General features: G+C 70.3%; 57 protein-coding genes (2 of these 57 only partly in view). 29 read left to right on the forward strand and 28 right to left on the reverse strand.

Annotation, left to right across the window (positions count from 1 at the left end; translation table 11 throughout):
- The 16 genes in view from ACYSUO_RS07715 to ACYSUO_RS07790 are tightly spaced (at most 60 nt apart) and all read right to left on the reverse strand, a layout consistent with a single transcriptional unit that may run on beyond the window.
- Positions 1-437: the 5' portion of an enoyl-CoA hydratase/isomerase family protein gene (locus tag ACYSUO_RS07715; protein ID WP_461775276.1), read on the reverse strand. It extends 355 nt beyond the left edge of the window; the window shows 437 of its 792 coding nt (coding positions 1-437); its start codon is at positions 435-437; the stop codon falls past the left edge of the window.
- Complete coding sequence (locus ACYSUO_RS07720) at positions 434-1,651, reverse strand: CaiB/BaiF CoA transferase family protein (RefSeq protein ID WP_461775277.1); 1,218 nt, start codon at positions 1,649-1,651, stop codon at positions 434-436. The genes ACYSUO_RS07715 and ACYSUO_RS07720 overlap by 4 nt, the downstream gene beginning before the upstream one ends.
- Complete coding sequence (locus tag ACYSUO_RS07725; RefSeq protein ID WP_461775278.1) at positions 1,648-3,114, reverse strand: aldehyde dehydrogenase family protein; 1,467 nt, start codon at positions 3,112-3,114, stop codon at positions 1,648-1,650. Before ACYSUO_RS07725 ends, ACYSUO_RS07720 begins: the two co-directional genes overlap by 4 nt.
- A 60-nt stretch (positions 3,115-3,174) precedes the next feature.
- On the reverse strand, positions 3,175-3,942 hold the full coding sequence (locus tag ACYSUO_RS07730) for an SDR family NAD(P)-dependent oxidoreductase (RefSeq protein ID WP_461775279.1): 768 nt from the start codon (positions 3,940-3,942) through the stop codon (positions 3,175-3,177).
- Entirely contained in the window at positions 3,939-4,931 is a 993-nt protein-coding gene (locus ACYSUO_RS07735; RefSeq protein ID WP_461775280.1) for an NADPH:quinone oxidoreductase family protein, read from the reverse strand. The genes ACYSUO_RS07730 and ACYSUO_RS07735 overlap by 4 nt, the downstream gene beginning before the upstream one ends.
- Before the next feature lie 2 nt (positions 4,932-4,933).
- On the reverse strand, positions 4,934-5,713 hold the full coding sequence (locus ACYSUO_RS07740; protein WP_461775281.1) for an enoyl-CoA hydratase-related protein: 780 nt from the start codon (positions 5,711-5,713) through the stop codon (positions 4,934-4,936).
- The gene (locus ACYSUO_RS07745; RefSeq protein WP_461775282.1) at positions 5,710-6,735 is read right to left on the reverse strand and encodes a phosphotransferase family protein; all 1,026 of its coding nucleotides are present in this window, start codon (positions 6,733-6,735) and stop codon (positions 5,710-5,712) included. Before ACYSUO_RS07745 ends, ACYSUO_RS07740 begins: the two co-directional genes overlap by 4 nt.
- The gene (locus tag ACYSUO_RS07750; RefSeq protein WP_461775283.1) at positions 6,732-8,033 is read right to left on the reverse strand and encodes an acyl-CoA dehydrogenase family protein; all 1,302 of its coding nucleotides are present in this window, start codon (positions 8,031-8,033) and stop codon (positions 6,732-6,734) included. The genes ACYSUO_RS07745 and ACYSUO_RS07750 overlap by 4 nt, the downstream gene beginning before the upstream one ends.
- A 6-nt stretch (positions 8,034-8,039) precedes the next feature.
- Complete coding sequence (locus ACYSUO_RS07755; protein ID WP_461775284.1) at positions 8,040-8,870, reverse strand: NAD(P)-dependent oxidoreductase; 831 nt, start codon at positions 8,868-8,870, stop codon at positions 8,040-8,042.
- 23 nt (positions 8,871-8,893) lie between these two features.
- The gene (locus ACYSUO_RS07760) at positions 8,894-9,400 is read right to left on the reverse strand and encodes a DoxX family protein (RefSeq protein ID WP_461775285.1); all 507 of its coding nucleotides are present in this window, start codon (positions 9,398-9,400) and stop codon (positions 8,894-8,896) included.
- Positions 9,397-10,359, reverse strand: coding sequence for an alpha/beta hydrolase (locus ACYSUO_RS07765; protein WP_461775286.1), 963 nt, complete (start codon positions 10,357-10,359; stop codon positions 9,397-9,399). The genes ACYSUO_RS07760 and ACYSUO_RS07765 overlap by 4 nt, the downstream gene beginning before the upstream one ends.
- Positions 10,356-12,020: a thiolase C-terminal domain-containing protein gene (locus tag ACYSUO_RS07770; protein WP_461775287.1), complete on the reverse strand. Its 1,665-nt coding sequence runs from the start codon at positions 12,018-12,020 to the stop codon at positions 10,356-10,358. The genes ACYSUO_RS07765 and ACYSUO_RS07770 overlap by 4 nt, the downstream gene beginning before the upstream one ends.
- Before the next feature lie 59 nt (positions 12,021-12,079).
- Entirely contained in the window at positions 12,080-13,456 is a 1,377-nt protein-coding gene (locus tag ACYSUO_RS07775; RefSeq protein WP_461775288.1) for a cytochrome P450, read from the reverse strand.
- A gap of 32 nt (positions 13,457-13,488) precedes the next feature.
- A complete protein-coding gene (locus tag ACYSUO_RS07780) occupies positions 13,489-13,722 on the reverse strand; it encodes a ferredoxin (protein WP_461775289.1) in 234 nt (77 codons plus the stop codon).
- 14 nt (positions 13,723-13,736) lie between these two features.
- The gene (locus ACYSUO_RS07785) at positions 13,737-14,597 is read right to left on the reverse strand and encodes a mycofactocin-coupled SDR family oxidoreductase (RefSeq protein ID WP_461775290.1); all 861 of its coding nucleotides are present in this window, start codon (positions 14,595-14,597) and stop codon (positions 13,737-13,739) included.
- Between the two features lie 19 nt (positions 14,598-14,616).
- Entirely contained in the window at positions 14,617-15,462 is an 846-nt protein-coding gene (locus tag ACYSUO_RS07790) for an NAD(P)-dependent oxidoreductase (RefSeq protein ID WP_461775291.1), read from the reverse strand.
- Between the two features lie 181 nt (positions 15,463-15,643).
- Between ACYSUO_RS07790 and ACYSUO_RS07795 the strand changes: the two genes are divergently transcribed.
- From ACYSUO_RS07795 to ACYSUO_RS07825, 7 genes are all read left to right on the forward strand, one after another.
- Positions 15,644-16,030 carry a carboxymuconolactone decarboxylase family protein gene (locus ACYSUO_RS07795; RefSeq protein WP_461775292.1) on the forward strand — a complete coding sequence of 129 codons (387 nt, stop codon included), beginning with the start codon at positions 15,644-15,646 and terminating at the stop codon, positions 16,028-16,030.
- A 2-nt stretch (positions 16,031-16,032) separates the two neighbouring features.
- Complete coding sequence (locus tag ACYSUO_RS07800; RefSeq protein WP_461775293.1) at positions 16,033-16,905, forward strand: NAD(P)-dependent oxidoreductase; 873 nt, start codon at positions 16,033-16,035, stop codon at positions 16,903-16,905.
- A complete protein-coding gene (locus ACYSUO_RS07805; protein ID WP_461775294.1) occupies positions 16,902-17,507 on the forward strand; it encodes a carboxymuconolactone decarboxylase family protein in 606 nt (201 codons plus the stop codon). Before ACYSUO_RS07800 ends, ACYSUO_RS07805 begins: the two co-directional genes overlap by 4 nt.
- 6 nt (positions 17,508-17,513) lie before the next feature.
- Positions 17,514-18,176: a TetR family transcriptional regulator gene (locus tag ACYSUO_RS07810; RefSeq protein WP_461775295.1), complete on the forward strand. Its 663-nt coding sequence runs from the start codon at positions 17,514-17,516 to the stop codon at positions 18,174-18,176.
- 85 nt (positions 18,177-18,261) lie between these two features.
- Positions 18,262-19,566 (forward strand): cytochrome P450, encoded by a 1,305-nt coding sequence (locus ACYSUO_RS07815; protein ID WP_461775296.1) that lies wholly within the window; start codon positions 18,262-18,264, stop codon positions 19,564-19,566.
- The gene (locus tag ACYSUO_RS07820; RefSeq protein WP_461775297.1) at positions 19,563-19,751 is read left to right on the forward strand and encodes a ferredoxin; all 189 of its coding nucleotides are present in this window, start codon (positions 19,563-19,565) and stop codon (positions 19,749-19,751) included. Before ACYSUO_RS07815 ends, ACYSUO_RS07820 begins: the two co-directional genes overlap by 4 nt.
- An 11-nt stretch (positions 19,752-19,762) precedes the next feature.
- Entirely contained in the window at positions 19,763-20,044 is a 282-nt protein-coding gene (locus ACYSUO_RS07825; RefSeq protein WP_461775298.1) for a hypothetical protein, read from the forward strand.
- Between the two features lie 77 nt (positions 20,045-20,121).
- Here ACYSUO_RS07825 and ACYSUO_RS07830 read toward each other — a convergent pair whose 3' ends face one another.
- Positions 20,122-21,129, reverse strand: coding sequence for a 2Fe-2S iron-sulfur cluster-binding protein (locus ACYSUO_RS07830; protein WP_461775299.1), 1,008 nt, complete (start codon positions 21,127-21,129; stop codon positions 20,122-20,124).
- A 62-nt stretch (positions 21,130-21,191) separates the two neighbouring features.
- Positions 21,192-21,956 (reverse strand): SDR family oxidoreductase, encoded by a 765-nt coding sequence (locus ACYSUO_RS07835; protein WP_461775300.1) that lies wholly within the window; start codon positions 21,954-21,956, stop codon positions 21,192-21,194.
- A 58-nt stretch (positions 21,957-22,014) separates the two neighbouring features.
- On the opposite strand from ACYSUO_RS07835, the gene ACYSUO_RS07840 reads away from it, so the two are divergent.
- The 7 genes from ACYSUO_RS07840 to ACYSUO_RS07870 all read left to right on the forward strand — a co-directional run bounded on the left by ACYSUO_RS07840 (position 22,015) and on the right by ACYSUO_RS07870 (position 29,627).
- Positions 22,015-23,526 (forward strand): class I adenylate-forming enzyme family protein, encoded by a 1,512-nt coding sequence (locus tag ACYSUO_RS07840; protein ID WP_461775301.1) that lies wholly within the window; start codon positions 22,015-22,017, stop codon positions 23,524-23,526.
- The gene (locus ACYSUO_RS07845; protein WP_461775302.1) at positions 23,519-24,664 is read left to right on the forward strand and encodes a thiolase family protein; all 1,146 of its coding nucleotides are present in this window, start codon (positions 23,519-23,521) and stop codon (positions 24,662-24,664) included. Before ACYSUO_RS07840 ends, ACYSUO_RS07845 begins: the two co-directional genes overlap by 8 nt.
- 61 nt (positions 24,665-24,725) lie before the next feature.
- Entirely contained in the window at positions 24,726-25,046 is a 321-nt protein-coding gene (locus ACYSUO_RS07850; protein WP_461775303.1) for a hypothetical protein, read from the forward strand.
- 13 nt (positions 25,047-25,059) lie between these two features.
- Positions 25,060-26,355 (forward strand): amidohydrolase family protein, encoded by a 1,296-nt coding sequence (locus tag ACYSUO_RS07855; RefSeq protein WP_461775304.1) that lies wholly within the window; start codon positions 25,060-25,062, stop codon positions 26,353-26,355.
- An 82-nt stretch (positions 26,356-26,437) separates the two neighbouring features.
- Positions 26,438-27,211 (forward strand): SDR family NAD(P)-dependent oxidoreductase, encoded by a 774-nt coding sequence (locus tag ACYSUO_RS07860; protein WP_461775305.1) that lies wholly within the window; start codon positions 26,438-26,440, stop codon positions 27,209-27,211.
- Positions 27,212-27,237: 26 nt separating this feature from the next.
- Positions 27,238-28,806, forward strand: a complete 1,569-nt coding sequence (locus tag ACYSUO_RS07865; protein WP_461775306.1) for an acyl-CoA synthetase — start codon at positions 27,238-27,240, stop codon at positions 28,804-28,806.
- Positions 28,806-29,627 carry an SDR family NAD(P)-dependent oxidoreductase gene (locus ACYSUO_RS07870; protein ID WP_461775307.1) on the forward strand — a complete coding sequence of 274 codons (822 nt, stop codon included), beginning with the start codon at positions 28,806-28,808 and terminating at the stop codon, positions 29,625-29,627. Before ACYSUO_RS07865 ends, ACYSUO_RS07870 begins: the two co-directional genes overlap by 1 nt.
- A 2-nt stretch (positions 29,628-29,629) precedes the next feature.
- Here ACYSUO_RS07870 and ACYSUO_RS07875 read toward each other — a convergent pair whose 3' ends face one another.
- The 5 genes from ACYSUO_RS07875 to ACYSUO_RS07895 form a co-directional block, all read right to left on the reverse strand.
- Positions 29,630-30,394, reverse strand: coding sequence for an SDR family NAD(P)-dependent oxidoreductase (locus tag ACYSUO_RS07875; RefSeq protein WP_461775308.1), 765 nt, complete (start codon positions 30,392-30,394; stop codon positions 29,630-29,632).
- A complete protein-coding gene (locus tag ACYSUO_RS07880) occupies positions 30,391-31,227 on the reverse strand; it encodes a TauD/TfdA dioxygenase family protein (protein WP_461775309.1) in 837 nt (278 codons plus the stop codon). The genes ACYSUO_RS07875 and ACYSUO_RS07880 overlap by 4 nt, the downstream gene beginning before the upstream one ends.
- A 63-nt stretch (positions 31,228-31,290) precedes the next feature.
- Positions 31,291-33,054 carry an aldehyde dehydrogenase family protein gene (locus ACYSUO_RS07885; protein WP_461775310.1) on the reverse strand — a complete coding sequence of 588 codons (1,764 nt, stop codon included), beginning with the start codon at positions 33,052-33,054 and terminating at the stop codon, positions 31,291-31,293.
- A gap of 96 nt (positions 33,055-33,150) precedes the next feature.
- A complete protein-coding gene (locus ACYSUO_RS07890; protein ID WP_461775311.1) occupies positions 33,151-34,560 on the reverse strand; it encodes an acyl-CoA reductase in 1,410 nt (469 codons plus the stop codon).
- The gene (locus tag ACYSUO_RS07895) at positions 34,557-35,921 is read right to left on the reverse strand and encodes a long-chain-fatty-acid--protein ligase (RefSeq protein WP_461775312.1); all 1,365 of its coding nucleotides are present in this window, start codon (positions 35,919-35,921) and stop codon (positions 34,557-34,559) included. Before ACYSUO_RS07895 ends, ACYSUO_RS07890 begins: the two co-directional genes overlap by 4 nt.
- A 111-nt stretch (positions 35,922-36,032) precedes the next feature.
- Between ACYSUO_RS07895 and ACYSUO_RS07900 the strand changes: the two genes are divergently transcribed.
- The 5 genes from ACYSUO_RS07900 (at position 36,033) to ACYSUO_RS07920 (ending at position 40,983) form a co-directional block, all read left to right on the forward strand.
- Complete coding sequence (locus ACYSUO_RS07900) at positions 36,033-36,680, forward strand: TetR/AcrR family transcriptional regulator (protein ID WP_461775313.1); 648 nt, start codon at positions 36,033-36,035, stop codon at positions 36,678-36,680.
- 99 nt (positions 36,681-36,779) lie between these two features.
- On the forward strand, positions 36,780-37,571 hold the full coding sequence (locus tag ACYSUO_RS07905; RefSeq protein WP_461775314.1) for an enoyl-CoA hydratase: 792 nt from the start codon (positions 36,780-36,782) through the stop codon (positions 37,569-37,571).
- Between the two features lie 40 nt (positions 37,572-37,611).
- On the forward strand, positions 37,612-38,790 hold the full coding sequence (locus ACYSUO_RS07910) for an amidohydrolase family protein (protein ID WP_461775315.1): 1,179 nt from the start codon (positions 37,612-37,614) through the stop codon (positions 38,788-38,790).
- A gap of 20 nt (positions 38,791-38,810) precedes the next feature.
- Entirely contained in the window at positions 38,811-39,818 is a 1,008-nt protein-coding gene (locus tag ACYSUO_RS07915; RefSeq protein ID WP_461775316.1) for an acyl-CoA dehydrogenase family protein, read from the forward strand.
- Entirely contained in the window at positions 39,802-40,983 is a 1,182-nt protein-coding gene (locus tag ACYSUO_RS07920; protein WP_461775317.1) for an acyl-CoA dehydrogenase family protein, read from the forward strand. Before ACYSUO_RS07915 ends, ACYSUO_RS07920 begins: the two co-directional genes overlap by 17 nt.
- 71 nt (positions 40,984-41,054) lie before the next feature.
- Here ACYSUO_RS07920 and ACYSUO_RS07925 read toward each other — a convergent pair whose 3' ends face one another.
- Positions 41,055-41,957 carry an LLM class F420-dependent oxidoreductase gene (locus ACYSUO_RS07925; RefSeq protein ID WP_461775318.1) on the reverse strand — a complete coding sequence of 301 codons (903 nt, stop codon included), beginning with the start codon at positions 41,955-41,957 and terminating at the stop codon, positions 41,055-41,057.
- A 163-nt stretch (positions 41,958-42,120) separates the two neighbouring features.
- On the opposite strand from ACYSUO_RS07925, the gene ACYSUO_RS07930 reads away from it, so the two are divergent.
- Genes ACYSUO_RS07930 through ACYSUO_RS07940 form a run of 3 tightly spaced genes read left to right on the forward strand, consistent with a single transcriptional unit; the run spans position 42,121 to position 45,040 of the window.
- The gene (locus ACYSUO_RS07930; protein ID WP_461775319.1) at positions 42,121-43,380 is read left to right on the forward strand and encodes an aromatic ring-hydroxylating oxygenase subunit alpha; all 1,260 of its coding nucleotides are present in this window, start codon (positions 42,121-42,123) and stop codon (positions 43,378-43,380) included.
- 20 nt (positions 43,381-43,400) lie between these two features.
- On the forward strand, positions 43,401-43,736 hold the full coding sequence (locus ACYSUO_RS07935; protein WP_461775320.1) for a hypothetical protein: 336 nt from the start codon (positions 43,401-43,403) through the stop codon (positions 43,734-43,736).
- A gap of 44 nt (positions 43,737-43,780) precedes the next feature.
- A complete protein-coding gene (locus tag ACYSUO_RS07940; protein WP_461775321.1) occupies positions 43,781-45,040 on the forward strand; it encodes a metal-dependent hydrolase family protein in 1,260 nt (419 codons plus the stop codon).
- 37 nt (positions 45,041-45,077) lie between these two features.
- On the opposite strand, the gene ACYSUO_RS07945 is transcribed toward ACYSUO_RS07940, so the two are convergent.
- The 4 genes from ACYSUO_RS07945 to ACYSUO_RS07960 form a co-directional block, all read right to left on the reverse strand.
- On the reverse strand, positions 45,078-46,133 hold the full coding sequence (locus ACYSUO_RS07945) for an NAD(P)H-dependent amine dehydrogenase family protein (RefSeq protein ID WP_461775322.1): 1,056 nt from the start codon (positions 46,131-46,133) through the stop codon (positions 45,078-45,080).
- A gap of 67 nt (positions 46,134-46,200) precedes the next feature.
- Positions 46,201-46,863 (reverse strand): TetR/AcrR family transcriptional regulator, encoded by a 663-nt coding sequence (locus ACYSUO_RS07950; protein WP_461775323.1) that lies wholly within the window; start codon positions 46,861-46,863, stop codon positions 46,201-46,203.
- Between the two features lie 132 nt (positions 46,864-46,995).
- Entirely contained in the window at positions 46,996-47,433 is a 438-nt protein-coding gene (locus tag ACYSUO_RS07955) for a TIGR03618 family F420-dependent PPOX class oxidoreductase (protein ID WP_461775324.1), read from the reverse strand.
- Positions 47,423-48,163: an enoyl-CoA hydratase/isomerase family protein gene (locus ACYSUO_RS07960; RefSeq protein WP_461775325.1), complete on the reverse strand. Its 741-nt coding sequence runs from the start codon at positions 48,161-48,163 to the stop codon at positions 47,423-47,425. The genes ACYSUO_RS07955 and ACYSUO_RS07960 overlap by 11 nt, the downstream gene beginning before the upstream one ends.
- A 149-nt stretch (positions 48,164-48,312) precedes the next feature.
- Between ACYSUO_RS07960 and ACYSUO_RS07965 the strand changes: the two genes are divergently transcribed.
- The 7 genes in view from ACYSUO_RS07965 to ACYSUO_RS07995 are tightly spaced (at most 35 nt apart) and all read left to right on the forward strand, a layout consistent with a single transcriptional unit that may run on beyond the window.
- A complete protein-coding gene (locus ACYSUO_RS07965) occupies positions 48,313-49,887 on the forward strand; it encodes an AMP-binding protein (RefSeq protein ID WP_461775326.1) in 1,575 nt (524 codons plus the stop codon).
- A 35-nt stretch (positions 49,888-49,922) separates the two neighbouring features.
- A complete protein-coding gene (locus ACYSUO_RS07970) occupies positions 49,923-51,104 on the forward strand; it encodes an amidohydrolase family protein (protein ID WP_461775327.1) in 1,182 nt (393 codons plus the stop codon).
- Entirely contained in the window at positions 51,101-52,573 is a 1,473-nt protein-coding gene (locus ACYSUO_RS07975) for a FadD3 family acyl-CoA ligase (protein WP_461775328.1), read from the forward strand. The genes ACYSUO_RS07970 and ACYSUO_RS07975 overlap by 4 nt, the downstream gene beginning before the upstream one ends.
- Complete coding sequence (locus tag ACYSUO_RS07980; RefSeq protein ID WP_461775329.1) at positions 52,570-54,153, forward strand: methylmalonyl-CoA mutase family protein; 1,584 nt, start codon at positions 52,570-52,572, stop codon at positions 54,151-54,153. Before ACYSUO_RS07975 ends, ACYSUO_RS07980 begins: the two co-directional genes overlap by 4 nt.
- Positions 54,153-54,557, forward strand: a complete 405-nt coding sequence (locus tag ACYSUO_RS07985) for a cobalamin B12-binding domain-containing protein (protein ID WP_461775330.1) — start codon at positions 54,153-54,155, stop codon at positions 54,555-54,557. The genes ACYSUO_RS07980 and ACYSUO_RS07985 overlap by 1 nt, the downstream gene beginning before the upstream one ends.
- Positions 54,558-54,570: 13 nt before the next feature.
- The gene (locus ACYSUO_RS07990; protein WP_461775331.1) at positions 54,571-55,527 is read left to right on the forward strand and encodes an LLM class F420-dependent oxidoreductase; all 957 of its coding nucleotides are present in this window, start codon (positions 54,571-54,573) and stop codon (positions 55,525-55,527) included.
- Positions 55,524-55,617, forward strand: the start of a protein-coding gene (locus ACYSUO_RS07995; protein WP_461775332.1) for a CaiB/BaiF CoA transferase family protein. It continues 947 nt past the right edge of the window; the window shows 94 of its 1,041 coding nt (coding positions 1-94); it begins with the start codon at positions 55,524-55,526; the stop codon falls past the right edge of the window. The genes ACYSUO_RS07990 and ACYSUO_RS07995 overlap by 4 nt, the downstream gene beginning before the upstream one ends.

The following is a 55,617-nucleotide window of genomic DNA, read 5'->3' on the forward strand; positions in this document are numbered from 1 at the left end:
GGGATGCCGCGCAGCAGCTCCGGCACCCGGAACGTCGCCCGGTCACTGACCACCGTGATGTCCGCCATCATCGCGATCAGCAGACCGCCGGCCTGACAGATCCCGTTCACCGCGGCGATCACCGGGGCCCGCGACTCCCTGATGGCGGTGAACGGCAGGATGTCATGGCCGATGGCGGACACGTCGGCGTCCCCCGGCTGCGCCCGGCCGCCCAGATCGCCGCCGGGCGCGAACACGTCGTCCGTGCCCGTGATGATCAGCGCGGTCAGGTCCGGGTCGGTGTTGACGCGGCGTACCGCCCGCTTGATGCCGAAGTACATCGCGGGTGTCAGCGCGTTCCGCGCCTCGGGCCTGTCGATGTGACACCAAGCGATGGCGCCGTCCCGTTCGAGGCGCAGCCCCGTCGTTCCAAGATCCTTCTCCGCACCGCCGTTCACGTGACCGCGCCCGCCTCCTTCAGGGCGAGGATGCGTTCCCAGTCCATGCCGAGTTCGAGCAGGATCTGCTCGGTGTGCGCGGCGAACTCGGGGGCGGGGTCGAGGTGGTCGAGCGGCTCGGACTCGAACTGCACTGGACTGGCTGCGAGTTCGAGACGTCCGGCGCGAGTGACGTACTTGTTGGCGCGCACCTGTACGTCCTCGCCGACCTGGACGGAGTCCTGGACGGGCGCCCAGGGCCCGGACAGAGTGACGAACCGTTCGGCCCACTCGGCGAGCGGCCGGGTGGCGATGATCTCGCGGAGCAGCTCGACTCCCTCCTCCGCGTGCTCGGCGATGAGCTCCGCGGTCGCGAAGCGTGGATCGTCGGCGAGATCCGGCCGGTCGATGTGCCGGCACACGTCCGCCCAGTACCTCTGCGGCTGCAGCATCACCAGGGAGAGGTGCCGGTCGTCGGAGGTGCGGTAGATGCCGCTGAGCGGATTGGCCATGCCGTTCGGGCCGCCCGGCATCGCCATCACCCACGGCTGCTTCTTCGCCCGCGCGAGCGCGATGCCGTGCCCCATCGCCCACACCCCACTGCCCAGCAGCGAGACATCGACCACGGACCCCTCGCCCGTACGCTCCCGGCGGACGAGCGCGGCGGCGATCCCGCCCGCGAGGTTCGTCCCCGAGATCGTGTCCCCGTACGCGGGCACGGGCAGCGGCAGGATCCCGTCGAGGCCTTCCGGCGTGATGCTCGCGGCGGCCGAGGAACGCGCCCAGAACGCCGTCATGTCGTAGCCGCCCTTGTCGGACTCCGGGCCCAGCGGGCCGAAGGCGCTGCCGCGGGCGTAGACGACGTCCGGCTTGATCGCGCGGATGTCCTCGGGCTCGATGCCGAACTTCTGGCGCGCCCGAGGCAGGAAACTGGTGAGGAAGACATCGGCTCCCGCGACCAGTTCGCGCAGTACCGCCATCCCCTCCGGCTTCGAGATGTCGAGGCCCAGGCTGCGCTTGCCACGGTTGGCGTGCTCGATGTTGGGGTTCGGCTCGTCCTCCTCGATGACGAACGCGCCGGTGCGGCGCAGGCCGCGCTGGGGATCCCCGTTCACCGCGTGCTCGATCTTGATGACATCCGCGCCCCAGTCGGCGAGCACGGCTCCGGCCGAGGGCACGAAGCCGTACATGGCGACCTCGACGACGCGGATTCCCTCCAGAGGCTTCACACTCACTTGGCCACCGCCCCGAACGTCTTCGTCTCCAGGAACTCCGCGAGTCCTTCGAGCCCGTACTCGCGGCCGACCCCCGACTGCTTGTAGCCGCCGAAGGGACTGTCGGGGGCGAAGTAGTTGCCGCCGTTGATGCTGAACGTGCCGCTGCGGATGCGCCGGGCCACGCCCACCGCGCGCTCGTCGGACGCGGAGAACACCGCGCCCGAGAGGCCGTACGCCGAGTCGTTGGCGATGCGTACGGCATCGGCCGCGTCATCGGAGTTCTCGTAGGGGATGACGGACAGCACGGGGCCGAAGACCTCCTCCTGTGCGATCTCGCTGTCCTGGGCCACCCCGGCGAGCAGCGTCGGCCGGTAGAAGAACCCGGGTCCCGGTATCCGTTCGCCGCCGCACACCAGCTTCGCCCCGTCCGCGACGGCACGCTGGACCATCGCGTCCACCTTGTCGCGCTGCCGCTCACTGATCAGCGGACCCATGTACGTCGCGGGGTCGGCAGGGTCGCCCACGGGGATGCGGGCGAGGCCCTGGGCGACCATGTCGACGATCTCGTCGTGCCGCTCGCGCGGAACGAGGAGCCGGGTACAGATGGCGCAGCCCTGCCCGGCGTGGCTGCATGACATGAACGCCGCCATCATCGACGCCGTCTGCAGATCGGCGTCGTCGAGCAGCACCATGGCGGACTTGCCGCCGAGTTCGAGGAAGACCCGCTTGACCGTCCCGGAGGCCGCCGCCATGATCCGGCGGCCGGTGGCCGTCGAGCCGGTGAAGGTGACGACGTCGACGTCCGGGTGCGTGGTCATCAGCTCGCCGGCGGCCGAGCCGGAGGAGGAGAGCACGTTGACGACGCCCGGCGGGATGTCTGTGTGTTCGGCGATGAGTTCGCCGAGGGCGAGGGTGACGAGCGGGGTGTCGGGGGCGCCCTTGAGGACGACGGTGCAGCCCGCGGCGAGCGCAGGTGTGATCTTCGCCAGAGCGATCTGGTTCGGATAGTTGTACGGAATGATCGCCGAGACCACGCCGGCCGCCTCTTTCTCCACCCAGCGACGGTGCCGCGCGCCACGGGCCTCGGTGACGCCGAGGTCCCGGCTGAACTCGTACGTCGGCAACAGGTCCGCGTACCAGCGCACGACCCCGATCGGCTCCTCCAACTGGGCGCCGGCGGTGAGCTGGTGCGGGGCGCCGACCTCGGCGATGGTCAGCGCCCGCAGCTCTTCCTTGTGGTCGACGAGTGTGCGGTGCAGCTGGTCCAGGCAGCGCGCGCGAAAGTCGCGGTCCGTGGCCCACGACGTGGTGTCGAAGGCGTGCCGTGCGGCGGTGATCGCGGCCTCGGCCTCGGCGGGGCCCGCGTCGGGGGCGTGGCCCACGACGGCGCCCGTGGCCGGGTTGACGGAGGCGAAGGTGGTGGCGGCGCCGGTGAGCCGGCCGTCTATGAGCAGCCGCCGGTCGGGGGCTTTGTCGGTCATGTGCGGTACGCCTCCTGCGTTGATGCCGGACTCGTGAGGTGCCGTGAACGGACGAGGGGTTCAGACCTTGCGGGTGATGCCGCCGTCGACGCGGATGATCGCGCCGGTGGTGAAGCTGGACGCCGCGGACGCCAGGTGCACGGCCAGCGGTGCCACCTCCTCGGGGCGGCCCATGCGGCCGAGCGGTACGAACGGCGCCTCGTCGGGGTCCTCGGGCGCCCAGCCGCGCGACAGATCGGTGAGGAAGGGGCCCGGCAGGATCGCGTTGACCCGCACCTTCGGCGCGTAGGCCTCCGCGAGTCCTACGGTGAGTGCGTTGAGGCCCGCCTTGGCACAGGCATAAGGGAGTTCGCGGGTGCTGGCGGTCAGCGAACCGGCCGTGCCGACGTTGATGACCGAGCCGCCGTCGTGCTCGGCCATGTGGGTCGCCGCCAGGACGGCGAGCCGAAACGGGCCCTTCAGGTTCACCGCGAGGGTCTTGTCGTACAGCTCCTCGCTGATGCCGGTCAGGTCCGTGTAGAGCGGTGACATGCCCGCGTTGTTGACGAGTACGTCCAGCCGGCCGAGCCGGTCGAGGGTCGTGCCGACGAGCCGGTCGCAGTCGTCCCAGCGACCGGCGTGGAAGGCGACGGCCTCGGCGCGCCGCCCGGTCGCTTTGGCGATCTCGGCGGCCGCCGTCTCGCAGGTGTCGAGCTTGCGGGAGGCGATGACCACATCGGCGCCCGCCTCGGCGAGGGCCCCGGCGATGGCGCGGCCGATGCCACGGGAGCCGCCGGTGACGACGGCGACCCTGCCGGTGAGGTCGTGGAGTGCGGCCAGACTGTTCACAGCGGTGTGTCCCCTTCATCTGCCATGCGTACGACGACCTTCCCGACCGCCTCGCCGTCCGCCACGCGGCGCAGGGCCGCCGCGGTGTCCGCGAGCGCGAACTCGGCGCCGATGTGCGGACGGACGGTGCCCGCGGCGAACAGGGCGCCCAGCCGCGCCTCGTTCGCCTCGAACTGAGCGGGCAAGTGGGCGGCCAGATCCCGCAGTTGGAAGCCCGTCACCTGGACGCCCTTCAACAGGACGAGGTTCAGCGGGAGGCGGGGGATGCCTCCGGCGAAGCCGATGCTGACGAACCGGCCGCCCCAGCGTACCGACCGCAGCGCCGGCTCGGCGAGCGTGCCGCCCACCGGGTCGAGCACCAGGTCCGCTCCGGCGGGCAACGCCTCCTTGAGCGCGGCCCGCAGCCCGCCCCCGCGATGGTCCATCAGCACCGTCGCGCCCTGCGCCTTCGCCGCCTCCAGCTTCTGCGCCGACGACGCCACCGCCGTGACCCGGGCCCCGGCGAGCGCGCCCAACTGGACGGCTGCCAGGCCCACTCCACCGCCCGCGCCGAGCACCACGAGATCCTGACCCGCCGCGATCCCGGCCACTGTGTGCAGCGCGTGGTACGCGGTGCGATGCGCCACGCCGAAGGCCGCAGCCTCCACGAGGCCCACGCCGTTCGGCACCACGGTCACCGACCGTTCCGCCACCACGGCCCGCTCGGCGAACGCCCCGACCATTGTCGTCCCACACACCCGGTCCCCGACCTGTACGCCGGTCACCTCGTCGGCGACCGCCTCCACGACCCCGGCGAACTCGCTGCCCGGCACGAACGGCGGCGCCACAGGCAATTGGTACTCCCCGGCGACGAGCAGCACGTCCGGGTAGTTGACGGCCGCCGCGCCGACCCGCACCCGCACCTGCCCCGCCTCGAGAGCGGGCATGGGCACGTCGGCGACCCGGACGACTTCCGGCGGTCCGTAGGCCGTGCACTGTGCCGCCCTCACGCTCAGCACCCCCGCCATACGGGCGCGCGCTTCTCCATGAACGCCGTCGCGCCCTCCTTCGCGTCCTCGCTCGCGAAGACGGAGCGCTGCAGTTCCTTCTGGCGGGCGCCGGCGCGGTCCGGGTCGGTGAGCGTCGTACGGACCAGTTCCTTGGCCGCGGCCAGACCCAACGGTGCGTTCGCCGCGATGCGCCCGGCCAACTCCAGTGCGGCGGACGGGACGTCGTCGGCGGCGACCACGGTGTTCACCAGGCCGATCTCGCGCGCTCGATGTGCGTCCACCGGGTCCCCGGTCAACACCAGCTCCAGGGCGTGAGCCAACGGGATCCGGGTGCCGAGCACCGCCCCGCCCCCGGCCGGGAACAGCCCGCGCTTGACTTCGGGGAAGCCGAATCTCGCCGTGTCCGAGGCCACCACCACGTCGCAGGCGAGCAGCAGTTCCATGCCGCCCCCGAGAGCGCTGCCGTTGGCGGCGCCCACCACGGGGATCGTGATGCCGCCCTCGATGAGGCGTTGGTATGCGGCCCGCCCCGGGTCGTCGCCCAGCCCCATGTGCGCACCCGCCGCGAACGCGCGCAGGTCCATGCCGGGGCAGAACACGCGGTCGCCGCTGCCGGTGAGAACCACGGCCCGTACCTCGGGGTCGGACTCCGCCTCCAGCAGCGCACGGCCCAGGGCCGCCATCAGCTCAGGTGTGAGCGCGTTCCGGGCCTCGGGCCGGTTGAGCCGGGCCACCAGCACGTTCCCGGAGCGCACCCGCACCAGCACGTCGTCGTCGCTCATCCCTGGTACCCCGATGTCTCGGCGAGATCGGCGGCCTCGCGCATCAGCTTCAGGATCAGCGGCCCGTACGCCTGGAGCTTGGGGTCGTCGCCGGCGCGCTGGAAACCCTGTTCCAGGACGATGGCGAGCTTCCATTTCGCCAGGACGGCGTAGTAGTCGAAATCGTCGACCTGACGGCCCGACAACTCGGCGTACCGGCTCAGCAGTTCGTCGCGCGAGGGCATGCCGGTGAGATCGACGTAGCCGGCCGTAGCCGCCTCGGGGGCGGCCGTGTCCTCGGGCCAGCTGTGCAGCATCCAGGCCAGGTCCAGCTTGGGGTCGCCGACCGTGCCCATTTCCCAGTCGACGATCGCCGCCAGCCGGGCGGGGGCGCCGTGGTGGAACATCACGTTGGCGAACTGGTAGTCGCCGTGCATCAGACCGGGCGTGTAGTCGAGTGGTTTGTGGGCGCGCAGCCAGGCAGACGCCTCGTCGAGCCCCGGTATCTCGCGGCCTTTCACACGCTCCAGGAATGAGGTCCAGCGGTCCACCTGCCGCTCGTGGAAACCGTCGGGCCGGCCGAGGTCGGTGAGGCCCTTCTCCTGCCAGTCGACCATCGACAACAGGGCCAGTCCGTCCGTGAGTTGCTCGGCGAGGCCGCGGCGGGCGGCGGCGTCGGAGGCGAACGGCTCGGGCCACTTCTTGTCCGTGAGGTTCATCGGGGACCAGCCGTCCACGAACCCCATGAGGTAGAAGGTGCGGCCGAGCACCGACGGGTCCGTGCACACCGCGACCGCCGGGGTGTGCGGCACCTCCGTGCCCGACAGCGCCTCGATGATCCGCCACTCGCGGTGGATGCCCTGGTCGCGGGAGGCGGGCGCGGTGGGCGGGGGGATGCGCAGCGCGCAGTGCAGCGGGCCGCGCCGGATTTCGTAGATCTCGTTCTGGGTGCCGCCGGAGACGTAGGAGTGGGTCAGCGGGTCGCCCTTGCCGGGCAGGTCGAGGCCGTCCAGCCAGGTGGCCAGGCGTTCGATGTCGATCACAGCTCTCCCTCCGCGTCGAAGTACGCGGTGTACTTGGCGATGGCCGCCTCCCGGCGGGTGGGCAGATGACCGGTGGGCCACAGGCCCTGCGTGGGCTCGTGCTCGCGCAGCACCTGGCGGGCCACGGTGACCTTGTGGACTTCGGTCGGGCCGTCGGCCATCCCCAGCACCCCGGCGCCGAGCAGCATCTTCTGGAACGGCATTTCGTTGCTCATCCCCAGCGCCCCGTGCACCTGGGCCGCGCGCTGCGCGATGTCGTGCAGTACCTGCGGCATGACGACCTTCACGGCCGCGATGTCCTTGCGCACCTTCTTGTAGTCGTTGTGCTTGTCGATCGACCAGGCGACGTACAGCACGAACAGGCGGAACTGGGTGAGCTGGGCGTAGGAGTCGGCGACGTAGCCCTGCACGAACTGCTTGTCGGCGAGCACCCCGTCCCGTGTGCGGCGGCTCAGCGCCCGCTCGCACATCATGTCCAGGGCCTTCTTCGCGTGGCCGATGGTGCGCATCGCATGGTGCACGCGACCGCCGCCGAGGCGGGTCTGGGCGATGACGAAGGCCTGACCCGGCCCGCCCAACAACGCCGAAGCCGGGACCCGTACGCCGTCGTAGTGGATGAGCGCGTGGGCGCCGCCGCCCAGGGGCTCGTCGCCCAGGCCGACGTTGCGCTCGATTCGGATGCCGGGCGTGTCCGCCGGAACCAGGAACATCGACATGCCCTTGTACGGTCCGGCCTCGGGGTCGGTCACCGCCATGACGATGAAGAACGCGGCCGTGCGGGCGTTGGAGGAGAAGAACTTCCAGCCATCGATGATCCAGCCGTTGTCCCCGTCACGGACCGCCCGTGTCTCGAAGAGTGCGGGGTCGGAGCCCGCCTGCGGCTCGGTCATGGAGTAGCAGGAGAACACCTCGCCGTCGAGCAGCGGCCGAAGGTACTTCGCCTTCTGTTCTTCCGTCCCGTAGTGGGCGATGATCTCTGCGTTGCCGGTGTCCGGAGCCTGGCAGCCGAAGATGACCGGCGCCCACTCGGAGCGGCCAAGGATCTCGTTGAGCAGGGCGAGTTTCAACTGCCCGTAGCCCTCGCCGCCGAGCTCGGGGCCGAGGTGGGCGGCCCACAGACGGTGGCGGCGCACCTCTTCCTTGAGCGGGTCGGTGATCTTGCGCAGCTCCGGTCCCGGTGGGGTGAACTGCTGTCCGGGGAAGGCCAGATCGAGGGGCTCGACCTCTTCGCGTACGAAGGTGTCGGCCCAGTCCAGCAGCTGCTGGAAGTCGGGGTCCGTCTCGAAGTCCCATGACATGGGTGACTACTCCTTGTCCGTGGTGAGCGGCGTTCCCATGCGCTCCAGGGCCGCTCGGGCCTGGGTGAGGACGTCCTCGGCGGGCGCCCCCTCCACCAGCGAAGCCATCAGCCGTACGTCCTTGCCGAGGAGCCCGCCCGCGACGGCGCCCATGCGCGTCGGATCGCAGCCCGACGCCGCGAGTCTGCCGAGCGCGAAGCTGGCGGCGCTGCCGTGCCCGGCGACCTCGGCGAACCGCTCCGGCTCGACACCCAGCCGTTGCCCGAGGGCCAGCGCGCTCGCGGCGATCCCGAAGGTGGCGGTGAACAGTGTGTTGTTGAGGAGCTTGGTGACCTGTCCGGCGCCCAGCGGGCCGAGGTGCACGACCGGGTCGCCGTACGTCGCGAAGACCGGGCGGCAGCGCTCCACGGCTTCGTTGTCCCCGCCCGCCATCACGAGCAGCTTCCCCGCGGCCGCGGCCGGGCCGCCGCCGCTGACCGGCGCGTCCACCACCTGCGCCCCGCGCTCCGCCGCGAGCGCGCCCAGGCGGCGGCAGGTGTCGGGGTGGACGGTGCTGTGCACCGCGAGTACCGCACCGGGACGCAGGCCCGCCAGGACGCCCGAGTCGCCCAGGACGACCTCCTCCACGTCCGCGTCGCCCACCACGCACACGCCGACCACGTCACAGAGCGAAGCCAACTCGGCCGGAGTGTCCGCCACTTCGGCCTTCGTCCCCGCGAACGGCTCCAGCGATGCGGGGCGGCGCGCCCACAGGGTCAGCGGGAGCCCGGCGTCCACGATGCGCCGCGCCATGGGTGCGCCCTGGCTGCCCAGGCCGATGAAACCGGCGTGTGTCACAAGTCCTCCAACGTGAGAGATGGTCAGGCCTTTCCGGACCGTGCCGGCCGCCAGAACGTCGCGAGCAGCCCGGCCGTCGCCACCACCCCGACCCCGAGCGCCACACCCCCGCCCGTCCAGCCGGTCACCTCGATGTCGAACGCCGCGTCGAGGGACCAGGGGCCGGCGCCGAGCACCGCGAGTGCCACACAGCCGACCCCCAGCACGAGCACGTACTCGTAGCCGTCCTTCATGACGAAGAATCCATTCGCGCGATGCGCGAGCAGGCCCGCGACGAGCATCACGGAGATGACGGCGGCGCAGGCCAGCGGTGTCAGGAAACCGGCGGCGAGCAGCACGCCCGCACCGATCTCCGTCACCACGCTCATCCAGGCCTGCAGTCGCCCCTTGCGCAGCCCCAGGCTTTCGAACCAGCCCGCGGTGCCCGCGATGCGCCCGCCACCGCGCCAGTGGTTGAGCCCGTGCAGGGCCATCGTCGCGCCGATCACCAGCCGCAGCAGCAGTACTGCGAACGCTTCGGCCCCGGTCATGCCGCCTCCCCTTCCGTTCCGCCGTCCGTCCGGACGGCGCCGTTCCGTTCGCTCTGCACCACGCACTCCTCCACGAACGCCAGGAGCCGCAGGTGATAGCTGCGGGCGGCCAGGCCCAGGCTCAGGTTGTGGCCGCAGCCCGCCTGTTCGTTGGCCCGGACGCGGGGAGCGGCGGTGAACAGGCCGGTGATCTCGGCGAGCGCGGCGGGCCCCGACTCCCACACCCGCTCGTGGTCGCCGAGGCTGAACTGCACCGGGATCCGTACCTCGGCCGCGAGCCGGGCGAAGTCACGCTCCACCCACACCCGCGCCGGCCCTTCGTAGGCGGGGGAGTCCGAGGCGATGTACCGGGTGTTCCATACGTCGTCGGCGTACAGCTCGGCCGGGCCCCACAGGGTTTCGCGGGTGCCTATCGGGCGTCGGCCGACGCGCTGACGTGTCACCCCGGCGGCCTCCAAGGCGCGGATGGTGTCGGGCTGGTGCCGAAGGCCCGTGCCCGCGATCTCCAGGCCGAGCAGCCGGCGCCCCCGCTCGTCCGCCGCCATGCGCATCGCGAGCTCGCAGCCCGCCGAGTGCGCCGCGATGAACACGGCCGGGCGGCCGGGGAGTTGGTCGATGAAGCGTTCGAGCGCCGCGTATGTCGTGTCGAGACGGCTGTGCGGATCGCGGTAACGGTCGGCGAAGGGCGCGGAGATGCCGTAGCCGGGGCGGTCCATGGCGACGACCGCGTAGCCGAGCTGTGCACCCGTGCGCAGCAGGGAGAGCTCCGGCCGCCCCGGGCAGTCGAAGTACAGCGAGGTGGTGCCGCCGCCGTGCAGCGCGAGGATCACCGCGCGGGGCTCGGGGGCCGAGCACACCCGCGCGGAGAGCGGGAAGCCGTCCACCCGGACCGACTTGGTATGCACGCTGGGCGGGATGGCCGCGTCGAGGGCCGCCTGCAGACGGCCGGGCACCGTCATGTGTCCGCCCGCAGCAGCATGACCCCGCTCGGCGTGAGGCCGCCGGTGCTGACCACTGCGGTGCGGGCACCGGCGATCTGCCGGGCGCCGCCCTCGCCGCGCAGCTGGGTGATCGCCTCGCGGACCAGGCCCATGCCGTGGGTGCGGCCGTGCGAGAGCTGACCGCCGTGCGGGTTGACGGGCAGCACGCCGTCGCGGGCGATGTTCTTCCCACCGTCCAGGAAGTCCTTGGCCTCACCGATGCCGCAGAAGCCCAACGCCTCCAGCCAGGAAAGGCAGTTGACGGTGAAGCCGTCGTACAGCAGCGCCACGTCGACGTCGTCCGGACGCAGCTGGGTACGGGTCCACAGATGCGCCGCCTGCCCGAGCACCTGGGGTTCGTGTGTCGACGTGGTCTGGTCCCACTCCAGGCGCTCGACCAGCTGCGTGCCGACCGCCTCGACGAGCACGGGTGGCTTCGGCAGCTCGCGGGCGGCGTCGACCGACGACACGACCACCGCGATCGACCCGTCGCACGGCACGTCGCAGTCGTAGAGACCGAAGGGGCTGGTGATGGGTCGGGCCGACAGGTAGTCGTCCATGGTGAGCGGGTCGCGGTAGATCGCCTCGGGGTTGAGGGCGGCGTTCGCGCGCTGGTTGAGGGCGATCCAGCCGAGCGTCTCGCGGGTGGTGCCGTACTCGTGGAAGTGGCGCTGCGCGTTTTGCGCGAGGTGGATCGCGGCGGACATCGCGCCGAACGGAGCCACCCACTGCGCGCCGTCCGCCACCCGGTCCTGGCGCGGCACGGGGCGCAGGCCCTCGCGCACCTGCTGGGAGTGCGTGGTCTCCCACACCGTACGGAAGCACAGCACGTGCCGCGCCAGGCCGCCCGCGACCGCAAGCATCGCGGCGATCACCGAGCCGGCCGGGCCGAACGTCTCCATGCCGCCGTTGTGCCAGGTCGGACGGATGCCGAGCGCGCTCTCCACGGCGGTGACGCCGCCCTCCCCGAAGCCGGCGGAGATGCCCGAGCCCGGATACGTGGCCAGGCCGTCGATGGCGTCGAGGGTGAGCCCAGCGTCGGCGACGGCCTTCTCGCACGCCTCGACGGTCAGCGCGAGCGGCGGCACACCGAGACGCCGCCCGATGCGAGAGGCCCCCGCGCCGGTCAGTGCCGCCCGGTGTTCGAAGCGATCGGTGCTCACCGGCGGCCGGACGAGCGTCCTGATCCGCTCGGGATCCGGGTCGTCGGGTGGCAGGGGCGGGAGCGGATCCGGCTGCTCGGCGCACGGCCGGAACAGGGGCAGCCACACGTCCTCCACCTGCTCGAAGACGGCCTCCAGGCGCATGCCGAGCCGCAGCTCGGAGGGCTCGCAGCCGACGATGTTCGTGGTGAGGCGGACCCGCGGGTCCGCCGCGACCGCCACCCGCGCCACCACGTAGGGCGGCTCCAGACCGGGTGAGGGGAAGCGTTCGTTGACCGTGAAGGAGACGAGAACAGCGGTGCCCGCGACCTCCGTGACGCCCAGCTCGTGCCCACGGCAGCGGCGGCACACCGGCAGCGGTGGATGGTTCAGCGCGGAGCAGTCCGCGCACTGCTGGAAGCGGAGCCGGCCGTCCGCCCCGGACGTCCAGAAGAACGCGGTGTCATCGGTGAGCAGGGGCAGGGAACGCCGTGCCACAGGGTCTCCTCCATAGGTCGGCGAACGAGGGTCAACGTCCGAGGGTCAACGTCCGAGGGTCAGCGCATGTCGGCGCGTTCGCCGCGCGCCGTCACCGGAGCGGCCAGGCTCTGCTCGTCGCAGGCCTTCTGCAGCTTGTCCAAGGTCTCGTCGAGCCCGGGTCCGAGGCGCTTGCCAGGCGTGAACGTGGCCGGCAGGTGCCGCATGCCGTTGATGATCCCGACGGAGTCGTAGTGCACGGTCCCCTCCGCCGCGCACACGTAGTCCGGCATCCGGTCCAGGACGTGGCTGAGCATCCGCTTGAACACGATGCGCGCCACGTTCGAGCCGATGCAGCGGTGGATGCCGAGGCCGAATGCCTGGTGCCGGTTGCCCTTGCGCTCCAGGTCGACCTTGTTCGGTTCCGGGAAGACCGACGGGTCACGGTTGGCCATCGCCCACGACAGCCAGACCCGGTCGCCCTCCTTGAACTCCTGGCCCGCGAGCGCGCAGTCCTCGGAGACCGTACGGCCGTCGCCCACGGCGGGCGTGAAGAAGCGCAGGAACTCCTCCGTGGCCGGGTCGAGCAGCTTCGCCCGCTCGCGGCTGAGCCGTTCCCGCACTTCGGGGTGGAGCGAGAGCCACTCCAGGGAACGCCCGGTGAGCGCCGTCGTCGTGTCGAAGCCGCCGCCGATCAACAGGGCGAGGACCCCGAGGAGATCCATGTCGGAGGGCTTGGTGTCACCGATGTTCGCGTTGACCACCGCGTCCACCAGGCCGGGCCTGGGCGTGGCACGGATCGCGTTCATGTGCTCGGCGATGTCCCTCATCATGGCGATGTGCAGGTCGCGTACGCGCGCCCGGTCGGGGGAGTCCGGCGGGGTGTAGACCCCGGCGTGGGCGGGCTCGTTGTACAGCTGCCACTTCTTCAGCGGGATCCCCATCATGGCCAGGGTGAACACCGCGGGTACCGGGTTGGCGAGGTCCTCAACGAAGTCGATCTCGCCCGACTCGATGCGTTCGTCGAGGCACGCCCTGATCAGCTCGTCGAGGAACGGGACCCACCGCTGCACCGCCGCAGGCGACAGATACGGGTTGAGCGCCTGCCGGTAGTAGCGCTGTTCCGGCGGGTCCATCTCCAGGAACCCGCCGCGAAAGCCCTGGCCCTGCGCCGGAGCGGGAATGGTGATGCCCTTGTAGCCACGGCGTTCGTTGTTGACGTCGTGGTCGTTCGAGAGCTTCTCGGCGGAGCGGGCGATGTCGAACACCGCCTGGTGGCTCGCGGCGACGAAGTGTCCGCCGTGGGTGTCCGTCCACGCCACCGGGCAGCGGCCCTGCATCTCCTCGGTGATCTCCACGAACCGCTCCCGGTAGTCGGGCGCGTGGCGGTCGAAGTGGAACCGGACGCTCTTGCGCGCCTCTTCGTCCGGTGCGCCGTTCTGTTCCTGCGTGGTCACGTGATGCCTCCTTTCCGGTACGAGCCTGCGTGTCAGCCCGTGAAATCGCCGGATTCGGTGATCGTGATGGCCCGTTCCGGACAGGAGCGCATCGCCTCGGCCGCCGCCTCCGTCTCCCCGGCGGGCACGTCCTCGCTGACCGGCGACGAGTGCCCGTCGATCTCGTCGAGTTCGAACACCTTCGGCGCGATCATGGCGCAGAGAGTGTGACCCTGACAGCGGTCCTGATCGACACTGACCTTCATGAACAGCCCCTCAAATCCCATGTCTTGATGGCTCGTCAGCGCTGCCAGTCGTACCACTTGAGGTAGCCGCCGGCGTCCACGCGCAGCTGCACACCGGTGATGTAGCGGGCCTCGTCCGAAGCGAGGAAGAGGACCGCGTTGCTGATGTCGACCGGTTCCACGAAGGGGACGGGCATCGCCTGCTGCACGGCGAAGGCCGGCTCGGCGTCCTGCCGTGTGGGGTGCTCCAGATCGGGGCGGAACGACCGGTACATCGGCTCGCTCTGCAGCATCTGTGTGTTGCAGTTCGTGGGGTGCACGACGTTGGCGCGCTGCTTCAGCGGGGCGAGGTTGCGGGCCAGTTCGTGCATGTACTCGGAGAGCGCCCGCTTGGCGTAGGCGTACCCGGCTCCGCCCGGGTTGGCGCCCGGGTTGTCCACGATGCCGTGCTGCATGAGGGCGGCCGTCGAGGCGGTGGCGATCACGGAGGCGCCCTCGCGCAGATGCGGCAGGGCGGCCTGGATGATGTTGATGCTGCCGATCAGGTCGACGTCGACGGCGTCGGACCACGCCTGCAGCGGCGGAGTGCCTTGCAGCGGAGCGATCCCGGCCTGCGCCACGACGATGTCGACCCCGCCGAACTCGGCCACGGTGCGGTCCACGGCGTCCCGCATCGCCTCGCTGCTGCGCACGTCGGACTGGAGGGGCAGGACCTTGCGGCCCAGCTTCTCGACCAGGCGCACCGTCTCCTTGAGATCCTCCGGCGTCGCCATCGGGTAGTTGACCGTCTCGTAGTCGCGACAGAGGTCGATCGCGACGATGTCGGCACCCTCCTCCGCAAGCCGCACCGCGTGACTGCGCCCCTGACCGCGTGCCGCGCCGGTGATGATCGCGACCTTGCCCTCGACTCGCCCCATGCCGCTTCCCCTCTTCTCGTTACGAGTTGGTGTGGAGCCCTGTCCGGTCCAGCGCCGCGAGCGCCGGCTCCAGCGCGCCGAGCCGTGTTCCGAGTCCGTCCGCGGTCTGCCGGACCACGGCCACGTCCTTGTCCACGAACTCCCGTACGTCACTGATGAATCGCTCCGCCGAGTCCCGCGACGCCGCCCCCGCGAGGGCCCGGCTGGCCGCGCTGGCGTGACCGAGCGCGTCCAGCAGCACCGCCTCCTCGACCCCGAGCTCGCGGCCGAGCCGAGCCGCCTCCGCGACCAGACCCAATTGCGCGGTGAACAGCGCGTTGTTGACGAGCTTCACGCTCTGCCCCGCGCCCACCGGGCCGACCGGGAGCACCGGGTTGGCGTACGCCGCGAGCACGGGGCGCAGCCGCCGCACGGTGGCCTCGTCGCCGCCCGTGAAGACGGTGAGCCGGCCCGCGGCGATATCGTGTGGGCCGCCGCTGACCGGTGCGTCGAGGACAGAGATGCCGTGTGCGCCGCCACGCTCGGCGATCTCGCGGACCGTGTGTGGGCTCGCCGTGGTGTGGACGACGAGCGTGGCGCCCGGAGGTAGCGCGTCGAGCAGCCCGCCGGTGAGGCACACCTCTCGTACCTGCCGGTCGGAGAACACGCAGACGATGAACGTGTCGACGCCGTCGGCAGCGTCCGTGACCCGCTCGACGGCCGTGGCGCCCTCCGCGTCCAGCGCCGCCCGTCGCTCGGGAGTGCGGCCCACGGCGCATACTGCGTGCCCGGCCGCCACCAGGCGGCGCACCATGGGCAGGCCCATGCGTCCCGCACCGGTGAACCCGATCCGCCGCGCAGGTGGGCCGGGTGATCCGCACGCCACAAGAACACCCCTTCCGTTTGGCGAGAACTGTAATCTCGCCCATGAGTCGGCGGAAGGTGTCGGCTGCGACTTTCTCCCCGCGCCGCCGAGGGCGTGCGCCCTGTTGCCTGGCGATCGGGAGAACCATATTCTCTTCTAAGGGTAATCAGACTTGCGTCAACTCTCCGTATCAGGAGGCGCCGTGGCCCATCCCGAGCCGTCGAAGGACGCCCGTGCCGTGCGCAGAGCCGTGCTCGGTGACGCCTACGTCGACGCCGCGGTCCGTGACGCCCGGCCCGCCGTGACCGAGTTCCAGGACTACGTCACCGAGGCGGCGTGGGGCGTGTGGGCCCGCGACGGAGCGCTGAGCACGCGCGACCGTAGTCTGCTCGTCCTCGCCATGACCGCCGCGCTCGGGCGCATGGAGGAGTTCCGCGTCCATGCCGCCGCGGCCCCGCGCGCGGGTGTCACACAGCAGGAGATCGACGAACTGCCCTTCCAGATCGCCGCCTACTGCGGTGTTCCGGCCGGGAGCGCCGCCCGCCGCTGCCTCACCGAGGTCGCGGCCCCGCGCGAGGAGGAGGGCTGACGATGGCGACGATCGGGTTCGTCGGACTCGGCAACATGGGTGGCGTACTCGCCGCCAACCTCGTGCAGCGCGGTCACCGCGTCCTCGCGTACGACAGCGCGGGCCCGGGGCGTACCCCGGCCGGCGCGGTGGCCTGCAAGGACGTCGCCGAAGTCGCCCGCGGTGCCGGGGTCGTGGTGCTCTCGCTGCCCGATGGGCACGTCAGCGAGAAGGTCGCGCGCGAACTCACGGAGACGACCGGGCGCCGGACCGCGTACGTGGTGGACACGTCGACCGTCGGTGTGAGCGCCGCACAGCGCGTCGCGGACCTGCTCGCCGAGCACGGCATCGGACACGCCGACGCCCCCGTCTCCGGTGGCGTCGCAGGCGCCCGCGCCCGCACGCTCACCATCATGTACGCCGCCCCGGACGAGGTCTGCGCCGCGATCGAGTCCGTGCTGGCCGACCTCAGTGACCGGCGCCGCAGGGTGGGGGTGCGGCCCGGCCTGGCGCAGGCGGTGAAGCTCGCCAACAACTTCCTGTCCGCCACCGCGCTCGCCGCCACCAGTGAGGCCCTCGCGTTCGGTCGCGCCGCGGGTCTCGACCCGGCGGTGTTGATGGACGTACTCAACGCCTCCAGCGGCCGCAGCGGAGCCACCGAGGACAAGTTCCCGCGCCACGTCCTCACCGGCAGCTACGACTCGGGGTTCGCCAACTCCCTGATGGCCAAGGACGTGGAGCTGTACCTGGGCGCGGTGGGTGAGCAGGGTGGCCCCGGCGAGGTGGGCGCGCTCGTCGGGGCGCTGTGGCGCCGGTTTGCCGAGGCCGAGCCGGGCGTCGACTTCACCCGTGTGTATCCGTATCTCGTCGAGGCCACCAGAAGGAGCGACGCATGACCACCACACCCGAGGCCGGGCCGACGGTGCCCCGCATCGCGCCGCTGCCGGTCCGGCAGTGGCCCCCGCAGATGCACGAGGCGCTGGCGGCACTCACCCCACCCACGCCCCGGCATCCGGTGCCCGAGAAGGGGGCCGACCGGCCCAAGGGGCTCAACGCCCTTGGTGTCCTTGCCCGATACCCGGAGCTGACCCGCTCCTTCAACGTCTTCAACGGCCATCTGCTCTTCGCCACGACCCTTACGATCCGCCAGCGTGAACTGCTGGTGCTGAGGATCAGCGCGCTGCGTGATGCCACGTACGAATGGAAGCAGCACGAGTGGATCGCCCGGCACGAGGCCGGCATGACGGACGCCGAGATCGAGCGGGTGGGCGAGGGGCCCGGCGCCACCGGTTGGAACGACGAGGAACGGTCCTTGCTGCGGGCCGTGGACGAACTCATCGCCGACGCGCGGATCACCGACACCACCTGGCGGGAGCTCGCCGAGGGCCTCGACGAGAGGCAGCTGATGGACGTGGTGTTCAGCGTCGGCGCGTACGACACCATCGCCATGGCGTTCCGGACCTTCGGAGTGGTGCTCGACGACGACCTCAAGGCGTGACGTCGCATGGCGAGTTGGCGTGAACAGGCCGTCGCCCGCACGGTGGACCCGGTCCGCGCCCGCGCCGAGAAACGGGTGCAGGGTTTTCTCGACGCCGCGCTCGAACTGCTCGCGGGCGAGGCGGGCAAGGACTTCACGGTCCAGGAGGTCGTCCGGCAGTCGGGACAGTCGCTGCGCAGCTTCTACCAGAACTTCAGCGGCAAGCACGAGCTGCTGCTCGCGCTCCTTGAGGAGTCGGTGTTCAGGACCGCGGCCCGGCTGCGCGAGGCGATCGCCACGGAGCCCGACGCGCTGAGCAGACTGCGTCGCTTCACCCTCGAATACCACCGGCTGTGCCGTCCCCCGGCGCGGCCGAGCTCCCCGCGCTCCGTCGAGATCCTCGGCATGGCCGAGTTCGCGCAGCAGTTGCTGACCGACGACCCCAAGGAGGCGGCCCGTGCCTTCGCGCCGATCTTCGCGCTGCTGGAGGAGATCCTCGATGAGGCGGCCGCCGAGGGCTCGGTGCGCCCGGGCCTCGACCGTCGCGCAGGAGCGGGCGCGATGCTGCAGGCCATCATGTTCAACTCGTTCGCCCTGACGCTCAGCGCGCCGCGGGTGCGCGGCCGCGGCGGGGACGCGGAGGCGCTGTGGGGCCTGCTCGCCCATGGGCTGGCCGCCGACCGCCGATGACGGAAACGTCCTTCTCGTTAACGGAGATGGCTGATATCGTTCGGGCGGCGCGGCAGAGCTCGCCGCACCTGAAAGGGGCGCTCACGTGAAGGACTTGAAGGCGGTCGACTTCTTCCGGGACGAGGAGGCGGTGGCCGATCCGTATCCCTACTTCGAGGCCTTGCGCGGGCAGTGCCCCGTGCAGCGCGAGAAGCACCACGACGTCGTCATGATCACAGGCTATGACGAGGCCGTGCAGGTCTACAACGACACGGAGCGGTTCTCCGCGTGCGTCTCCGTCACCGGCCCGTTCCCCGGTTTCCCGGTGCCGCTGGAGGGCGACGACGTCTCGGAGCTCATCGAGCGGCACCGCGACGAGCTGCCCATGAGCGACCAACTGCCCACGCTGGACCCGCCGGTGCACACCGACCACCGTGCGCTGCTCATGCGACTGATCACGCCCAAGCGCCTCAAAGAGAACGAGGAGGCGATGTGGCGGCTGGCCGACGGGATGATTGAGGACTTCCTCGCCCCTGGTGAGGGCGAGTTCATCAGCGGGTTCGCGGGACCCTTCACCCTTCTGGTCATCGCCGATCTGCTCGGTGTGCCGGAAGAGGACCGGGCGGAGTTCGCCGACGAGTTGCAGGGGCGCCCGCGCGGCCGCGGTGCGATCGGCAGTACGGAGAGCGAGGGACTCGGCCATTCGCCACTGGAGTTCCTCTATGGCCGTTTCACTCGCTACATCGAGGAACGTCGCCGCGAGCCCCGCGCCGACGTGCTCACCGGTCTGGCCACGGCCACCTTCCCCGATGGAACGCTCCCCGAGGTCGACGCTGCGGTCCGCGTCGCGGCCAACCTGTTCGCCGCGGGGCAGGAGACCACCGTACGACTGCTCAGTACCGCTCTGAAGGTTCTCGGAGAGGACCGGAAGCTCCAGCAAAGGTTGCGCACGGAACGGCAGTTGATCGCCCCGTTCGTCGAGGAGTGTCTGCGGATCGAGTCCCCGGTCAAGGGGGACTTCCGGCTCTCCAAGTGCCCGGTCGAGCTCGGCGGCGTCGAACTGTCCGCCGGTACCACCGTGATGGTGCTTAACGGAGCGGCCAACCGCGACCCCGAGTGGTTCGAGAACCCTGACACCTTCGATGTCGAACGTCCCGGTGTCCGCCGCCACCTGGCCTTCGGACGCGGCCCGCACACCTGCCCCGGCGCCCCCCTGGCCCGCGCGGAGGCGCGCGTGGCGATCGAGCGGCTCCTGGACCGCACCAAGGACATCCGGATCTCCGAGGAACACCACGGCCCCGCTGACGCCCGGCGCTACCACTACGTGCCGACATACATCCTGCGCGGGCTCACCCGACTCCACCTGGAGTTCACCCCGGCAGGAGAGAAGCCGAAGGAGGCGGGCAAGTGAAGGCCACCGTCGACGACGACCGCTGCCGCGGGCACGGCATCTGCTGTTCCACCTGCCCCGAGGTCTTCGACCTGAGCGACGACGGCTACGCGGTGGTTCTCGCCGAGGAGATCCCGGCCGAGTACGAGAACGATGTACGGGTCGCGGCCCGGGCCTGCCCCGAGCGCGCCATCACCGTCCACTGAGGGGATGAGCTGTGACGATCAATGTGGCCTCCGCGTTCGCGGGCGACGCCCGGACCCCGTCCTGCGGCCAACTGCGCGAGCTGGACGAGGAGATCATCGAACTGCTGCGCCGCCGAATAGCGATGGTGCGGGAGCTGCCTCCGCCGGCCGGCCCGCGCGGCATCGACCCGTCCTTCACCGGCGCCGTGCGCGACACCATCGCGCGTTACAGCGAGCAGCTGGGCGGCGGCAGCGAACTCGTCGCCCGCGCGATCCTCGTGCTGTGCGACCCCGGTGACCGGGACCGCGCCTGAGCCGCCCGGCCCATTCTCGGACACGCCGAAGGCGCCGCCCCTCCTCCTACGGACGGGGCGGCGCCTTGACGCTGGTTTCACTCATACTCGACAACCACGGACGCCGCGTCCTCGTCCGGTACCGCCTGACAGGTCAGTACGTACCCCTCGGCGACCTCGTCGCCCATGAGCGCCTCGTTGGCCCGCATCGTCGCCGTGCCCTCCCGGAGGACCGCCATACAGGTCGCGCAGTTGCCCGCCTCGCAGGAGAACGGCGGGGCGAAGCCGGCGCGGCGGGCGCTCTGCAGCAGCGTCTCGCCGGGCCGCTTGGCGATGGTCTGTCGTCGACCCTGCATGATGACGGTGACGCTGCCCGCCACCGTCGTGGGCGCGGCAGGGGGCGTGGGTGCGGGCGCCTCGCCGCCTCCGAACCGCTCGCTGAACACCCGCCCCGTGCCTGCCAGAGTCGACTCCACCAGCTCCATGAACGGCTCGGGCCCGCACACGTACGCGTCGGCCCCCGCGTCGGCGCCGACGAACTCCTTGATGTCCGCCGCCGTCAAGTAGCCGCGCACGTCGTCGAGATGACGCACCACATCGAGCCGCCCGGGATGGCGGGCCGCCAGTTCACCCAGCGCGTCGTGGAAGATGGCCTGGCCCCGGTCCCGGTCCGCGCACAGCAGCCGGACGCGGCGGTCGGTTCCGGCGAGCGCGCTCTTGGCGAGGGAGAGGACCGGCGTGATGCCGCTGCCGCCGCAGAACCCGAGGAGCGGAGTGTCGGCGGAGCGCAGGGTGAACCTGCCCCGAGCCGCCGTCAGTTCGAGCTCGTCTCCCTCGCGGACGTGGTCGTGCAGCCAGTTCGACGCGGCGCCGCCCGGCACCCGCTTCACGGTCGTGGTGATCTCCTCGTCGAAGCCGGGCGCGCTCGAGAACGAGTACGCACGCGGCGCCGGACGCCCGTCGACCACGATGCGGAAGATGCAGTACTGGCCTGCCTTGTACGTGAGCGGCCCGTCGAGCGGCTCGAGCGTGAACGTACGGGCGTCGGCGGTCTCCTGGACGATCCGTGACACGGTCGCGCGCCGGAACAGCGGGGGGCTCGGCATGGGCCTCCTCTTCTCATGCAAAGGGAACTGACGCTCATGCAAGGGGAACCGGGAGGGGACGCCTACTTCGGCGGGAAGCGCAGCGCGCCGTCCAGGCGGACGACCTCGCCGTTCAGGTAGTCGTTCTCGCACAGCCCCTGGACCAGTGCCGCGTACTCCTCGCTGCGCCCCATGCGCTTCGGGAAGGGCACCTGCGGCCCCCAGTACGCCTCCAGCTGCTCGCCGGCCTTTCCGTACGCCGGCGTGTTGATGGTGCCGGGCGCGATGGTGGTGACCCGGATGCCCAGCGGGGACAGGTCGCGGGCCGCGACCAGCGTCATGCTCGCGACGCCGCCCTTGGCCGCCGCGTAGGGGAGCTGGCCGATCTGGCCCTCGTACGCGGCGATGGACGCGGTCGTGACGATGACGCCACGGCCGCCCTCCTCGAGCGGCTCTTGCCGGGCGAGCGCCGCCGCGCCCAGACGCAGCACGTTGAAGACAGAGGTCAGGTAGTAGTCGATGGTGGTCCGGAACCCGTCCAGGGGGAGCGGGCTGCCGTCCTTGCCGACGAGGCGACCGCCGGAGGCGGGACCGCCGTGCACGTCGACGACGATGCGCAGCGGTCCGGCGGCCTCGGCCTCCGCGAGCGCCGCGGTCACGCTGTCCTCATCGGTGGCGTCGGTGCGGACGTAGCGAACGCCGAGCTCCGCCTCCAGGGCCTTGCCCTTCTCGTCGTTGACATCCGCGGCTACGACCCGCGCGCCCGCGGCGTGCAGCCGCCGCACGGTGGCCTCGCCCAGCCCGCCCGTCCCGCCCACCACGATCGCGGAGCAACCGGTGATCTGCATGTGCGCAACCTCCCACCTATTGAAAGTCCCGCTCTTCTGAAGCGAGAATAGCACTCTCATGAACATTGTGATGACTCTCGAAATGGCCGCGACGGCGGGGGAGCGGCCCGCCGTCAGTCTCGATGAACGCTCCCTGTCCGCGGCGCAGTTGCTGCACTTGGCACGCCGCGCGGCCGCGCGATTCCGTGGGGAGGACGCCGTGCTGTACCGCGCGCCCAACCACCTCGCCTATCCCGTGGCCCTGTTCGGCTGCGCCCTCGCGGGTGTGCCGTTCGTTCCCCTCAACTACCGCCTCGGCGAGGATCAGTTGGCCGAGATCGAAGGGCGGCACCCCGATGCCGTCCGGGTCGGTCCGGATGACCTGGAGAGCCTGCTCGACGGCGCCGGCGATCCCCCGGCCGATGAGGTACAGGCTCCCTGGGACCAGGATGCGGTCGCCGTGATCCTCTACACCAGCGGCACCACCGCCGCCCCCAAGGCCGCCCTGCTGCGCCACCGGCACCTGCTCGCCTACGTGTTGAACACGCTGGAGTTCAACTCCGCCGCTGAGGGCGACGCAGCGCTCGTCGCCGTCCCGCCGTACCACATCGCGGGGCTGACGAATCTGCTGTCCAACCTCTATACCGGGCGCCGCGTGGTGTACCTGCCGGCGTTCTCCGCCGACGGGTGGCTCGATACGGTGCGCCGGGAGCGGGTCACGCACGCGATGCTGGTGCCGACCATGCTCGCCCGGATCGTCGAGGAGGTCCCGGAGGGCACTGACGCCGGCGTGCCCACACTGCGCAGCCTCGCCTACGGCGGCGCACGCGCCCCGCGCACCGTCGTCGAAAAGGCGCTGCGGGCCTTCCCCGGCACGGACTTCGTCAACGCGTACGGCCTGACCGAGACCTCTTCGTCGATCGCCGTGCTCGGCCCCGACGACCACCGTGCCGCGTTCGCTGCGAGCGACCCGGACGCGCGCGACCGGCTGACTTCGGTCGGCCGCCCGCTGCCCGGGGTCGAGATCGAACTGCGCACCCCGGACGGCGAGGTGTGTGAACGGGGGAGGACCGGCCTCGTGCATGTGCGAGGTGAACAGATCTCCGGGGAGTACCGCGGGCGCAGCGTGCTCGACGCGGACGGCTGGTTCCCCACCGGCGATCTCGGCCGGATGGACGCCGAGGGTTATCTCTACGTCGAGGGCCGCGCCGACGACACCATCATCCGCGGCGGCGAGAACATCGCCCCGGCCGAGATCGAGGACGTTCTGCTCGCACACCCCGAAGTCCGTGAGGCGGTCGTCATCGGGGTGCCGGACGAGGAGTGGGGGCAGCGGATCGTCGCGGTCCTCGTCGGTAAGGGTGAGGACGTCGAGCCGGAGGAGATCCGGCGGTGGGCGAAGAGTCGGCTGCGCACCTCCAAGACCCCCGACGCCGTCGTCTTCCGCGCCGACCTGCCGCGCACGGGAACCGGAAAGCTGCTGCGCCGCACGCTGATCGCCGAAATCACCGAAGCCGCCGACCGCGCCCATGCCGCTGAAGCCGCCGAGCCGGACCACCCGCTGGACAACCCGGAGAAGTCCCATGCCTGAAGCCGTGATCGTCTCCGCCCTGCGCACCCCCGTGGGCACCGCCCGCAAGGGCACACTGCGCGACACCGACGCCTACACCCTCGCCGACCGGATCGTCCGCGCGAGCGCCGACCGCCTCGCGGAATTCGGCGTCGAACCCGACCGCATCGACGACATCATGCTCGCCGAGGGCCTCTACGGCGGCGGTGTCATCGCCCGGCACGCCGCGCTGACCGCGGGCCTGACCACCGTGCCGGGCCTCGCCCACAACCGGCACTGCGCCGCGTCCCTGGCTGCCGTGCAGTCGGCGGCGGCCTCCATCCGCTCCGGCATGGACGAGGTGGTCATCGCGGGCGGGGTGAACTCGGCGTCCACGTCGCCGCGGCTGCGCTTCGGTGACGAACCATGGGTGCCGCCCACCCACCCCGACCGCTCCGACGCGCCCAACCTGGACATGTCGATCACCGTCGGCTGGAACGCGGCCGTCGCATCGAACATCTCCCGCCAGGACATGGACGCCTGGGCGCTGCGCTCACACCAAGGCGCGATCCGCGCCATCGACGAGGGCCGCTTCAAGGGCGAGATCGTGCCCGTCGAGACACCGCACGGCCTCTTCGACACCGACGAACACCCGCGCCGCGACACGACGCTGGAGAAACTTGCCTCGCTCAAGCCGCTGCACCCCGAGATCGACGGTTTCAGTATCACCGCGGGCAACGCAGCTGGCGGCAACGACGCCGCGGCGGCCCTCGCCCTCGTCAGCGACCGGCTCGGCCTGCCCGCGCTCGCCACGGTCAGGGCGTGGGCCTCGGTCGGCGTCGACCCGGCCGACACCGGGCTCGCCCCCGTTCAGGCCATCCCGAAGGCGCTGGGCCGCGCCGGGCTGAGCACCGACGACGTCGACCTGTACGAGATCAACGAGGCGTTCGCCTCGATGTGCGTGGCCGTCGTACGCCGCCTCGACCTCGACCCCGACACGGTCAACGTCAACGGCAGCGGCTGCTCCCTCGGCCACCCCGTCGCGGCGACCGGCGGCCGGATGCTGGTCACCCTCGTCCACGAACTGCGCCGCAGGGGCGGCGGCATCGGCGTCGCCGCCATGTGCGCGGGCGGGGGGATGGGCTCGGCCGTCGTCGTGGAGGTCGGTCCGGAATCTTGATTACCGATACCAGAGAAGCTAGTTTCCGCATGGATGGGGAACCAGCAGTGAGGAGCCGTCAATGACGCCAGCCGTCCGGGAACTGCGCCCCGGCCTGCAACTGGCCAGCGCCGCAAGCGGAGTACGAGTGATCGTCATTCGCGCTCCGGCCGGCCACGCCCCCGTACTCACCTGCGGCGGGGAGCCGCTGGTCCCGGCCGACACCGCGCCACGCGGGTCCGGCTCGCCCGGGGGCGAGCCGGACACCCTCATCGGCAAGCGCTATGTGGACCCGCAGGACACCCTCGAACTCCTCTGCACCGCCTCCGGGGCGGGCGCGCTGGCCTGCGACGGCGCGCCCATGACAGTCAAGGCGGCCAAGGCTCTGCCCGCGTCCGACTGAAAGGCATTCGGTCATGCACCAGGACGACTTCATACTGATCAGCGTCGACGACCACATCATCGAGCCGCCGGACATGTTCGTGAACCACCTCCCGGCCAAGTACCGGGACGACGCCCCGCGCCTGGAGCACCGCGAGGACGGCACCGACGTATGGCGCTTCCGCGACTCCGTCCTGCCCAACGTCGCGCTCAACGCCGTGGCGGGCCGCCCCAAGGAGGAGTACGGCCTCGAACCCCAGGGCCTCGACGAGATCCGGCCCGGCTGCTACGACGTGCACGAACGCGTCAAGGACATGGACGCGGGGGGCGTTCTCGCCCAGATGAACTTCCCCTCCTTCCCCGGCTTCGCCGCCCGCCTCTTCGAGACCGAGAACAGCGAGCTGTCGTACGCGCTGGTGCGCGCCTACAACGACTGGCACATCGACGAGTGGTGCGGCGCCCACCCGGGCCGCTTCATCCCGATGGCGCTGCCGGCGATCTGGGACGTCGACGCCTGCGTGAAGGAGGTGCGGCGCGTCGCCGAGAAGGGCTGCCACTCCCTCACGTTCACCGAGAACCCCGGCGCCATGGGCTTCCCCAGCTTCCACGATCCGTACTGGAACCCGCTGTGGCAGGCGCTGTGCGACACCGACACCGTGATGAACCTGCACATCGGCTCCTCCGGCCGGCTCGCGGTGCCGTCCGCGGACGGGCCACCAGACACGATGATCACGCTACAGCCCATGAACCTCGTACAGGCCGCCGCCGATCTCATCTGGTCGCGCCCGATCAAGGAGTACCCGGACCTGAAGATCGCGCTGTCCGAGGGCGGCACTGGCTGGGTCCCGTACTTCCTGGAGCGGATCGACCGTACCTTCGAGATGCACGCCACGTGGACGCTCCAGGACTTCGGCGGGAAGCTGCCCAGCGAGGTGTTCCGCGAGCACTTCCTCACCTGCTTCATCAGCGACCCCATCGGCGTGAAGTTGCGCCACGAGATCGGCATCGACAACATCTGCTGGGAGGCGGACTACCCCCACAGTGACTCGATGTGGCCGCATGCCCCCGAGGAACTGCACGGCGTGCTCACCGAGCACGACGTCCCCGACGAGGACACCAACAAGATGACGTACCAGAACGCGATGCGCTGGTACTCCTTCGACCCCTTCACGCACATCAAGAAGGAGGAGGCCACGGTCGGCGCCCTGCGGCGGCGCTCCGCGGGTCACGACGTGTCCATCCAGGCGCGCAGCAAGCGCGTCGTCGAGCCCTCCCAGAAGCTGGAGTCGTTCCGGGCCCGCGCCCGGGCGGCCACGGCGGCCGCGAAGTGACCTGACGAGGTGTCCGCGGTGCGCCCGGCAGTGGCCGGGCGCACCTGTTGTCGTCCCGCAACCGACCCGCGTAGGGAGAGCCATGCCTTCGGCCCGAACCCCCTTCGACCTCACCGGTCGTTCCGCCCTGGTCACGGGCGCGGGCGCGCCCGGTGGCATCGGCGCCGCCGTCGCCCGGGCACTGGCCGGTGCCGGCGCCGCCGTCCTGGTCACCGATGTGGACGGCGACGCCGCCGAGAACACGGCCGCCGCCATCCGCACCGAGGGCGGCAAGGCGGAGGCCGCCGCCCTCGACGTCCGCGACCGCGCCGCGGCCGACGCCGCCGCGGCGCAGGCCGCCGCGCTCACCGACGACACCCTGCACATCCTCGTCAACAACGCCGGCGTCACCGCGCCCGCGATGTTCCCCAAGCTGACGGAGGACAGCGTCCGCGGCATGCTCGACATCCACGTCCTCGGCACCTTCAGCTGCGCGCAGGCCGCCCTCGCCCACCTCCCCGAGGACGGCACGGGCCGCATCATCAACGTCACGTCCTCCGCCGGCATCACCGGCACCCTCGGCCAGGTCAACTACTCCGCCGCCAAGGCCGGAATCATCGGCCTGACCAAGTCCCTGGCCCGCGAACTGGCCCGCAGGAACATCCTCGTCAACGCCGTCGCCCCGCTCGCCGCGACACCGATGACCGAGACGATCCGGACGAACGAGAAGTTCGCCCCGGGCATGCTCGCCCGCATCCCGCTCGCCCGCTGGGCGGAACCCGACGAGGTGGCACCGGCGTTCGTGTTCCTCGCCTCCGACGCCGCGTCCTTCATCACCGGCCAGGTTCTGCCGGTCGACGGCGGCCTCGTCATCTGACACACCATCTGCTGAGGGGAAGGGTCATGGAGCCGCTCACCCCGCGCACCCACGCACACCGCACACCCGACGCACCGGCCGTCATCATGCCCGGCGGCCCTACGGGGGACACCCGCCTCACCTTCGCCGAACTCGACGACCGGTCCGCGCGTCTGGCCACCGCACTCCGCGCCCGAGGGCTGAAGCGCGGTGACAGTATCGCCCTGCTGATGGAGAACCACCCGGCCTTCCTTGTCGTGGCCTGGGCCGCCCAGCGCTCGGGCCTGCGCTACACCGCCCTCAACAGTCATCTCCACCCGGCCGAAGCCCAGTACGTCCTCGACGACTGCGGCGCCCGCGCGCTCATCGCCTCCGAGCGGATGGCCGAGGTGGTCGCGGGCCTCGACCTGACCCGGATCCCCGTACAGCTGTGCGCGGTCGGTGTCCTCAGGGGATGGGACCCGCTCGACGAGACGGCCGCAGCGCACGCACCGCTGCCGGAGGTCGAGGAGTGCGAGGGCCGCGAGATGCTCTACTCGTCCGGCACCACCGGGCGGCCCAAGGGAGTGCGCAAGGAACTCCCCGATGCTCCCTTCGGTGACCCCACCGCCGCGCCCGCGCTCATCGCCCGCGGTATCGCTGCCAACGGCGGAGGACTCCGCCTCGGCGACGTGTTCCTCAGCCCCGCCCCGCTCTACCACTCGGCGCCGCTCGTCTACTCGATGTCCATGCAGCGCCTCGGCGTCCCTGTCGTCCTGATGGACAGCTTCGACCCGCGTCGCTGCCTGGAGCTGATCGGACAACACCGCGTCACGCAGGCCCAGTTCGTGCCTACGATGTTCGTCCGCATGCTGCGCCTGCCGTACGAGGAACGCGAGCGTCACGACCTGTCGAGCCTGCGCGTCGTCGTGCACTCCGGCGCTCCCTGCCCGGTCCCCGTGAAGCGGCAGATGATCGACTGGTGGGGGCCGATCGTCCACGAGTACTACGCGGGCACCGAGGACATCGGCAACACCGCCATCACCGCCGAGGAGTGGCTCAACCATCCCGGCTCCGTCGGAAAGCCGGCCACCGCGTGCCACATCGTCGACGACGCTACGGGCGCGGAACTGGCGCCCGGACACGAGGGCGTCGTCTACTTCGAGGGCGGACGCCCCTTCGCGTACCACAACGACCCGGAGAAGACGGCCTCGGTCACCGACGCGCACGGCTGGCGGACCCTCGGCGACATCGGCCGCCTCGACGAGGACGGCTACCTCTACCTCACCGACCGCCGCGCCCACATGATCATCTCCGGGGGTGTGAACATCTACCCGCAGGAGGCCGAGAACGTCCTGGCCGGACACCCGGCGGTGACCGACGTCGCGGTCATCGGCGTACCGGATCCGGAGATGGGGGAGGCGGTCAAGGCGATCGTGCAACCGGCCGAAGACGCTTTGGTGGGACGGGAGTTGGCGGCCGACCTGATCGCCCGCTGCCGCGCGGAGCTGGCCGCGTACAAGTGTCCGCGCACCGTCGACTTCACCGACGAGCTGCCCCGCGACCCCAACGGAAAGCTCTACAAACGGCGCCTGCGCGAGCGCTACTGGCAGGGCCACGACTCGAGGGTGATCTGATGTCGGACGACTGGTTCGGCGGCAGGGCGCGGCTGGCCGCGACCGTCGCCGTGATCACGGGCGGCGCCGGCGGCCTCGGGAGCGCGATCGTGCACGACCTGGCCGCCAACGGCGTCCGCACGGCCGTCCTCGACCGCGACGAAGAGGCCGTCCAGGCCTTGCGGGACGCGGGGCACGACACTCTCGTACAGATCGGAGACGTACGCGAAGAGGCCGCGCTGCAGGCCCTGTTCGAGGCCGTCGACGCACGGTGGGGCCGCCTCGACACCCTCGTCAACGTCGTCGGCGGCACCTTCCGCGCCCCGTTCACCGAGACCCGCCCGCGCGGCTGGGACGCCCTGATCCGCACCAACCTCTCCCACGTCCTGCACGCCTGCTCGCTGGCCGTACCGCGGATCCGGGCCGGCGGACGGGGCGGCAGCATCGTCAACGTGTCGACGATCGAGGCCCATCGCGCCGCCCCCGGCTTCGCCGTGTACGCGGCGGCGAAGGCCGCGGTGGAACAGTTCGCCCGCACCCTCGCGGTCGAACTCGCACCCGACGGTATCCGCGTCAACAACGTCGCACCGGACTACGTACCCACCCCGAGCCTCGCGGCTCTGGGCCAGGACGGGCCCACCCCGGCGGGCATCTCCGCGGCCATACCGATGGGACGCGCGGGGCGCCCCGAGGACGTCTCGGGCTGCGTCGTCTTCCTGGCTTCCGCCCTCTCGTCGTACGTCACGGGCACGACGCTCCATCCGGACGGCGGCACGCTCGCGTCGTCGGGCTGGTTCAACTGGCCGGGGACGGGCTGGTCGAACCACGTCCCCGGCCTCTGACCTCAGGTGTTGCGCCCGCCGTTGACGCCGATGATCTGCCCGGTGACGTAACCGGCCTCCTCGGACACCAGGAACGAGCAGGCCGCCGCGATGTCCTCGGGGCGTCCGGCCCGCCGTACCGGCGTCGCCTTCGCGATGTCCTCCACCGAGTGGCCCAGCAGACCCCGCTGCTCCGAGCCGCGCAGCATCGGCGTGTCCACGAAGCCGGGCGGGATGGTGTTCACCGTGATGCCCTTCGGCCCGAACTCCAGGGCCAAGGACTTCGTCAGGCCGATGAGCCCCGACTTCGACGCCACGTAGTGCGTCATGTACTGCTGGCCCGAATGCGCGCTGGACGACGAGATGTTGACGATGCGGCCCCACCCCGCGTCGATCATGTGCGGGATCGTGGCCTGGCACAGATAGAACGGGCCACTGAGATTCACGGCCATGATCGTGTCCCAGGCCTCGTCCGTGATCTTCAGGAACTCCTTGAAGCCCGTCTTCCCCGCGTTGTTGACGAGTACGAGCACGGGCCCGTACGCGCCGCGGATCTGCTCGACCGCCGCGTCCACCTGCGTCCGGTCGGAGACATCGACGCCGCCGACCGCCATCGCCTCGTGGCCCGCCGCCCGTGCCTCCTCGGCCACCGCCTCGGCGGCCTCCTTGTTGAGGTCCAGGACGGCCGTCGCGAACCCGTCCGCCGCCATCCGCAGCGCGATGGCCCGCCCGATGCCGGACCCCCCGCCGGTCACCAGTGCAGTACGCCGCTGTGTCGTGCCGCTCATGCGATCGCCTCCTCGCCCGCCAATGACGTGCGGTGCATCAGCCGCGACGAGGACTGCTCGTACGGCAGTGCCCGGTGCAGCATTCCGGTGTTGTCCCAGATCACCAGGTCGCCCTGGTGCCACTGGTGGCGCAGCGTGAAGCGCGGCTGCGCCGTCCAGCTGAGGAGGCGGTCGAGGAGCGCCCTCCCCTCCTCCTGTGCCCTCCCGACGATCTCGCCCGCGGTCGTGCCGATGAGCATCGACCTGCGACCGTCCTCGTGCGTCCACACCAGCGGGTGCTCGCGGGCCGGGTTGCGGTCCCAGGCCGCGCGCTCCTTCGGCGTCGGATTCGGGGTGACGTGCAGCTGCGAGGCGGTGAAGCTGTGCACGACCCGGACGCCGTCCAGCTCGGCCCGCTCCGCCTCGGACAGAGCCTCGTACGCGGCGTAGGTGTTGGCGAACTCGGTGTCTCCGCCCCCGCCTCCATCCACCCGTCGGGCGGTCAACAGCGTTGCCTTGTCCGGTACTTCGCTGGTCGTGCCGTCGATGTGCCAGTAGAACGTGGCCTCGCGGTACGCGGCGAGTCGGCTCTTCGACGGGTCGCGGGTGATGGCCTGCACCTCGGGGTGTTCGGGCACGCCGCCGTTCGGCAGCGGCACGACCCGGCCGAGGAGCCGGCTGAAGGCGACCAGGTCGGCATCGCTCAGGTCCGCCTCGCGGTAGACCACGACGCCGCGGCGGTCGAGTGCCTCGCGGCATTCCTCGGCCACCGCCTTGTCCACCAGACGGTGCCCCGACAGGCCGGTGATCTGCACCCCGGTCGTCGGAGTCAGCTCCGTGACACTGATACTCATCGAACCCCTCTCGGTTCTCGGGTCCTGGAACGAAGCGGGTCGGCGGCCTCAGGCCGCACCGGCTCAGCCCACCGCCTCGCCGAAGGTCTTGCGTTCCATGAACTCCTCCAGGCCCGCCACGCCCTTCTCGCGCCCGATGCCGGACTGCTTGTAGCCGCCGAACGGGGTGTCGGAGAAGAAGTAGTTGCCGCCGTTGATGCTGAACGTGCCAGTACGGATGCGCCGCGCCACCGCGAGCGCGCGCTCCCGGTCGGCGCTGTGCACGGCGCCGGAAAGGCCGTAGATGGAGTTGTTCGCGATGCGCACCGCGTCGTCATCGTCGTCGTACGGGATCACCGCGAGGACGGGGCCGAACACCTCCTCCTGGGCGATCTCACTGTCCGGGTCGACGTTGGCGAGGAGTGTCGGCGCGTAGAAGTAGCCCGGATCGATCCTCTTGCCGCCGGTCACCAGGGTGGCGCCGTCGGTGACGGCCCGTCGCACCATGCCGTCGACCTTGTCGCGCTGCCCTTCGCTGATGAGGGGGCCCATGTACGTCTTGGGGTCGTTCGGGTCGCCGACCCGCACCCGTTCCATGCGGCGGGCCACCTGCTCGACGATCGCGTCGTGGTGGCGGCGCGGCACCAGCATTCGCGAGGTGATCGCGCAGGCCTGACCGGAGTGCAGACAGATCATGTACGCCGCGTAGGTGGCGGCGCCCTTGAAGTCGGCGTCGTCGAGAACGACCAGCGCGGATTTCCCGCCCAGTTCGAGGAAGACCCGCTTGACCGTGTCGCTGGCCGCCGCCATGATCCGGCGTCCGGTCGGGCTCGCCCCGGTGAACGTCACCAGGTCCACATCGGGGTGCGTGGTGAGCACCTCGCCGACCGAGGACCGGGACGAGGAAAGGACGTTGACGACACCCGCGGGAATGTCGGTGTGCTCGGCGATGAGTTCTCCGAGGGCCAGGGTGACCAGGGGAGTGTCGGGAGCGCCCTTGAGGACGATCGTGCAGCCGGCCGCGAGCGCGGGGGCCAGCTTGGCCAGGGCCAGTTGGTTGGGATAGTTGTACGGGACGATGGCGGCGGCGACCCCGCCGGCCTCCCACTCCACCCAGCGGTGGTGCTGCTGCCCCTGGTACTCGACCACACCCATGTCGTCGACGAACGAATGAGTCTTGACCAGGTCGGCGTAGTACCGCACCAGCTCGATCGGCTCGTCCAGCTGCGCGGCGTACGTGAGCATGCGCGGCGAACCGGCGTCCGCGATCGTCAACTCCCTTAGTTCCTCACGGTGTTCGACGAGCGCGTGGTGCAACTGGTCGAGGCATCGGTGGCGCAGCTCCGGGTCGGTGGCCCAGTCCGTGGTGTCGAAGGCGCGGCGGGCGGCGGCCACGGCCTGCCGCGCCTGCTCGTCGGTGGCCTCCGGGGCGTGGCCGAGCACGTCGCCGGTGGCCGGGTTGAGTGAGGTGAACACGGTTTCGGCGCCGACGAGTTGTCCGTCGACGAGCTGGCGTCGCGTGGCAAGAAGGTGTTCCGGGTACTCCGTGGCGACCTTCAGGATGCGCATGCGGGGAGTCGGCTCCATGCTCATCACGTCCGACATGTGCAGGCGGCCGTCGGCCGCCGCCGCGGTCACGTTCTTCACCGCCTGCTGCGGATCGCCCTCTATCTCGTAGTGGGTGATGTACGGTCCGCCGGTCTCCCGTGGCGTGTAGCGCACGGCGGACACGAAGCCGTCGAGCGCCACCACCTCGGGAATGTGGACCTCGTCGTACCAGCGGTTGAACGCCTCCACGGCCTCCTCGCTCGCGGGCCGGGACTCTACGTGCAGGACGTACTTGGCCATGGCGGCTCCTTCGCGGAAACAAGGGCGCTTGGATGGTATCTGCATTTCCTCTTCAGGAGAACAATGTTCTCGGAAGTGGCGGGCAACGCCCACCGCCTACCGCGTACCGTCCTCGTGCACCATCCAGTGCACGAAGCGATGCAGCGGATACATCGCGTCGTGCGGGGCCCCGATGGTGCTCGGACCCGCCTCGCCGAGGCGCACCACCCGCTGTGCGCCGCAACTGGCGAGCCGGTCCCGGTAGTCGGCCATCCGGTGGAACGGGTGGAAGCCGACCGTCTGCGTGGCGACCGTGACGCCGCACAGCGCGTCGTCGAGGGAGTCGACGCGCACGACGTTCGCGACCTTGTTGATTGGATGGAAGTCCACCGGCTCGTCCGACCGGATCACCACGCCGCTCCCGTCGGCCCGGCCCCACACGCGGAACTCGTCGTCGAGCATCCGCAGCGCCTCGATCCGTTCGCGCAGCTCCATGTCGAGCGGCCGGGTGTCGCCGGAGGCCGCGGCCTGTGCGGTGATGTGCGCGTGCAGGCGCACGCAGAAGCGGTCCGCGTCGGCGCGGCCGGCCTCCACGTACAGGAACCGGCTGGCGACACACGCCTCCTGGCCGAGCACCATCACGTCGCAGGCGGCGAGCCCGGCGGCCCGCTCCAGTGCCTCGTCGGTGCCGAATGCCTCCCTGCCGATCATCGAGATCGACGTCTTGGGGTCGAACGACACCAACTGGAGTCCGGGACCGAGGTACTTGACGACGTTGTTGATGGCGTCGCCGCCGCCCCAGGCCACGATCTTGTCGAAGTACTGCGGGCGGTACAGGATCCGCTCCACGGGCTCGTCCCCGCCGCGCCAGTACGCCGCCGACATCGAGGCCACCACGGGATGCGCCGGATCGAGTTCCGCCATGGTGCGCAGGATCGCGACGGTGGTGAACGGGTCGCTGGACGACATCTTGAACAGATTGACGGCCTTGACCAGGGCTCCCTGTGCGATGGACTTCACCGCGACGCCCGGCGAATTGCCCGGCAGGACATGGATGAGGCGTGGCGCGAAGGCCCGTACGTAGCTCCTCCGGCCGGTGAAGTCCTCCTTCGGCACCCATGTGTCCAGCGCCGCCGGGTCGGGGAAGTTCTCCTCCACGACCCGGCGCAGCAACCGGGCGTCGAGATATGCGGAGGCGTGTTTGACCTGTTCCGCCAGGACCGTGCGGGGCAGCGGGTGGGTGACGGACATCCGGTCGAGGCAGTCGGCGACGAACGGGTTGTCGTCGGCCCGTAGCCGGTGCCCCGTCTCCACGAGGAAGTCGATGATCTCGGCCAGCGGCACGTCGAGCAGGGGCGGTACCTCGCCGCGGGGCTGCACCGCCCGGTCCAGGTCCAGGGTGGGGGTGGTGAAGGTGACGCCGAGGTCGCGCGAACGGTGGGTGACGTCCTGGCCCTCGTACAGCCGGCCCCGCAGGAAGAACGGTGCGGCGACGGCGGACGGGGAGCGGGTCCCGTTGGTCGTCACGACACACCTCGCACATACGCGTCCACGGTGCCCGCGCAGCCGATCTTGTCGTCGCCCGCGAGGTCTGCGTAGCGCATGATGTCGTTGCGGATCGAGGGGCTCGCGGCCCCGCAGGCGCACGGGTCGAGAGTGAGGGAGACCCGGTCGCCGGTGATGACACCGCCCCAGCGGCCGTCGAGCGAGAGGTCGAAGAAGGCGGCCCGCCCCTCGACCTCCCCGCTCGCCTGCGGCAGTAGGTGCTCGCCGGATTCGTCGAGCACGAAAGGTGCCACCCACGGCGGCACGTGATACCGGTCGCCCGCGCGGCACTTGGGCATACCGGAGTTCAGTTCCTGCATGGAGTAGTTCTGGAAGTTCCGCGCGGCCGGGATGCCGAAAGTGTCGTGCACGAACTGCTGGTAGTCCGAGGGGAGTTGTGCGCGTTTGAGGCCGCCGCCCACATACAGGCAGTTGTCCGGATCGAAGTCCTTGCCCGAGTAGCCCAGGTTCCGCACCATCCGTGCCACCTGGTACAGCGCGTTCCACATCCCGGAGATGTAGAGCTTCTCCGCGCGGTGCTCGATCAGCGTCTCGGCGGCCGTCGTCATCGCCTTCTCAAACGCCTCCTGGCGCTGTGCGGCATCGCGCTCGAACTCGGCGAGCTCCTCGGGGCGCGCGGCGCCCTCGGCGATCTTCCTGCGGAGCAGGACGGTGCGGGTCAGTGAGCCCACGGTGATCGGTGGCAGCGGCAGCCGGAACCGTGGTTTGGCGGGGTCGCCGAACGCCCGCTCCTGCGCCTCCGCGATCACCATGTTCTTGGGCACGGCGGCCGTCGGCGCGATGCCGATCATCCGCCGGTCGCGGCCCGGCCGGACACCCGAGCCCCACGAGAACACCCCCACGGTGTCCTTGCGGGACCAGTCCATGTCGCGTTCTGTGGCGAGCAGCATCGCCGACTTGCCGGTGGTGCCACTGGAGCAGGAGACATGGTGGCCGTGCTCGCCGAGCCGGGCGATCCACTCGTCGATCCGGTCGGTGCCGTCGAGGTCCGAGGCGTCGACCGGAGTGATCGGGTGCGGTGAAACGGTGCCGAGCCACTTCGCAAGCCGGTCCCAGCGCCCCTGCGTGAGGAAGCTCTCGGGGTAGCTCTTGTAGACGCTGTGCGGGAACAACAGCGGTACCACGTCCGGCAGCCCACGGATCTCGGTGATGTCCGCCTCCCTGGCCCGGTGGCCCAGGAGTTTGATGCGGCCCTTGCGGTCCTGGAACCGTTCATCCAGGGCCGCGAGCTGTGTCGATCGCAGGTCACGAGCGGAGTGGGCGAAGCGGTCGGAGGTGTCAACGAGCGCTGTCAGCTTCTGCGTTGCGGTTGCTGAGGTCACGGGGAACACCCTTCGAGGTCACGGGGAACACTCTGCGGTGAATAGCAACTCGCCCGTATCATTTGCATGGTTCGGTGCTCGGGCACAAGAGGCAGAGCGGGAGAGAACGCCATGACGGACAAGACCGCCCCGCCCCGCGTCCGGGCCGGGCGCCCCACCCGCGAACAGGCCGAGGCCCGGCATCAGGAGTTGCTCGACGCCGCCCTCGACCTGTTCCTGGAGCACGGCTTCGAGGTGACGACCATCGAGATGATCGCCGCACGCGTCAGCATGACCAAGCGCACCATCTACGCCCGCCACGCGGACAAGACGGCCCTGTTCCGCACGGCGATCCAGCGCGCCATCGAGCGGCAGATCGTCCCGCAAAGCGTGCTCGACGAGCTGGACCGGGGCGAGTTGGGTGCCAGCCTGGAGGCCATCGCGCGGCTCCGTATCTGCCAGATCGCCGCACCGCACGGACTGCGCCTGCAGCACCTCATCAACGCCGAGAGCCATCGCTTCCCGGAGATCTTCACCGCGTACGTCGAACAGAGCACGAAACCGCTGATCGACCACGTGGCCGCTGTGCTCCAACGGGCCGTCGACGCGGGCGAAATCGCCCCCACCAGCGTCGATCACGCCGCGTCGGCGTTCATGAGCATGGTGGTGGGCGGGCCGGTGCGCGCCATCGTGGGTGGTCTCGCACCCTCGCGGCAGGAGCTCGACGAGAAGGTCGGCTTCGCGGTGCGGCTGCTGCTCGACGGCCTGCGTCCGCGATAGGGCGGCGACGCCGGACTGGGAGGCTTACTTCCATGGAGTGAGAATGTTATTCTCGCGGCGCGACGTCGGGTGCGACGCCCGGCGAGAAGGAGCCGCCGCATGGATCAGATCCTGTACGAGGCGAAGGACGGCATCGCTGTCATCACGCTGAACCGCCCCGAGGCCGCGAACGCCCAGTCGATGAGCCTGCTCGACGACCTCGACGCCGCATGGACCCGGGCTGCCGAGGACGACGACGTACGTGTCATCGTGCTGCGCGCCAACGGCAAGCACTTCTCCGCGGGTCATGACCTCAAGGGTGACTCGCACACCCCCGACAAGATCACCCTGGAGCACATCTACGGCCTCGAGTGCCACCGCTACCTCGGCTACTCGCTGCGGTGGCGCAACGTGCCGAAACCGTCGATCGCGGCGGTGCAGGGCAAGTGCATCGCGGCGGGACTGATGCTGTGCTGGCCGTGCGATCTGATCGTGGCGGCGGAGAACGCCGAGTTCTCGGACCCCGTGGTGCGGATGGGGATCAGCGGGGTCGAATACCACGGCCACACATGGGAGCTGGGGGCGCGCAAGGCGAAGGAGATCCTGTTCACCGGACGGGCGCTGACGGCGGACGAGGCCGAGCGCGTCGGCATGGTGAACAAGGTGGTGCCGCTCGCCGAACTGGACGAGCGGACCCGCGAGTTGGCGGAGCAGATCGCGCTGATGCCGGCGTTCGGCCTGCGGCAGGCCAAGCGGGCGGTGAACCAGACGCTCGACGTGCAGGGCTTCCACTCGGCGCTGCAGGCGGCGTTCGACATCCACCAGACCGGCCACGGCAACGCGATCAGCGTGGACGGCTATCCGATCCTGACCCGCCTCGACGACATGAAGAAGCACATCAAACAGTCCTGAGTGAGCCCAGGACCTGAAGCCGCACAGGTAGGGAGAGCCCATGGCTTCGCGCACGCTGCCGTACCCCCTGTTCGACGCGGACAACCATCTGTACGAAACCGAGGAGACGCTGACCAAGTACCTGCCGGACCGGTACCGGGGCGCGATCCAGTATGTGCAGGTGAACGGCCGCACCAAGATCGCGGTGCGCGGTCAGATCAGCGAGTACATCCCCAATCCCACTTTCGATGTGGTCGCGCGCCCCGGCGCCATGGAGGACTACTTCCGGCACGGCAACCCCGAGGGCAAGAGCCGCCGGGAGATCTTCGGTGAAGCGATGCGCTCGGTGCCCGCCTTCCGTGAGCCGGGGCCGCGCATGAAGCTGATGGACGAGCTGGGCATCGATCGCACGCTGATGTTCCCCACGCTGGCCAGCCTCGTCGAGGAGCGCATGCGGGACGATCCCGAGCTGATCCACGCCGTGGTGCACGCGCTCAACCAGTGGCTCGACGAGGTCTGGTCGTTCAACTACCACGACCGCATCTTCACGGTCCCGGTCATCAGCCTGCCCATCGTCGACAAGGCCATTGAGGAACTCGACTGGTGTGTGGAGCGCGGCGCGAAGGCGATCCTGGTGAGGCCCGCGCCGGTGCCGGGCTTCCGCGGCTCGCGGTCCTTCGCGCTGCCCGAGTTCGACCCGTTCTGGAAGCGCGTGGTCGAGCACGACATCCTTGTCACGATGCACTCGTCCGACAGCGGCTACTCCAGGTACCAGAGCGACTGGGAGGGCGCGGGCGGCGAGATGCTGCCGTTCAAGACCAATGTCTTCCGGATGATGGACCAGTGGCGGCCCGTGCAGGATGCCGTGGCCTCCTGGGTGTGCCACGGCGCCCTGTTCCGCTTCCCCGAACTGAAGATCGCCGTGATCGAGAACGGTTCGAGCTGGGTGGCGCCGCTGTTGCAGAACCTGGCCGACGTCTACAAGAAGGCCCCCGAGGGCTTCGGTGGCGACCCCGTCGAGGCGGTCAGGCGGAACATCCACGTCAGTCCGTTCTGGGAGGAGGACCTCGGGGAGCTGGCCGACCTCATCGGCGAGGACAAGGTGCTCTTCGGCTCCGACTACCCGCACCCGGAGGGCCTCGCCGAGCCCACCAGCTATGTGGACGCGCTGGCGGGCATGGACCAGGAACGCCAGGCGAAGATCATGGGCGGGAACCTGGCCCGACTGCTGAAGGTGTGACAACCGGCAGGGAGGCCGAGATGCTCTTCGAGTTCGACTCGGATCAACGGCTGTGGCAGCGGACCGTTCGCGACGCCGTCTCCAAGGAGTGCACGGCGACGTTCGTCCGGTCCGTCGCGGACGCCGGCGCCGACCCCGCACCACTGTGGCGGACCTACCGAAAAATGGGGTGGACCGAGTTCGTCGACCCTTCCGACGCGGTCGAACTCGGCATCGTGCTGCAGGAGTTGGGCCACGCCGTCGATCCGACTCCTTACCTGGCGACCATGACGCAGTTCGCGCCGCTGGCCCCGGCGGCGGCCGGTGACGGTACCCCCGGCGCCGCCGCGTACTCCGGAGTGGCGGCCCGCGCCGACGGAGCCGGCTGGGTCCTCGACGGCACCGCCCGCCACGTGCTCGACGCGGAACGGGCTGAACGGCTCGCGGTCGTCACCGACGCCGGTGTCTTCGTGGTGCCGGCCGAGGCGGTGGCTGTCGCGCCGCTGCATGTCTTCGACCCGCTCCTGCACGTCGGCGACGTGACTTTCGAAGGGGTGCGGGTCGGCGAGGGAGACCGCAGCGGCGCCGATCCGGAGCGCGCCCGGCATCTCGCGCTCGCCGGACTTGCGATGACGACGGTCGGCGCCAGTCGCCGCATCCTCGAGCTGACCCTGGAGCACGTGCGAGACCGCAACCAGTTCGGCGCCCCGATCGGCTCCTTCCAGGCCGTCCAGCACAAGGCCGCCGACATGCACGTGGCGATCGAACGGGCCCGCGCGCTCGCCTACTTCGCGATGATGACCATCGCAGCCGACCACCCGCGCCGCCGTCTCGCCGCCGCGATGGCCAAGGCATCGGCGGGGGAGTGCCAGGCCCTGGTGTTCCGGCACGGCGTCCAGCTGTTCGGCGCGATGGGAAACACCTGGGAGAACGATCTGCAGTTCGCGCTCAAGCGTGCCAAGGCGGGCGAACTGCTGCTCGGCGGCGCCGCCGAACACCGCGCCGTGATTGCCGACATCGTGGGGGACGGCCATGCGCATCAGCTTTGAGGACGAGACCGAGGCCTTCCGCGCCGAATTCGTGGCGTTCCTGGAGGCGAACCTGCCCACCGAGGCCGAGGCCACCGAACGCTCCCGCTCCAGCGCGCACATACCGGAGTGGGCGCGACGCTGGCAGCGCACCCAGTTCGACGCGGGCTGGCTGCTGCCCGGCAACCCGCCCGAATTCGGCGGCCGGAACGCCACCGTGGTGCAGCGGTACGTGCACCTGGAGGAGCTCAGCCGGCGCCGGATCTACCACAGCTTCAACCCGCAAGGGGTCGGCATCATCGCCGCCTCCCTGCTCTCCTTCGGCACCGACGAGCAGAAGCACCGCTGGGCCGTCCCCATCCTGCGGGCCGAGATCACCGCGGCACTCGGGATGAGCGAACCCGGCGCCGGGTCCGACCTCGCCTCCCTGCGCACCCGGGCCCAACTGTCCTCCGACGGGACGTACTTCACGGTCGACGGGCAGAAGGTGTGGACCTCCGGCGCCCACGACGCCGACGTGCTGCTCACCTTCGTGCGCACCGACCCCGACGCCCCCAAGCACAAGGGGATCAGCGTGCTGCTGATCCCCACCGACACACCCGGCGTGACCCGCCGCCCCTTTGCCTCCTTCACGGGGCCTGAGGACAAGGACTTCAACGAGGTCTTCTTCGAGGGCGTGCGGGTGCCCGCCGAGAACCTCGTCGGCCCGCTCCACGAGGGCTGGCGGGTGGCCAACGGCTCGCTCGGCCACGAGCGCACGCTGATGTGGCTGGGCGACGCCGAGCGCATGAGCGACCTGCTGCGCGACTTCCGCCCCACCACCGCGCTGGACAAGGACTGGTACGCGACCCTGGCCATGGACCGGCAGGCGCTGACCCTGCTCGGCCAGGCCGCCCTGGCGCGCGCCGCCCGCGGCGAGACGGACGTCCCGGCGCTGTCCGTCCTGAAGGTTCTCGGCTCCGAGGCCTCGCAGAAAGCGCTGGAGCGCGCCCTGGACGCGGCCGGCCCTGACGGCCTCATCCACGGCACGAACAGCGCGCCGTACAGCCACATGAGCTTCGACGACGCCTTCGCCAGCTGGTTCCACCGCTATGCCCGCAGCTTCGGCGGCACCATCGCGGGCGGCACGTCCGAGATCCAGCGCGGCATCATCGCCCAGCGCGTGCTCGGACTGCCGCGCGGCTGAGGAACGTACAGGGAGGGGCGCCCTGCAAGTCAGGGCGCCCCTCCCGACGCGCTGAGGCCGGACGAGTCTCCTCAGTCCGCGTACGTCGTGCCGAAGGCCTCCAGGAACTCCAGCGTCGCCGCCGCCGAGCGATGCGGGCAGGACACGACCGTCCAGGTCACCCCGGCCTTCTCCAGCGCGGCGAACGCCTCCCTGTGCCGGTCCGCGTCCAGGGCCGGCTCGATGAGGCCGTCGTCGTGGTACGAGTGCAGTACGTCGACGCTGTCGCCGCGCCCGACGGCAGCTGCGGACTCGCGCAACTCACCGATCGAGCCAGTGAGTTCGGTCAGCGGGCCGAGCGGGGGCGTCCGGGCCGTCGCGCTCAGTTCGGCGCCGCCGGACATCGGCATCCAGCCCTGTGCGCGTTCGGCGGCCCGGCGCCGGCTCAGCCGTGAGTTGCCGCCGATCCACACCGGGATCGGCCGCTGTGTCGGCCGGGGCAGGGACTGTACGTCGCGGACGTTGAAGTGCCGGCCCTCATAGCTGAACGGCTCGCCGCTCCAGTGCAGCGGCAGTACGTCGAGGACCTCGTCGAACAGCGCGTTGCGCTCGTCGAAGTCGACGCCCAGGGCGTGGAACTCGCCCTTCAGATACCCGGCGCCGAGGCCCAGGATGAGCCGCCCGCCGGAGAGCCGGTCCAGAGTCGCCGCCTGCTTGGCCAGCAGTAACGGATTGCGGTACGGGGCGACGGCCAGATACGTGAGCAACCGCAGTCGGCTGGTGACGGCCGCGGCGTGGGAGAGCGCCACGAACGGATCGAGCGTCTGGTGTCCACCGTGCTTCAGCCAGCGCGCACCGGGGGCCGGATGCTCACTGAAGGAGAGCCCGGAGAACCCGAACTCCTCTGCTGCGCAGGCGACTTCGGTCAGGGGGCCCGCGTCCAGCAGGTCGCCGTCAGGCCCGTGGACCTCCGGGTAGTGAAAGAGAAATCGCATGTCGCATCCTCCCGGTCGGTGCGGCTCACGCGAGCCGCTTGACGCACGATCAGTTGAGAGAATACCGTTCTCATATCGAGAGATCGAGGTTATCCAGGGATTTCGTGCGCCGTCGAACGTCAGTGGACGCCAGTGGTGCAGTCGGACTGGAGGGTCGGACCCCATGCCGCATTTCAGGAAGCCCGCCGAGGGCAGCTGGACCGAGCACTTGAAGATCGGCACGGAGCCGGTCAGCTATGAGGATTCGATCTCGCCCGAGCACTACGAGCTCGAGCGGGACGCGATCTTCCGCAGGACCTGGCTCAACGTCGGCCGGGTGGAGCAACTCCCGCGCAAGGGAAGCTACTTCACCAAGGAGCTGGACGCGGCCCGCACCTCGGTGATCGTCGCGCGGGGCACCGACGACGAGATCCGCGCCTTCCACAACGTCTGCCGCCACCGCGGCAACAAGCTGGTGTGGAACGACTTCCCGAAGGAGGAGACCAGCGGCGTCTGCCGCCAGTTCACCTGCAAGTACCACGCCTGGCGCTACGACCTGGAGGGCAAGCTCGCCTTCGTGCAGCAGGAGGGCGAGTTCTTCGACCTCGACAAGTCCGAGTACGGACTCAAGACCGTGCACACGGAGGTCTGGGAGGGGTTCATCTTCGTCAATCTGGACCCCGACAACACGACGCCGCTGCGCGAGTACCTCGGCGATTTCGCCAAGGGCATCGAGGGCTACCCGTTCCACAAGCTCACGCAGGTGCACAAGTACCGCGCGGAGATCGGCTCCAACTGGAAGCTGTTCATCGACGCGTTCGCCGAGTTCTACCACGCGCCGATCCTGCATTCCGGCCAGTACATGGCGGACGAGGCCCGCAAGATCCAGAAGTACGGGTACGAAGGGCTGCACTACGACATCGACGGCCCGCACAGCATGGTCTCCTCCTGGGGCGGCATCGCACCGCCGCACGACAGGAAGATGGTCAAGCCCATCGAGGCCGCCCTGGAGAGCGGCCTGTTCGGGCCGTGGGACGCGCCGGAGATCGGCATGGAGACCGAAGACCTGCCGCCGGCCATCAACCCGACCCGCGACAAGCGGTGGGGCATGGACTCGTTCGTGTTCTTTCCGAACTTCATGCTGCTGATCTGGCGGCCCAACTGGGTGCTCACGTACCACTACTGGCCGACCTCGTACAACACCCACATCTTCGAGGGCACCTGCTACTTCGTGCCGCCGAAGAACGGCTTCCAGCGGCTCCAGCAGGAGCTGGCCGCGGTGTCGTTCAAGGAGTACGGACTGCAGGACGGCAACACCCTCGAAGCCACACAGACCATGCTCGAGTCCCGCACCGTCGACACCTTCCCGCTCAACGACCAGGAGGTGTTGCTGCGGCACTTGCACCAGTCCGCGCGTGCCTACGTCGACGAGTACCAGGGCTGACCCCAGGAGGAAACCGCATCATGGCGCACGCCAATGTCTTTCCCGCCGGCTTCGAGGCCCTGGAGCCCTTCGCCGACTGGTCCGTCCAGGGCGAGAAGGCCCGCTACGCGAAGCGGCTCGCCAGCACCATGGACGAGCTGGACGCCTTCTACAACGTGGCGTTCCCGCTGCTCCAGGCCAACAAGGAATACCTGGAGGGCATCTTCCTCGACGACATATCGGAGCAGGACAAGCGGCTGCTGTGGGCTTTCTGCGCGCTGGTGACCGTCGCGTTCCCGGTCGAGGCGTGGCGCCAGGCCAGGGTCCCCGACTCGGGTCCCTCCAGCATCGACGCCGTCGTCGAACCCGCCGTCTGACCGGCCGCCGTTGTCGACCGGCCGCTTTGCGAAGGAGCCTCGCGATGCCCCGCCCGCGTACCCCACAGCCGCCCGTCCTGCTCCGCGCCGCACGCCTGCTCGACGTGGACAAGGGCGAGTACGTCACCCCGGGGGAACTGCTCGTCGAGGGCGAGCACATCACCCGGATCGTGCCCGACACACTCCCGGACGGCACGGTCGTCGTCGACCTCGGTGACCTGACCCTGCTGCCCGGCCTCATGGACATGGAGGTCAACCTGCTGCTCGGCGGGCCCGACCACCGCAGTCCGTTGATCGCGGTGCAGGACGACCCGGCCGTGCGCACACTGCGGGCGGTGGCCAACGCGCGCCGGACCCTGCGCGCCGGCTTCACGACGGTGCGCAACCTGGGCCTCTTCCTCCAGACCAACGGGCTGCTGCTGGACGTCGCCCTGAAGAAGGCGATCGACCACGGCTGGATCGACGGCCCCCGAGTCGTGCCGGCCGGGCACGCGATCACACCCACGGGCGGGCACCTGGACCCGACGATGTTCCAGGCGTTCGCGCCGCACGTGCTGCCGTTGACGGTGGAGGAGGGGATCGCCAACGGCGTCGACGAGGTGCGCAAGGCCGTGCGCTACCAGATCAAGCACGGCGCGTGGGTCATCAAGGTGTGCGCGTCGAACGGCGTGATGTCGCACACCGGCCCGGCCGGCGCCCAGCAGTACTCCGACGAGGAGCTGCGCGCCATCGTCGACGAGGCCCACCGGGCGGGACGGAAGGTTGCCGCTCACTGCATGGGCGAACAGGCGGTCACCGCCGCCCTCGACGCGGGCATCGACTGCATCGAGCACGGCTTCCTGGTCGGTGGCGAGACCCTCGACCGGATGGTGGCGCAGGGCACCTTCCTGGTGGCAACCACCTCGCTCAACGACGAGATGGACACGTCGCGCGCCGACCCCGAACTGCAGGCCAAGGCCGCCGAGGTGTTCCCGCGGGCCCGCGCCACCATCTCCGAGGCGATACGCCGCGGCGTACGGGTGGCCTGCGGCTCCGACGCCCCGGCGATCCCGCACGGCCGCAACGCCAAGGAACTCATCGCGCTCGTGCATCGGGGCATGTCCCCGCTCGATGCGATCCGCGCCGCGACCACCGTCTCCGCCGACCTCATCGACGTGGACGACCGCGGCCGGCTCGACGCCGGCCTGCTCGCCGACGTCATCGCCGTCCCAGGCGACCCGCTCTCCGACGTCTCGGTCACGGGCGACGTCCGCTTCGTGATGAAGGGCGGGACGATTCACCGGAACGACACCGCGAAGGCCTGAGCCATGAGGCGTGAGCCAAGAGGCCCGACCTCCTGGCTCACGCCTTCGCGAACGGTGACACCAGGTGCGGCAGATCCGCCGTCGTACGGATCCCCGGATCCGCCGCACACACCCACGGCACCGCGTTGACGGCACGGTTGGCGGTGTACGCCGGGTAGGTGGCCGCCGCGTTCTCCGCGGCAACGGGAAAGCGGATCGTGATGTCCAGCGGGGCGTCGCCGTCGACGGTCAGGCGCCACCCGGTGTCCCGCAGATCCCACGGACGGTCGAGCTCCGTCGTGCAGTACCAGGTCGCCCGGAACCGCAGCACGTCGTGGCCCCCGTGCTTCCACGCGACTGTGACGCGCTGCGCCGCGACCGTACCGGCCTCCAAGGCCCCCGCCGCGATCGTCGTGCGCGACACGGCGCGCGCGAACTCGCCCTGCACCTCGGCCCGTTCGACCGGCAGCCCCAGCGCGTCCGCCACCACCCGCAGCGACGGCGCGAAACTCGATTTCAGCGAGGCGAGCCGCCGTTCGTCGAAGGTGTCCTGGCGCCCGCCGAACCCCATCACGTCGAAGAGCAGTCCGGGCGAGGCGCGCCGTGACAGATCGGCGAACTCCTCGACCAGCAGCCCGTCGAGCCGCCGCTGCACCGACGCGAGCACCAGCGGCAGCGCCTCCGTCACGAAACCGGGGCTGCTGCCGGTGCTGTGGATGCTGCTGCCGCCCTCGTCGCAGGCGGTCTCGACCCGGCGCCGCAGGGACTGGTCCATGGCGTCCGGGTGGTGGAAGTCGGTGCGGGTGGCGACGATGTTGATTCCCGCGGAAAGGAGTGCGCACACCGCGTCGGCGTCCAGCTCGCGCGGCGTGTAGAGCACGCAGTCCGGCTTGAGCCCGAGCACATCGGCCGGCTCTGTGGTGGCGCGGACGCCGAGCGGCGGCAGCCCGCACAGCTCACCCACGTCCAGGCCGGACTTCTGCGCGCTGTGCACGAGAACGCCAACCACCTCCATCTGAGGATGCTCGGCGGCCCCGCGCAGCGTACGACTCCCGATGTTCCCGGTTGCCCACTGGACGACGCGGTACGGCGACTTGCGTCCCGGTTCGGTCATGACGGAAACGGTACTCTCGCCAACCGAGAAGAGTAATACCGCGACCGTATCGTGTCCGGTGTCGCGGTCAGGCCTTCCCGGAGACACCGCCCCGGCAGAATTCCCAGACTTCCTCGGCGGAGATCTGCGTCGACGCGCTGCCGGACGGGACGCCCGGGGTCTGCGCGGTGAACATCGCCGTCTGCATCACCAGCGATGCGGCGCGGCGCGGCTTGTCCGCCTGCGCTTCGCCGGACTCCACCGCCGCTTCGACGAGTTCGGTGAACAGGTCGAGCAACGGCACGTGTGCGGTGGCCACTTGGTCAGGGTGGGAGCTCAGGAGCTGCATGGCGAAGTCGGTGAACAGGGGGCTCTGCCGGTCGGGGCGCGGCAGCGACTGCTCGTAGAGCATGTGCACCGCGACGCGCAGCCGTTCCAGCGGCTTCTTCTTTGCGGCGGCAGCAGAGCGGATCTCGTCGGCCGAGCGCCCCAGGGCGTCTTCGAACAGGGCGAGCAACAGCTCGTGCTTGCCGTCGAAGTGCTGGTAGAAGCTGCGCAGCGACTGCTTCGACCGTTCGACGACCTCCTGCACCGTGAAGTCGGTGGTGCCCTTGGTGGCGATGAGCTCCTGTGCCGCTTCGAGGAAGCGCTCGATCCGCTCCTCGGCGCGGAGCTTGGCCGCGCGCGTGGACCGCTCGATCGCGCGTTGACGCCAGACGGGCGGGGTGGGCTCTGCGGGGACGGCGTTCATCTGCGGAACAATACTCCACGTATATGAGAAGCAGTTGGTCCACACCTACCGAAGCGGCTAGCGCCTCAATGGGAACGCCGTTCTCCTGGAGGTCCGGGAGGACGCCCGGCGTCGCCCCTCGGTCGGCTGCGGTCAGGCCGCCGGATGCACAAGCCCGTACAGGCGCGTGACTACGGCCCGCACGAGCATGCGGCGGTGGCGGATCATCCGGAGGTCGAACTCCGGACGATCACCGGCCGCGCCCGAAGCGGCGTGCACCGCGTGCAGCTCGCCGATCGCGGGCTCACCGGGCACCGACGCGACCGTGACCTCGAACCTGCCTTCCGCGACGGTGTAGTTGAAGAAGTCCTCACCCGGCACGTACAGGGCCGCCCTCGGGTCGCGCAGCAGGTTGCGGCCCTTGGCGCGTTCCGTGGTGGTCGAGAGGCGGAGGGTCCGGGTCGCCGGATCGGCGAGGTAATAGACGTTCGACAGGTGAGGGGTCCCGTCGGGGCCGAGCGTCGCCAGGACGCCCTCGCGGCGGCCTGCGACGCGCTGCCACAACGCCTCCTGCGGCACCTCACTTCGCACGGGACGTCACCGCCTCCGCCGCGGCCCAGTGCGCGTCGGAGACCCACAGGCGCGCGAAGGCCCGTGCCGCCTCGCGTGGCGGGCAGCCGCCCGGTCGCGTCACGCGCTTGATCGACCGGGCCGGACGGTGCGCGAGTGAACGGGCCAGCTCCCGCCACCCGGCCTCGAAGCCGTCCCGCGGCAGCACCCGGTCCACCAGGCCCTCCCGCTCGGCCTCGCGTGCGCCCAGTACCTGGCCCGACCCGGCGAGCAGCAGCGCCCGCCCCGGCCCGACGAGCGCCGCGAGCCGCTCCGCCCCGCCCCACGCCGGCATGATCGCCAACGCCACCTGGTTGAAGGCGATCCGTATGTCGTCCGCGGCGACCCGGATGTCCGCCGCGAGCGCGAACTCCGCGCCGCCGCCGTAGGTGTGGCCGTTCAATGCGGCGACGACCGGCCCCGGAAACGCCGCGATGCGGTCGCAGATGGCGCGCATCCGCAGCGCCATCTCCAGCGCGGCCTCCTCGGTGCGCAGCGCCGCCAGTTCCTTGAGGTCGCCGCCCGACACGAACGCCTTCTCGCCCGCACCCTTGATGACGAGTGCGTGCGTCGAGCCCTCCGCCTCCGCTTCGTCCACCGCGGCGAGCACCTTTTCCAGGCGGTCCATCGTGGCCGGCCCGATCGCGTTGCGCGCGTGCGGGCGGTCGATGGTGACGACGGCGAGCGCGCCGTCCAGTTCGAGGTCGACCATACGAAGTCCCTCCGGGGCATGAGCGGGGTCATGAGCGCGCACCGTGGTCGCGTACGACGTATGGAACATAGCTTCTCTATCTGAGAGAGTTCAATTCTCATGCTGGCGAGTGCGTGCAGGTGCATGCCACGAGGAGGTTGGTTTCTTCCATGCCGACGATCCCGGTCACCGCGCTCAGGACGATCCCGCCGGAGCTGTCACGGCGTTACGAGTCGGCGGGCTGGTGGACCCGCGAAACCCTCGGCGAAGTCCTGGCCGAGCGTCTGCGAGCCGCACCCGAAGCCGAGTTCCGCGTGCACTCACGGACACGCCCCTGGTCGGGAACCTTCGGTGATGTGGAGCGGACGGCACGACGGCTCGCGGCCGGGCTGCGCGAGCGGGGCGTCGGGCCCGGTGACGTGATCGCGTTCCAGCTGCCCAACTGGATGGAGGCCGCAGCGGTGTTCTGGGCGTCGGCGCTGCTCGGCGCGGTGGTCGTCCCGATCGTGCACTTCTACGGGCCCAAAGAGGTCGGCTACATCCTGCGGTCCACGCGCCCCCGCGCCTTCTTCGCCGCCGAGCGCTTCGGGCGCCAGGAGTTCCGCCCCGAACTGAGCGCCGACGTACCGATCGTGGGGGTGGTCGGCCGCGACTTCGACACGCTGCTCGCCGATGAGCCGATGCCCGGCTTTCTGCCCGCAGATCCGGCCGAGCCCACTCTGATCGCCTTCACCTCCGGCACCACCCGGGACCCCAAGGGTGTGGTGCACAGCCATCAGACCCTGCTGTGCGAGACGCGTCAGCTCTCCGCGGCCTATCCGCCGGACCGGGGCAAGCAGTTCACGGTGGCGCCTGTCGGCCACTTCATCGGGATGGTCAACGCGTTCCTGATCCCCGTGCTCGACGGTTCGCCGATCAACCTCGGCGACGTATGGGACCCGGCGCAGGCGCTCGACCTCATCGCCCGCGAGGACCTGGTCGTCGGCGGGGGAGCGACGTACTACATGACGAGCCTGCTCGACCACCCCGACTGCACCCCCGCGCACATCGCCCGCCTCAAGTACGCGGGACTCGGCGGATCCGCCGTGCCGTCGGCCGTGACGACCCGTCTGGAAGGCCTGGGCATAAGGGCGTTCCGCTCCTATGGCTCGACCGAGCACCCCTCCGTCACCTGGGCCCCGCACGACGGTCCCGCCCGCGTCCGGCTGCACACCGACGGCACGCCGCTGGACGGTGTGGAAGTGCGGCTCGACGGTGACGGCGAGATCCTCACACGCGGACCCGACCTCTGTCTCGGCTACACCGATCCGGAACTCACCAAAACGGCCTTCGACGCCGACGGCTGGTACCGCACCGGCGACATCGGGGAGGTCGACGCGGACGGCTGCCTTTCCATCACCGACCGCAAGGCGGACGTGATCATCCGGGGTGGCGAGAACATCAGCGCCCTGGAGGTCGAGGAGGTGCTGCTCGTCATGTCCGGTGTCGCGGAGGCGGCCGTGGTGGCCGCTCCCGACGCCCGCCTCGGCGAACACGCGGCCGCCGTGCTGCGCATGCTGCCCGGCCGGCCCGTCCCGGGATTGCCGGAGTTGAGGGAGCACTTCGAGCGTGCCGGGATCGCGCGGCAGAAGTGGCCCGAGGAGGTGCACGGCGTGGACGACTTCCCGCGGACCGCCAGCGGCAAGGTGAAGAAGTTCGTGCTCCGGCGGAACCTCGCTGCGGTCATTGCCCCACCCCGAACGTGAGAATAGTATTCTCACAATCGGCCAAGGAGGATCTCGTGCCTTCACGCACCCTGCCCTTTCCGCTCTTCGACGCGGACAACCACCTCTACGAGACCCGGGAAGCACTCACCAAGTACCTCCCGAAGCAGTACGACGGCGCCATCGAGTACGTCGACGTCCGCGGCCGTACGAAGATCGCGATCCGCGGGCAGATCAGCGAGTACATACCGAACCCGACCTTCGACGTCGTCGCCCGGCCCGGCGCGATGGAGGAGTACTTCAGGGTCGGCAACCCCGACGGCAAGACCCGTCGGGAGATCTTCGGCGAGCCGATGCGCGCCGTCCCGGCCTTCCGCGAGCCGGGCCCCCGCCTGCAGCTCCTCGACGAACTCGGCATTCAGCGCTCCCTGATGTTCCCGACCCTCGCGAGCCTCATCGAGGAGCGGATGAAGGACGACCCGGAACTCATCCACGCGGTCATCCACGCGCTCAACGAGTGGCTGCACGAGACCTGGGGCTTCGTCTACAAGGACCGCATCTTCACCGTCCCCGTGATCACCCTGCCGTTCGTGGACAAGGCGATCGAGGAGCTGAACTGGGTGGTGGAGCGCGGCGCCCGCGCGATCCTGGTCCGTCCGGCGCCGGTGCCTGGGCCCGGCGGTGTCACCCGCTCCTTCGCGCTGCCCGAGTTCGATCCCTTCTGGAAGCGCGTGCAGGAACTCGGCGTTCTCGTGACGTTCCACTCCTCCGACAGCGGCTACTCCAACTACGCCAACGACTGGGAGGGCGGCACCCGCGAGTTCCTGCCCTTCAAGCCCAACGCCTTCCGGCAGGTGGCGGAGTGGCGCCCCATCGAGGATGCGGTGGCGTCGATGATCTGCCACGGCATGCTCTCCCGGTTCCCCGAGCTGAAGGTCGCGGTGATCGAGCAGGGCGCCTCATGGGTGGAACCCGTCCTCGGCCGGCTCGCCGACGTACACAAGAAGATGCCGCACGAGTTCCAGGAGGACCCGGTCGAGGTCTTCAAGCGGCACATCCACATCAGTCCGTTCTGGGAGGAGGACATGGCCGCTCTCGGTGACCTCATCGGCATCGAGCGGGTCCTGTTCGGCTCCGACTACCCGCACCCGGAGGGCCTCGCCGACCCGGTGTCGTACGTCGACTTCCTCGGCAAGCTCGACGAGGCCGACAAGGCGAAGGTGATGGGCGGCAACCTGGCCCGCCTGATGGCCCCATGAGCGTCGACGCCGCACTGAAGTGGCGCAGCATCCCCGAGGCGGCGCTGAGCGCAGCGGACCGCTTCGGCGACGCGGAGGCGGTCGTCGACGGCGAACTGCGCCTGACCTTCCGTCAACTCGCCGAGCGGATACGCGTCGCGGCCGGCGCCTACGCCGGCGAGCTGGGCATCCGCAAGGGGGACCGGGTGGCCCTGTGGGCGCCGAACTCCGCCGACTGGATCGTCGCGGCCTTCGGGCTCACGGCGGCCGGGGGCGTCCTCGTGCCCGTCAACACCCGCTTCAAGGACGCCGAGGCGCACGACATCGTGCGACGCAGCGGCGCGAAGGCGGTCCTCGTCCAGAACGGCTTCCTCGCCCGCGAGTTCACCGGGCCCGACGGTGTCCCCGTCATCGACATGGCGACGTCCGGATTCCTCACCTCCGGCAGCCCGTACGAGCGCGAGGTGGGCGAGGACGACATCGCCGACATCGTGTTCACCTCCGGGACCACGGGCCGCCCCAAGGGCGTCATGACCACCCACGGACAGACGCTGCGGCTGTACGACGAGTGGTGCGAGCTGGCCGGCCTTCGCCAGGGCGACCGCTATCTCATGGTCAACCCGTACTTCCACATCTTCGGCTACAAGGCAGGCCTCGTCGCCTCGTTCCTGCGCGGTGCCACCATGCTGCCGGTTCCCGTCTTCGACACGGACGTCGTCCTCGACCTCGTCGAGTGCGAGCGGGTGACCGTCCTTCCAGGTCCGCCCACGCTCTACCACTCGCTCCTCGCCGCCCCGCCCGGCCGTGACCTGTCCTCGCTGCGCGTCGCGGTCACCGGATCCGCCGACATCCCCGTGGAACTGGTGCGGCGGGTCACCACCGAGCTCCCGTTCCGGCATCTGATGACCGGCTACGGACTGACCGAGGCGGGCACCGTCACCGCCTCCCGCCCCGGCGACCCGTACGAGGCCGTCGCCACCACCGTCGGGCGCCCCTGCGAGGGCTTCGAGGTGTGCATCGCCGACGACGGCGAGGTGCTCGTGCGCGGCTACGCCGTGATGAAGGGCTACCTGGACGACCCCGCCGCCACCGCCGAGGCCATCGACCCCGAGGGCTGGCTGCACACCGGTGACCTCGGGGAGCTGGACACGGAAGGCCGGCTCAGGATCGTCGGACGCAAGAAGGACATGTTCATCGTGGGCGGCTTCAACGCCTACCCGGCCGAGATCGAGGGCTTCCTGCTCGAACACCCCGCCGTCGCGCAGGCCGCCGTGATCGGCGTGCCCGACGGGCGCATGGGGCAGGTCGGCAAGGCGTTCGTGGTGGCCCGCGAGCAGGTGAGCGCCGACGACCTCATCGCGTGGAGCCGCGAGCGGATGGCCGGTTTCAAGGTGCCCCGGTACATCGAATTCCGGGATCACCTGCCTCTGGGAGCCACCGGAAAGGTCCTCAAGGACCAACTGACCGCCGACGGCCAGGAGGGCTCATGACAGACGACGCGGTGCACACTCCCTCCAGTCTCCCCCTCAAACCGGTCTACTCCGCCGCCGACGCCCCCGCCACGCCGCCGGAGCCGGGCACGTACCCCTTCACCCGCGGCAACTACCCGACCGGATACCGGGGCCGCCTGTGGACCCGCCGCCAGTACTCCGGCTTCGGCACCGCGGAGGAGTCCAACCGCCGCTACCGCTACCTCCTCGACCAGGGCTCCACCGGCCTGTCCGTGGCGCTCGACCTGCCCACCCAGTGCGGCTACGACTCCGACGACGCGGAATACGCCGACGAGGTGGGCCGTGTCGGGGTCGCCGTGGACACGCTCGCCGACTTCGAGCTGCTCTTCGACGGCATCCCGCTGGACCGGATCAGCACCAGCTTCACCATCAACGGCACGGCGGCGATCCTGCTCGCGATGTACGTGGCGGCTGCCGAGAAGCGCGGCATCCCGCGCGCGAAGCTCACCGGCACCATTCAGAACGACATCCTCAAGGAGTACGCCTCTCGCGGCACCTGGATCTGGCCGCCCGAGCCTTCGCTCCGCCTGATCGCCGACACCATCGAGTTCTGCGCCGAACAGGTTCCCCGCTTCAACGCCATCTCCGTCGCGGGCGCCCACTTCCGCGACGCCGGGGCCAACGCCGTCCAGGAGATGGCGTTCACGCTCGCCGACGGAGTCACGTACTGCGAGACGGTCATCGAACGCGGCCGTATGACGATCGATCAGTTCGCCCCGCAGATCTCCTTCTTCTTCTATACGCACGGCGACTTCTTCGAGGAGGTCGCCAAATACCGCGCTGGGCGCAGGCGGTGGGCGACGATCGTGCGCGAACGCTTCGGCGCCGAGACCGACAAGGCGTGCATGTTCCGCTTCGGCTGCGTCGCCGGAGGCGCCTCGCTGTACGCGCCGCAGGCCCGCAACAACACCGTACGTGTCGCCTACGAGGCGCTCGCCTCCGTCCTCGGCGGCGTGCAGTCGATGTTCACCGCGGCCTGGGACGAGCCGTTCGCGCTGCCCAGTGAGGAGTCCGCCACGCTCGCGCTGCGCACCCAACAGGTCCTCGCGTACGAGACGGGCGCCGCGTCCGTCGCCGATCCGCTGGGAGGTTCGTACTTCGTGGAAGCCCTCACCGACGCCACAGAGGAGCGCGTCGTCGAGATCATGGACGACCTGGAGGCGCACGGCGGCATGGTCCGTGCCATCGAGGACGGCTATCTGCAGGGGCTCATCGCCGACGAGGCGTACCGGGCCCACCGGGACGTCGAGTCGGGCGCCAGGCCCGTCGTCGGAGTCAACCGCTTCACCGTCGACGAGGCACTGCCGGACCTCGCCACGTACGAACTCGACGCCGAGGGACGGGAGCGCCAGCTGAAGCGGCTGGCGCAGGTGAAGGACGAGCGCACCGCGGCCGAAGTCCGGCGCACGCTTGAGGAGTTGAGGCGGGCCGCCGACTCGTCCGACACGAACCTCATGGGACCGCTCGTCGACTGCGCCGCCGCGTACTGCACCGTGGGGGAGATGTCCGACGTGCTGCGCGCCGCGTGGGGCGAGTTCCAGCAGCCGGTGGTGTTCTGATGGCGACCGCGGCCACCCCCCGGGTGCTCATCGCCAAGCCGGGCCTCGACGGACACGACCGCGGCGCGAAGATCGTCGCACGGGCGCTGCGCGACTCCGGGTTCGAGGTGGTCTTCACCGGCATCCGGCAACGCGTCGCCGACATCGCGGCGACCGCCGTGCAGGAGGACGTGGCCGTGGTCGGCCTGAGCATCCTCTCCGGCGCCCACATCGCGCTCACCGCCCGCACCGTTGAGGCGCTGCGTGCCGCGCACGCCGAGGACATCGTGGTCGTGGTGGGCGGCTCCATCCCCGCCGCGGACATCCGTCGGCTGAAGAAGGCGGGGGCCGCGGCGGTCTACCCGACCGGTACACCGCTCGACCAGATCGTCACGGACATCCGCAAGCTGACCGCAGACCGTTGAGGAGCCCAGTCGTATGCGTATCGGAGTGATGTCAGGACCCGAGCGGGGCGACAGCGCGCGCAAGGCCGCCCGCATGCTCGACGATGCGCGCTGGGCGGAGGAGGCCGGCTTCGACACCGTGTGGGTGCCCCAAGTGCCCACGGATTTCGATGCCTTGACGGCCGTCGCGCTCATGGGTTCGGTGACCTCGCGCATCGAACTGGGCACGGCCGTCGTCCCCGTGCACACCCAGCACCCCATCGCCCTGGCCCGCCAGGCGCTCTCCGCGCACGCCGCGGCCCAGGGGCGGCTCGCCCTCGGGGTCGGGGCATCGCACCACTGGATCGTGCGGGACATGCTCGGCCTGCCCTATGAGAAGCCCGCCGCCTACACGCGCGACTACCTGGACGTTCTCAACACGGCCGTTGGCGGGGCCAGTTCGGTGGACGTCGAGAACGACACCTTCACCGTCCACAATCCGCTCGGCCTCGCCCCGGTCGCACCCCTGCCCGTCCTGCTCGCCGCGCTCGGCCCGGTCATGCTGCGCATCGCGGGGGAGCGGGCTGACGGAACGATCCTCTGGATGGCCGACGAACGCTCCGTCGCCGACCATGTCGTGCCCCGCATCACCAAGGCCGCCCAGGAGGCCGGGCGCCCGGCGCCGCGCATCGTCGCCGGGATCCCCGTCTGCCTGTGCCGGCCGAACGAGGTCGACGTCGCCCGCGAGCGCGCCAACCGCATCCTCGGCGAGGCCGAGATCTCGCCCAACTACCAGCGGCTATTGGAGTACGGGGACGCGCGCGACGTCGGCGACCTGTGCGCGGCGGGCGACGAGGCGGCGATCAGGGCCCGCTTCCAGCGGTTCGCAGACGCGGGCGTGACGGACCTTTCCGTACGCCTCCTGCCGATCGGCGAGGGCCGCGAGGAACTCGTCGCGTCCAAACGCCGCACCCGCGAGACGGTAGCGGCGATCGCCGCGGAGCTGCGGTGAACCCCGGCCCGCTCGCGGGCATCCGCGTCCTGGAGGTCGGCCACATCCTCGCGGGTCCGTACGCGACGATGCTCCTCGCCGACCTCGGCG

This window comes from Streptomyces sp. UC4497, assembly GCF_054871485.1.

Bases quoted from the DNA above. Each gene is read 5' to 3' on its own strand.
- ACYSUO_RS07750 (WP_461775283.1), bottom strand. From the start codon at position 8,033: ATGTCATGGGACTTCGAGACGGACCCCGACTTCCAGCAGCTGCTGGAC.
- ACYSUO_RS07850 (WP_461775303.1), top strand. From the start codon at position 24,726: ATGACGCCAGCCGTCCGGGAACTGCGCCCCGGCCTGCAACTGGCCAGC.
- ACYSUO_RS07980 (WP_461775329.1), top strand. From the start codon at position 52,570: ATGACAGACGACGCGGTGCACACTCCCTCCAGTCTCCCCCTCAAACCG.
- ACYSUO_RS07965 (WP_461775326.1), top strand. From the start codon at position 48,313: ATGCCGACGATCCCGGTCACCGCGCTCAGGACGATCCCGCCGGAGCTG.
- ACYSUO_RS07785 (WP_461775290.1), bottom strand. From the start codon at position 14,597: ATGGGGCGAGTCGAGGGCAAGGTCGCGATCATCACCGGCGCGGCACGC.
- ACYSUO_RS07725 (WP_461775278.1), bottom strand. From the start codon at position 3,114: ATGACCGACAAAGCCCCCGACCGGCGGCTGCTCATAGACGGCCGGCTC.
- ACYSUO_RS07945 (WP_461775322.1), bottom strand. From the start codon at position 46,133: ATGACCGAACCGGGACGCAAGTCGCCGTACCGCGTCGTCCAGTGGGCA.
- ACYSUO_RS07805 (WP_461775294.1), top strand. From the start codon at position 16,902: ATGACCACCACACCCGAGGCCGGGCCGACGGTGCCCCGCATCGCGCCG.
- ACYSUO_RS07830 (WP_461775299.1), bottom strand. From the start codon at position 21,129: ATGCCGAGCCCCCCGCTGTTCCGGCGCGCGACCGTGTCACGGATCGTC.
- ACYSUO_RS07905 (WP_461775314.1), top strand. From the start codon at position 36,780: ATGGATCAGATCCTGTACGAGGCGAAGGACGGCATCGCTGTCATCACG.
- ACYSUO_RS07960 (WP_461775325.1), bottom strand. From the start codon at position 48,163: ATGGTCGACCTCGAACTGGACGGCGCGCTCGCCGTCGTCACCATCGAC.
- ACYSUO_RS07950 (WP_461775323.1), bottom strand. From the start codon at position 46,863: ATGAACGCCGTCCCCGCAGAGCCCACCCCGCCCGTCTGGCGTCAACGC.
- ACYSUO_RS07810 (WP_461775295.1), top strand. From the start codon at position 17,514: ATGGCGAGTTGGCGTGAACAGGCCGTCGCCCGCACGGTGGACCCGGTC.
- ACYSUO_RS07870 (WP_461775307.1), top strand. From the start codon at position 28,806: ATGTCGGACGACTGGTTCGGCGGCAGGGCGCGGCTGGCCGCGACCGTC.
- ACYSUO_RS07900 (WP_461775313.1), top strand. From the start codon at position 36,033: ATGACGGACAAGACCGCCCCGCCCCGCGTCCGGGCCGGGCGCCCCACC.
- ACYSUO_RS07800 (WP_461775293.1), top strand. From the start codon at position 16,033: ATGGCGACGATCGGGTTCGTCGGACTCGGCAACATGGGTGGCGTACTC.
- ACYSUO_RS07920 (WP_461775317.1), top strand. From the start codon at position 39,802: ATGCGCATCAGCTTTGAGGACGAGACCGAGGCCTTCCGCGCCGAATTC.
- ACYSUO_RS07930 (WP_461775319.1), top strand. From the start codon at position 42,121: ATGCCGCATTTCAGGAAGCCCGCCGAGGGCAGCTGGACCGAGCACTTG.
- ACYSUO_RS07915 (WP_461775316.1), top strand. From the start codon at position 38,811: ATGCTCTTCGAGTTCGACTCGGATCAACGGCTGTGGCAGCGGACCGTT.
- ACYSUO_RS07990 (WP_461775331.1), top strand. From the start codon at position 54,571: ATGCGTATCGGAGTGATGTCAGGACCCGAGCGGGGCGACAGCGCGCGC.
- ACYSUO_RS07855 (WP_461775304.1), top strand. From the start codon at position 25,060: ATGCACCAGGACGACTTCATACTGATCAGCGTCGACGACCACATCATC.
- ACYSUO_RS07780 (WP_461775289.1), bottom strand. From the start codon at position 13,722: ATGGGATTTGAGGGGCTGTTCATGAAGGTCAGTGTCGATCAGGACCGC.
- ACYSUO_RS07765 (WP_461775286.1), bottom strand. From the start codon at position 10,359: ATGACGGTGCCCGGCCGTCTGCAGGCGGCCCTCGACGCGGCCATCCCG.
- ACYSUO_RS07925 (WP_461775318.1), bottom strand. From the start codon at position 41,957: ATGCGATTTCTCTTTCACTACCCGGAGGTCCACGGGCCTGACGGCGAC.
- ACYSUO_RS07975 (WP_461775328.1), top strand. From the start codon at position 51,101: ATGAGCGTCGACGCCGCACTGAAGTGGCGCAGCATCCCCGAGGCGGCG.
- ACYSUO_RS07760 (WP_461775285.1), bottom strand. From the start codon at position 9,400: ATGACCGGGGCCGAAGCGTTCGCAGTACTGCTGCTGCGGCTGGTGATC.
- ACYSUO_RS07835 (WP_461775300.1), bottom strand. From the start codon at position 21,956: ATGCAGATCACCGGTTGCTCCGCGATCGTGGTGGGCGGGACGGGCGGG.
- ACYSUO_RS07875 (WP_461775308.1), bottom strand. From the start codon at position 30,394: ATGAGCGGCACGACACAGCGGCGTACTGCACTGGTGACCGGCGGGGGG.
- ACYSUO_RS07860 (WP_461775305.1), top strand. From the start codon at position 26,438: ATGCCTTCGGCCCGAACCCCCTTCGACCTCACCGGTCGTTCCGCCCTG.
- ACYSUO_RS07910 (WP_461775315.1), top strand. From the start codon at position 37,612: ATGGCTTCGCGCACGCTGCCGTACCCCCTGTTCGACGCGGACAACCAT.
- ACYSUO_RS07940 (WP_461775321.1), top strand. From the start codon at position 43,781: ATGCCCCGCCCGCGTACCCCACAGCCGCCCGTCCTGCTCCGCGCCGCA.
- ACYSUO_RS07935 (WP_461775320.1), top strand. From the start codon at position 43,401: ATGGCGCACGCCAATGTCTTTCCCGCCGGCTTCGAGGCCCTGGAGCCC.
- ACYSUO_RS07840 (WP_461775301.1), top strand. From the start codon at position 22,015: ATGAACATTGTGATGACTCTCGAAATGGCCGCGACGGCGGGGGAGCGG.
- ACYSUO_RS07845 (WP_461775302.1), top strand. From the start codon at position 23,519: ATGCCTGAAGCCGTGATCGTCTCCGCCCTGCGCACCCCCGTGGGCACC.
- ACYSUO_RS07885 (WP_461775310.1), bottom strand. From the start codon at position 33,054: ATGGCCAAGTACGTCCTGCACGTAGAGTCCCGGCCCGCGAGCGAGGAG.
- ACYSUO_RS07880 (WP_461775309.1), bottom strand. From the start codon at position 31,227: ATGAGTATCAGTGTCACGGAGCTGACTCCGACGACCGGGGTGCAGATC.
- ACYSUO_RS07985 (WP_461775330.1), top strand. From the start codon at position 54,153: ATGGCGACCGCGGCCACCCCCCGGGTGCTCATCGCCAAGCCGGGCCTC.
- ACYSUO_RS07740 (WP_461775281.1), bottom strand. From the start codon at position 5,713: ATGAGCGACGACGACGTGCTGGTGCGGGTGCGCTCCGGGAACGTGCTG.
- ACYSUO_RS07865 (WP_461775306.1), top strand. From the start codon at position 27,238: ATGGAGCCGCTCACCCCGCGCACCCACGCACACCGCACACCCGACGCA.